The sequence below is a fragment of the Streptomyces sp. NPDC031445 genome, from assembly GCF_055581365.1.
Window position 1 is genome coordinate 395,276 of record NZ_JBVIJO010000004.1, and the last position, 56,335, is coordinate 451,610.

49 protein-coding genes (1 of these 49 only partly in view) are annotated in these 56,335 nt (G+C 72.8%); 23 read left to right on the top strand and 26 right to left on the bottom strand.

What is annotated here, in order from left to right; all coding sequences use genetic code 11:
* Positions 1–539: hypothetical protein (locus ACZ5DC_RS14515; protein ID WP_468652599.1), on the bottom strand; the 539-nt coding region annotated here is incomplete at its 3' end.
* A 152-nt stretch (positions 540–691) separates the two neighbouring features.
* On the opposite strand from ACZ5DC_RS14515, the gene ACZ5DC_RS14520 reads away from it, so the two are divergent.
* The 3 genes from ACZ5DC_RS14520 to hutH all read left to right on the top strand — a co-directional run bounded on the left by ACZ5DC_RS14520 (position 692) and on the right by hutH (position 4,422).
* On the top strand, positions 692–1,486 hold the full coding sequence (locus ACZ5DC_RS14520; RefSeq protein WP_468652601.1) for an enoyl-CoA hydratase/isomerase family protein: 795 nt from the start codon (positions 692–694) through the stop codon (positions 1,484–1,486).
* Positions 1,487–1,652: 166 nt separating this feature from the next.
* The gene (locus tag ACZ5DC_RS14525; RefSeq protein WP_468652603.1) at positions 1,653–2,795 is read left to right on the top strand and encodes a GGDEF domain-containing protein; all 1,143 of its coding nucleotides are present in this window, start codon (positions 1,653–1,655) and stop codon (positions 2,793–2,795) included.
* Between the two features lie 88 nt (positions 2,796–2,883).
* Positions 2,884–4,422, top strand: coding sequence for a histidine ammonia-lyase (gene hutH / locus ACZ5DC_RS14530; RefSeq protein ID WP_468652810.1), 1,539 nt, complete (start codon positions 2,884–2,886; stop codon positions 4,420–4,422).
* A 55-nt stretch (positions 4,423–4,477) separates the two neighbouring features.
* Here the strand turns inward: hutH and ACZ5DC_RS14535 are convergent, their stop codons facing one another.
* Both ACZ5DC_RS14535 and ACZ5DC_RS14540 read right to left on the bottom strand, forming a co-directional pair.
* The gene (locus tag ACZ5DC_RS14535) at positions 4,478–5,275 is read right to left on the bottom strand and encodes a hypothetical protein (protein WP_468652605.1); all 798 of its coding nucleotides are present in this window, start codon (positions 5,273–5,275) and stop codon (positions 4,478–4,480) included.
* Positions 5,276–5,317: 42 nt separating this feature from the next.
* Complete coding sequence (locus ACZ5DC_RS14540) at positions 5,318–5,644, bottom strand: LAETG motif-containing sortase-dependent surface protein (protein ID WP_468652607.1); 327 nt, start codon at positions 5,642–5,644, stop codon at positions 5,318–5,320.
* A 109-nt stretch (positions 5,645–5,753) separates the two neighbouring features.
* On the opposite strand from ACZ5DC_RS14540, the gene ACZ5DC_RS14545 reads away from it, so the two are divergent.
* From ACZ5DC_RS14545 to ACZ5DC_RS14565, 5 genes are all read left to right on the top strand, one after another.
* Entirely contained in the window at positions 5,754–6,098 is a 345-nt protein-coding gene (locus ACZ5DC_RS14545) for a hypothetical protein (protein WP_468652609.1), read from the top strand.
* A 236-nt stretch (positions 6,099–6,334) separates the two neighbouring features.
* Positions 6,335–7,582: a L,D-transpeptidase gene (locus ACZ5DC_RS14550; protein WP_468652611.1), complete on the top strand. Its 1,248-nt coding sequence runs from the start codon at positions 6,335–6,337 to the stop codon at positions 7,580–7,582.
* A 166-nt stretch (positions 7,583–7,748) separates the two neighbouring features.
* Positions 7,749–9,182 carry an ABC transporter permease gene (locus ACZ5DC_RS14555; RefSeq protein ID WP_468652613.1) on the top strand — a complete coding sequence of 478 codons (1,434 nt, stop codon included), beginning with the start codon at positions 7,749–7,751 and terminating at the stop codon, positions 9,180–9,182.
* A 122-nt stretch (positions 9,183–9,304) separates the two neighbouring features.
* Complete coding sequence (locus ACZ5DC_RS14560) at positions 9,305–9,988, top strand: ABC transporter ATP-binding protein (RefSeq protein ID WP_468652615.1); 684 nt, start codon at positions 9,305–9,307, stop codon at positions 9,986–9,988.
* Between the two features lie 302 nt (positions 9,989–10,290).
* Positions 10,291–13,536, top strand: coding sequence for a S8 family peptidase (locus ACZ5DC_RS14565; protein ID WP_468652617.1), 3,246 nt, complete (start codon positions 10,291–10,293; stop codon positions 13,534–13,536).
* Between the two features lie 69 nt (positions 13,537–13,605).
* Here ACZ5DC_RS14565 and ACZ5DC_RS14570 read toward each other — a convergent pair whose 3' ends face one another.
* The gene (locus tag ACZ5DC_RS14570) at positions 13,606–14,514 is read right to left on the bottom strand and encodes a helix-turn-helix domain-containing protein (RefSeq protein WP_468652619.1); all 909 of its coding nucleotides are present in this window, start codon (positions 14,512–14,514) and stop codon (positions 13,606–13,608) included.
* Between the two features lie 171 nt (positions 14,515–14,685).
* Between ACZ5DC_RS14570 and ACZ5DC_RS14575 the strand changes: the two genes are divergently transcribed.
* Positions 14,686–15,726: an NAD(P)-dependent alcohol dehydrogenase gene (locus ACZ5DC_RS14575; RefSeq protein WP_468652621.1), complete on the top strand. Its 1,041-nt coding sequence runs from the start codon at positions 14,686–14,688 to the stop codon at positions 15,724–15,726.
* A gap of 193 nt (positions 15,727–15,919) precedes the next feature.
* Here ACZ5DC_RS14575 and ACZ5DC_RS14580 read toward each other — a convergent pair whose 3' ends face one another.
* The 5 genes from ACZ5DC_RS14580 to ACZ5DC_RS14600 all read right to left on the bottom strand — a co-directional run bounded on the left by ACZ5DC_RS14580 (position 15,920) and on the right by ACZ5DC_RS14600 (position 21,655).
* Complete coding sequence (locus ACZ5DC_RS14580; protein ID WP_468652623.1) at positions 15,920–16,645, bottom strand: type 1 glutamine amidotransferase family protein; 726 nt, start codon at positions 16,643–16,645, stop codon at positions 15,920–15,922.
* Between the two features lie 84 nt (positions 16,646–16,729).
* Positions 16,730–17,395, bottom strand: a complete 666-nt coding sequence (gene msrA, locus ACZ5DC_RS14585; protein WP_468652625.1) for a peptide-methionine (S)-S-oxide reductase MsrA — start codon at positions 17,393–17,395, stop codon at positions 16,730–16,732.
* Between the two features lie 90 nt (positions 17,396–17,485).
* On the bottom strand, positions 17,486–18,604 hold the full coding sequence (locus ACZ5DC_RS14590) for a hypothetical protein (RefSeq protein ID WP_468652627.1): 1,119 nt from the start codon (positions 18,602–18,604) through the stop codon (positions 17,486–17,488).
* Between the two features lie 82 nt (positions 18,605–18,686).
* Positions 18,687–20,318 (bottom strand): M48 family metalloprotease, encoded by a 1,632-nt coding sequence (locus ACZ5DC_RS14595; RefSeq protein ID WP_468652629.1) that lies wholly within the window; start codon positions 20,316–20,318, stop codon positions 18,687–18,689.
* A 218-nt stretch (positions 20,319–20,536) separates the two neighbouring features.
* Positions 20,537–21,655, bottom strand: coding sequence for a hypothetical protein (locus ACZ5DC_RS14600; RefSeq protein WP_468652631.1), 1,119 nt, complete (start codon positions 21,653–21,655; stop codon positions 20,537–20,539).
* 216 nt (positions 21,656–21,871) lie between these two features.
* Between ACZ5DC_RS14600 and ACZ5DC_RS14605 the strand changes: the two genes are divergently transcribed.
* Positions 21,872–23,029, top strand: coding sequence for a cystathionine gamma-synthase (locus tag ACZ5DC_RS14605; protein ID WP_468652633.1), 1,158 nt, complete (start codon positions 21,872–21,874; stop codon positions 23,027–23,029).
* Positions 23,030–23,035: 6 nt separating this feature from the next.
* On the opposite strand, the gene ACZ5DC_RS14610 is transcribed toward ACZ5DC_RS14605, so the two are convergent.
* The 3 genes from ACZ5DC_RS14610 to ACZ5DC_RS14620 all read right to left on the bottom strand — a co-directional run bounded on the left by ACZ5DC_RS14610 (position 23,036) and on the right by ACZ5DC_RS14620 (position 24,526).
* Positions 23,036–23,284 carry a hypothetical protein gene (locus tag ACZ5DC_RS14610; RefSeq protein ID WP_468652635.1) on the bottom strand — a complete coding sequence of 83 codons (249 nt, stop codon included), beginning with the start codon at positions 23,282–23,284 and terminating at the stop codon, positions 23,036–23,038.
* Between the two features lie 94 nt (positions 23,285–23,378).
* Complete coding sequence (locus ACZ5DC_RS14615; protein ID WP_468652637.1) at positions 23,379–23,882, bottom strand: sigma factor-like helix-turn-helix DNA-binding protein; 504 nt, start codon at positions 23,880–23,882, stop codon at positions 23,379–23,381.
* Positions 23,883–24,019: 137 nt separating this feature from the next.
* Positions 24,020–24,526 carry a MarR family winged helix-turn-helix transcriptional regulator gene (locus tag ACZ5DC_RS14620; RefSeq protein ID WP_468652812.1) on the bottom strand — a complete coding sequence of 169 codons (507 nt, stop codon included), beginning with the start codon at positions 24,524–24,526 and terminating at the stop codon, positions 24,020–24,022.
* 161 nt (positions 24,527–24,687) lie between these two features.
* Here ACZ5DC_RS14620 and ilvA point away from each other — a divergent pair, with 161 nt between their 5' ends.
* The 3 genes from ilvA (at position 24,688) to ACZ5DC_RS14635 (ending at position 28,001) form a co-directional block, all read left to right on the top strand.
* Positions 24,688–25,917 (top strand): threonine ammonia-lyase, encoded by a 1,230-nt coding sequence (ilvA, locus tag ACZ5DC_RS14625; protein WP_468652639.1) that lies wholly within the window; start codon positions 24,688–24,690, stop codon positions 25,915–25,917.
* 252 nt (positions 25,918–26,169) lie between these two features.
* A complete protein-coding gene (locus ACZ5DC_RS14630; RefSeq protein WP_468652641.1) occupies positions 26,170–27,153 on the top strand; it encodes an ATP-binding cassette domain-containing protein in 984 nt (327 codons plus the stop codon).
* Positions 27,150–28,001 carry an ABC transporter permease gene (locus ACZ5DC_RS14635; protein ID WP_366748741.1) on the top strand — a complete coding sequence of 284 codons (852 nt, stop codon included), beginning with the start codon at positions 27,150–27,152 and terminating at the stop codon, positions 27,999–28,001. The genes ACZ5DC_RS14630 and ACZ5DC_RS14635 overlap by 4 nt, the downstream gene beginning before the upstream one ends.
* A 97-nt stretch (positions 28,002–28,098) precedes the next feature.
* Here ACZ5DC_RS14635 and greA read toward each other — a convergent pair whose 3' ends face one another.
* Together greA and ACZ5DC_RS14645 are read right to left on the bottom strand one after the other, a co-directional pair.
* Positions 28,099–28,596 carry a transcription elongation factor GreA gene (gene greA, locus ACZ5DC_RS14640; RefSeq protein WP_468652643.1) on the bottom strand — a complete coding sequence of 166 codons (498 nt, stop codon included), beginning with the start codon at positions 28,594–28,596 and terminating at the stop codon, positions 28,099–28,101.
* 200 nt (positions 28,597–28,796) lie between these two features.
* Positions 28,797–29,195, bottom strand: a complete 399-nt coding sequence (locus ACZ5DC_RS14645) for a DUF4307 domain-containing protein (RefSeq protein WP_468652645.1) — start codon at positions 29,193–29,195, stop codon at positions 28,797–28,799.
* A gap of 179 nt (positions 29,196–29,374) precedes the next feature.
* On the opposite strand from ACZ5DC_RS14645, the gene mca reads away from it, so the two are divergent.
* Both mca and ACZ5DC_RS14655 read left to right on the top strand, forming a co-directional pair.
* Positions 29,375–30,235 (top strand): mycothiol conjugate amidase Mca, encoded by an 861-nt coding sequence (gene mca / locus ACZ5DC_RS14650; protein WP_366748807.1) that lies wholly within the window; start codon positions 29,375–29,377, stop codon positions 30,233–30,235.
* The gene (locus ACZ5DC_RS14655) at positions 30,228–30,476 is read left to right on the top strand and encodes a hypothetical protein (RefSeq protein ID WP_468652647.1); all 249 of its coding nucleotides are present in this window, start codon (positions 30,228–30,230) and stop codon (positions 30,474–30,476) included. Before mca ends, ACZ5DC_RS14655 begins: the two co-directional genes overlap by 8 nt.
* Positions 30,477–30,486: 10 nt before the next feature.
* On the opposite strand, the gene ACZ5DC_RS14660 is transcribed toward ACZ5DC_RS14655, so the two are convergent.
* Positions 30,487–33,693, bottom strand: a complete 3,207-nt coding sequence (locus ACZ5DC_RS14660; protein ID WP_468652649.1) for a tetratricopeptide repeat protein — start codon at positions 33,691–33,693, stop codon at positions 30,487–30,489.
* A 175-nt stretch (positions 33,694–33,868) separates the two neighbouring features.
* Here ACZ5DC_RS14660 and ACZ5DC_RS14665 point away from each other — a divergent pair, with 175 nt between their 5' ends.
* The gene (locus ACZ5DC_RS14665; RefSeq protein ID WP_468652651.1) at positions 33,869–35,902 is read left to right on the top strand and encodes a thioredoxin domain-containing protein; all 2,034 of its coding nucleotides are present in this window, start codon (positions 33,869–33,871) and stop codon (positions 35,900–35,902) included.
* 149 nt (positions 35,903–36,051) lie between these two features.
* On the opposite strand, the gene ACZ5DC_RS14670 is transcribed toward ACZ5DC_RS14665, so the two are convergent.
* Genes ACZ5DC_RS14670 through trhA form a run of 3 tightly spaced genes read right to left on the bottom strand, consistent with a single transcriptional unit; the run spans position 36,052 to position 38,203 of the window.
* Positions 36,052–36,774: a Mut7-C RNAse domain-containing protein gene (locus tag ACZ5DC_RS14670; RefSeq protein WP_468652653.1), complete on the bottom strand. Its 723-nt coding sequence runs from the start codon at positions 36,772–36,774 to the stop codon at positions 36,052–36,054.
* Between the two features lie 12 nt (positions 36,775–36,786).
* Entirely contained in the window at positions 36,787–37,440 is a 654-nt protein-coding gene (locus ACZ5DC_RS14675; protein ID WP_468652655.1) for a TetR/AcrR family transcriptional regulator, read from the bottom strand.
* Between the two features lie 49 nt (positions 37,441–37,489).
* The gene (gene trhA, locus ACZ5DC_RS14680; RefSeq protein WP_468652657.1) at positions 37,490–38,203 is read right to left on the bottom strand and encodes a PAQR family membrane homeostasis protein TrhA; all 714 of its coding nucleotides are present in this window, start codon (positions 38,201–38,203) and stop codon (positions 37,490–37,492) included.
* Positions 38,204–38,483: 280 nt separating this feature from the next.
* Between trhA and ACZ5DC_RS14685 the strand changes: the two genes are divergently transcribed.
* Entirely contained in the window at positions 38,484–40,307 is a 1,824-nt protein-coding gene (locus ACZ5DC_RS14685) for a phosphoenolpyruvate carboxykinase (GTP) (RefSeq protein WP_468652659.1), read from the top strand.
* Between the two features lie 98 nt (positions 40,308–40,405).
* On the opposite strand, the gene ACZ5DC_RS14690 is transcribed toward ACZ5DC_RS14685, so the two are convergent.
* From ACZ5DC_RS14690 to ACZ5DC_RS14715, 6 genes are all read right to left on the bottom strand, one after another.
* Positions 40,406–41,032: a hypothetical protein gene (locus tag ACZ5DC_RS14690; RefSeq protein ID WP_468652661.1), complete on the bottom strand. Its 627-nt coding sequence runs from the start codon at positions 41,030–41,032 to the stop codon at positions 40,406–40,408.
* Positions 41,019–42,557, bottom strand: a complete 1,539-nt coding sequence (locus ACZ5DC_RS14695) for a vWA domain-containing protein (protein ID WP_468652663.1) — start codon at positions 42,555–42,557, stop codon at positions 41,019–41,021. The genes ACZ5DC_RS14690 and ACZ5DC_RS14695 overlap by 14 nt, the downstream gene beginning before the upstream one ends.
* Positions 42,554–43,717, bottom strand: coding sequence for a toxic anion resistance protein (locus tag ACZ5DC_RS14700; protein WP_468652665.1), 1,164 nt, complete (start codon positions 43,715–43,717; stop codon positions 42,554–42,556). The genes ACZ5DC_RS14695 and ACZ5DC_RS14700 overlap by 4 nt, the downstream gene beginning before the upstream one ends.
* A 17-nt stretch (positions 43,718–43,734) precedes the next feature.
* Positions 43,735–44,811, bottom strand: a complete 1,077-nt coding sequence (locus tag ACZ5DC_RS14705) for a hypothetical protein (RefSeq protein ID WP_468652667.1) — start codon at positions 44,809–44,811, stop codon at positions 43,735–43,737.
* A gap of 302 nt (positions 44,812–45,113) precedes the next feature.
* A complete protein-coding gene (locus tag ACZ5DC_RS14710; RefSeq protein ID WP_366748755.1) occupies positions 45,114–45,533 on the bottom strand; it encodes an SCO4983 family protein in 420 nt (139 codons plus the stop codon).
* A gap of 89 nt (positions 45,534–45,622) precedes the next feature.
* Entirely contained in the window at positions 45,623–46,834 is a 1,212-nt protein-coding gene (locus ACZ5DC_RS14715; protein WP_468652669.1) for a pyridoxal phosphate-dependent aminotransferase, read from the bottom strand.
* A gap of 126 nt (positions 46,835–46,960) precedes the next feature.
* Between ACZ5DC_RS14715 and ACZ5DC_RS14720 the strand changes: the two genes are divergently transcribed.
* Positions 46,961–47,797 carry a hypothetical protein gene (locus ACZ5DC_RS14720; protein ID WP_468652671.1) on the top strand — a complete coding sequence of 279 codons (837 nt, stop codon included), beginning with the start codon at positions 46,961–46,963 and terminating at the stop codon, positions 47,795–47,797.
* 1,235 nt (positions 47,798–49,032) lie between these two features.
* A complete protein-coding gene (locus ACZ5DC_RS14725; RefSeq protein ID WP_468652673.1) occupies positions 49,033–49,881 on the top strand; it encodes a S1 family peptidase in 849 nt (282 codons plus the stop codon).
* Positions 49,882–49,888: 7 nt separating this feature from the next.
* Here the strand turns inward: ACZ5DC_RS14725 and ACZ5DC_RS14730 are convergent, their stop codons facing one another.
* Complete coding sequence (locus ACZ5DC_RS14730; RefSeq protein WP_468652675.1) at positions 49,889–51,499, bottom strand: N-acyl-D-amino-acid deacylase family protein; 1,611 nt, start codon at positions 51,497–51,499, stop codon at positions 49,889–49,891.
* 9 nt (positions 51,500–51,508) lie between these two features.
* A complete protein-coding gene (locus ACZ5DC_RS14735) occupies positions 51,509–52,780 on the bottom strand; it encodes an amino acid deaminase (RefSeq protein ID WP_468652677.1) in 1,272 nt (423 codons plus the stop codon).
* 204 nt (positions 52,781–52,984) lie between these two features.
* Here ACZ5DC_RS14735 and ACZ5DC_RS14740 point away from each other — a divergent pair, with 204 nt between their 5' ends.
* The 4 genes from ACZ5DC_RS14740 to ACZ5DC_RS14755 form a co-directional block, all read left to right on the top strand.
* On the top strand, positions 52,985–54,067 hold the full coding sequence (locus ACZ5DC_RS14740) for a sugar kinase (protein WP_468652814.1): 1,083 nt from the start codon (positions 52,985–52,987) through the stop codon (positions 54,065–54,067).
* On the top strand, positions 54,064–54,828 hold the full coding sequence (locus ACZ5DC_RS14745; RefSeq protein ID WP_171153278.1) for an IclR family transcriptional regulator: 765 nt from the start codon (positions 54,064–54,066) through the stop codon (positions 54,826–54,828). The genes ACZ5DC_RS14740 and ACZ5DC_RS14745 overlap by 4 nt, the downstream gene beginning before the upstream one ends.
* Entirely contained in the window at positions 54,825–55,235 is a 411-nt protein-coding gene (locus ACZ5DC_RS14750; RefSeq protein WP_030652279.1) for a RidA family protein, read from the top strand. The genes ACZ5DC_RS14745 and ACZ5DC_RS14750 overlap by 4 nt, the downstream gene beginning before the upstream one ends.
* Positions 55,236–55,359: 124 nt before the next feature.
* Positions 55,360–56,335 carry the 5' portion of a GntP family permease gene (locus ACZ5DC_RS14755; RefSeq protein ID WP_468652679.1) on the top strand. Its footprint extends 503 nt past the window's final position, so only the first 976 of its 1,479 coding nucleotides appear in the window; it begins with the start codon at positions 55,360–55,362; its stop codon lies beyond the right edge, outside the window.

The window sequence follows — 56,335 nt, forward strand, 5'->3', positions numbered from 1 at the left end:
TGGCCGTGGCCGGGGGTGGGGGTGGCGGTCGGCGTGGGGGTCGCCGGGGCCGGGCGCGGGGCGGACGCCGTCGGCGCGGGCGGCCGGGACGTGCCGCTCGGCGGGCCCGGGGTCCGGCTCGGCAGGGCGGTCGGTACGGCGGTGCCGCCGGGCGTGGCCGTGCCGGGGGCCGGGGCCGGTGCCGTACCGGCCGGGGTGCCGGCGGGCACCGGCACGAGGCTCCTGCCGCCCATGGCGGAGGTCGCCGACGGCAGGGCGGTCGGGGCGGCGGCGATGGTGGCCGCGATGCCGGCGGAGCGGTCCGCGGGACGTTCGCCCGGCCCGGTCCTGGGCTCGGCCTCCGCGGTGCCCGGCGCGCCGACTCCCGCGTCCGGGGCGGCCCGTACCAGGCTGAGCACGCCCGCGGCCAGGGCGAGGCCGCCGGCGGCCAGCAGCACCTTGCGCGGGCGGGGCTTGCGGTGCCGGCCGCGCCGTACGCCCGGCGTGCGCTCCGGCGCGCGTTCCCGCTCGGCGCCGGAGTGTGCAGGTATCGGTGTCATGGGTCCCGGACGCTATGCGCTCGTGTGGGCGGTGTGCGGGGAGAAGGCCGGGATGTCACTCGAACGGGTGTAGCCCCCTGGACTTCACGGGAAGGAACCCGGCTGCGATGATCGGGGCGACGGATGTTAACCCGCGTTAACCGGAGGGTGTCATGGGTGAGGAGCGGTTCGGGGAGTTCGTGCTGGTGCGGCGGCACGGGCACGTCGCGGAGCTGGTGCTGGACCGGCCCAAGGCGATGAACGCGGTCTCCACGGAGATGGCACGCTCCCTCACGAGCGCCTGCGCCGCGCTCTCCGCCGACCGGGACGCCCGGGTGGTCGTCCTCACCTCGTCGCACGAACGGGCGTTCTGCGTGGGGGCGGACCTGAAGGAGCGGAACTCCTTCACGGACGCCGACCTGATGCGCCAGCGACCGGTGACGCGCGGGTCGTACACCGGGGTGCTGGAGCTGCCGATGCCGACGATCGCGGCGGTGCACGGCTTCGCGCTCGGCGGCGGGTTCGAGCTGGCGCTGTCCTGCGACCTGATCGTGGCGGACGGCACCGCCGTGGTGGGGCTGCCGGAGGTGTCCGTGGGCGTGATCCCGGGCGGCGGCGGGACCCAGCTGCTGCCCCGGCGGGTCGGCGCGGCCCGCGCGGCCGAGCTGATCTTCTCGGCGCGGCGGGTGGAGGCGGCGGAGGCGGCCGAGCTGGGGCTGGTGGACCACCTGGTCGAGCCCGGCCGGGACCGCGAGGAGGCGCTGGCGCTGGCCGAGCGGATCGCCGGGAACTCGCCGGTGGGGCTGCGGGCGGCGAAGCGGGCGCTGCGCCTGGGGCACGGGCTGGACCTGCGGGCCGGGCTGGAGGTGGAGGACGCGGCCTGGCGCTCGGTGGCCTTCTCGGGCGACCGGGCGGAGGGAGTGGCGGCCTTCAACGAGAAGCGCAAGCCGCAGTGGCCGGGAGAGTAGGGCACCGACCGGCCCCCCTCGGGCTCCGAAGGAGCGCGGGGAACCGTGCGACCAGCGTCGACGCACCCGCACAGTGACCCGCACCCCGCGCAGCGCCGTGCTCCGTCCGCCACCTGATCGCCGCACCCACACCCCCAAACCACCCATTCCTCCCTAACCTGGAGTAATGGGTGAGGACAAGCGGCTGGCCGCAGTCGTGGCGCTGGCGCAGGGCATGGCGGCGGCGCACACCCCGCGGGAGTGCTGGCAGGCCGCCGCCCGCGGCGCCTGCCACGCGCTCGACGGCAGCTTCGCCGCGCTGTCGGTGTGGGAACGCGAACTCGGCCGGCTCCGGGTCCTCGTCAACGTGGGCGACCGCGCCCCGGACGAGGAGGAGTTCCCGGAGGCCGAGACCTACCCGGTGCACCAGTTCCCGGAGATCACCGAGTTCCTGCACGAGCGGTGGGCCGGCGGCGGGGGCCCCAACGCCTGGGTGGAGACGGCCGAGGGCACGGCGAAAGGCACCCCCGGCTACTTCCACCAGCGCGTCGCCGCCCTGCGCCGCCGGGGCCGCGGCTGCTGCGTGGTCGCCCCGGTCGTCCTGCACGGGCGGGCCTGGGGCGAGCTGTACGTGGCGCGGCCGGTCGGCGAGGCGTCCTTCGCGCGGGGCGACGCCGACTTCGCGACCGTCCTCGCCGCCGTCGTGGCCGCGGGCATCGCGCAGACCGAGCGGCTGGAGGAGGCCCGCCGGCTCGCGTTCACCGACGCCCTCACCGGCCTGGCCAACCGCCGTGCCGTGGACGTACGCCTGGAGGAGGCCGTGGAGCGGCACCGCGCGCAGGGCGTGGTCGTCAGCCTGGTGGTCTGCGACCTCAACGGGCTCAAGCGGGTCAACGACACCCTCGGGCACGCCGTCGGCGACCGCCTCCTCGAACGCTTCGGCTCGGTGCTGTCGCTGTGCGGCGCGATGGTGCCGGGCGCGCTGGCCGCGCGGCTCGGCGGGGACGAGTTCTGTCTGCTCGCGGTCGGGCCGTCCGCCGACGACGTGGTGAAGGCGGCCGACGAGCTGTGCCGGCGGGCCGGCGAGCTGGAACCGGGGGAGGGCGTCGCCTGCGGGGTCGCCTCGACCGAGGACGCGATCGGCGAGGTGCGGGACGCGCGCCGGCTGTTCCGGCTCGCGGACGCCGCCCAGTACCGGGCGAAGGCGCTGCGCCTGGACCGGCCGGTGGTGGCCGGCCGGGAGGGGCCGGACGATCCGGTGGTGCGGCTGGCCGACGCGCCACCGCCCGCACGGGCCGAACGGCGCCGGTTCCGCGGACGCCGGCCGTGAGGCGAAGCCCACACCGCGCGGTAAGGGGTGCTCCCGGCCCCCACTAGTGACACCGGCGCATTCAATGCGTACGCTCCTGAATATGGATATGCACACTGTGGTGGTGGGGACGTCCGGCGTCACCGCGTCCGACGTTCTCGCCGTGGCGCGCGGCGGTGCCCGCGTCGAGCTGTCGGCGGAGGCGGTGGCGGCTCTCGCGGCGGCCCGGGAGATCGTGGACGCGCTCGCGGCCAAGCCCGACCCGGTCTACGGCGTCTCCACCGGCTTCGGCGCCCTGGCGACCCGGCACATCAGCCAGGAACTGCGTGCCCAGCTACAGCGCAACATCGTCCGCTCGCACGCCGCCGGCATGGGCCCCCGGGTGGAGCGCGAGGTCGTACGGGCCCTGATGTTCCTGCGCCTGAAGACCGTCTGCTCCGGGCACACCGGTGTGCGGCCCGAGGTCGCGCAGACCATGGCCGACGTGCTGAACGCCGGGATCACCCCGGTCGTGCACGAGTACGGCTCCCTCGGCTGCTCCGGTGACCTGGCCCCGCTGTCCCACTGCGCCCTCACCCTCATGGGAGAAGGGGAGGCGGAGGGCCCCGACGGCACCCTCCGGCCCGCCGGCGAGCTGCTCGCCGAGCACGGGATCGCCCCCGTCGAGCTGCGCGAGAAGGAGGGCCTCGCCCTCCTCAACGGCACCGACGGCATGCTCGGCATGCTGGTCATGGCCCTCGCCGACCTCGACACCCTCTACAAGTCCGCCGACATAACCGCCGCCCTCAGCCTGGAGGCGCTGCTCGGGACCGACAAGGTGCTCGCGCCCGAACTGCACGCCATCCGGCCCCATCCGGGCCAGGGCGCCTCCGCCGCCAACATGCTCGCGGTGCTCAAGGGTTCCCAGCTCACCGGGCATCACCAGGACGACGCGCCCCGCGTCCAGGACGCCTACTCGGTGCGCTGCGCCCCGCAGGTCGCCGGCGCCGGCCGCGACACCCTCGCGCACGCCCGCCTGGTCGCCGAGCGGGAGCTGGCCTCCGCCGTCGACAACCCGGTGGTACTGCCCGACGGCCGTGTGGAGTCCAACGGCAACTTCCACGGCGCTCCGGTCGCCTACGTCCTGGACTTCCTCGCCATCGCCGCCGCCGACCTCGGCTCCATCGCCGAGCGCCGCACCGACCGGCTGCTGGACAAGAACCGCAGCCACGGCCTGCCGCCGTTCCTCGCCGACGACGCCGGCGTGGACTCCGGTCTGATGATCGCCCAGTACACGCAGGCCGCGCTGGTCAGCGAGCTGAAGCGGCTCGCCGTCCCGGCCTCCGCGGACTCCATCCCGTCCTCCGCCATGCAGGAGGACCACGTCTCCATGGGCTGGTCGGCCGCGCGCAAGCTGCGCACCGCCGTGGACAACCTCACCCGGGTCATCGCCATCGAGCTGTACGCGGCCACCCGCGCCATCGAGCTGCGCGAGGGCCTCACCCCGGCGCCCGCCTCCCAGGAGGTCATCGAGGCCGTCCGGGCCGCGGGTGTGCGGGGTCCGGGCCCGGACCGGTTCCTGGCGCCCGACCTGGCCGCCGCCGACGCGTTCGTGCGCGGCGGCGATCTCGTGGCGGCCGTGGAGAAGGTCACCGGCCCGCTCCAGTGAGCGCGCAGGGGCCCCGGCACAGCGGCCGGGGCCCCTCCACGCTACGGACGCGTCGTCACTTCAGCTTGGCGGCCTGCGCCTTCACCACGGGAGCGGAGACCGTGTAGGCCTTCTTGCTCATCATCGCCCCGATGTTGATCGTCGTGTAGGTGGCGAGGGTGTTCCCGTGCCGCACGACCTCGGCGTGCAGCGGCATGGCGCCGTCCTCGCCCGCGTCGTTGGTCGCGGTGAAGGCCACCGACGCGTCACCCGTGCCCGAGGACTTCTCCTCGGCGACGTTGGTGAACTTGCCCTTCTGGCCGTCCTGCACGCCGGAGAAGCCGCCCGCGCAGGACTTGACCGCGTCGGAGACCGACTTCAGGGCCCGCTCGGCGCCGTCGCCGTCGTACGAGGCCAGGGTGACCACGGTGACGTCCAGGTCCATGGACTTGTTGATCGCGTCCTCGAACTTGCCGTCGGACAGGTCGTCCAGGGACGTGGGGTCGTCCGTGGGGTTCTTCTTCTTGTCCTGCGTGACCATGCGGCTGGTGTCCGCGGCCGGCTCACCGGGCGCGATGCCGGTGGACGCCTGGAGCACCGGCCGGCACTTGGCGTCGTCGGACGTGACCTTGGCGCGGTCGGGGATGCCGCCCTCGACGGGACCCACCTCGTACCCGGGCACCTCGCCCTTGGCGATGATCAGCTTCTTCAGTTCGGCGGCGCTCAGCGCCTTCGCGGCCGGCTTCGCCGCGTCCGGGCCCTTGGCGTCCCCGGAGTCCTTCGACCCCCCGTCGCCACAGCCCGTGACGAGGGCGAGCGACAGCACGCTCACAGCCGCGGTGGCGCACAGCCGCACGCCCGATGATCTCTTCATGAGCGAACTATGAGCGGGCTGTCAAAGTTCCGTCAAGGATGATTAAAAGCCCAGGCGTTCGCGGCGCACCGCATACACGACGAATCCGGCACCCACGGCGAGGAAGAGGCTGCCGCCGACGACGTACGGGGTGGTGTCGAAGCTACCCGTGTCGGCCAGCCCGGCCTCCTCCGCCGCTTCCCGGCCGGTGTCCTCGGTGGTGGCCACCGTGACCGCTCTCGCCTGCGTGACCTGCGTCGGCGCGGACGTCCGCGCCGTCTGTCGCGCCGGGGCGTCCTGCGAGGCGTTCGCGGACGGGACGAACCACAGGGCACACAGCAGGGTGCCCGCGGCGGTGGCGGTCAGCAGCGGACGGCGAGCGGATGACACGGAATATCGATCCCCTTGTGACGCTGGCGAATTGGCCGTGTGGGGCGATGTTAGTGAAAATCGCGGGTCACAGGAAAGTCACGGGAGGTTTCGGCCGTACGCTCCCGCCATGAGCACAGAAGAGACATCACGTTTTGTGCGGCTTCGCGTGGAGCTGGTGCTGGAAGTCCAGGACGACGACCAGGTGGCCAAGGCCGCGCTGCGCCGGATCGCCGCGGACCCGGAGCTGCCGGAGGGGGAGCGGGCCCAGGCCGAGACGGCTGTGACGGAAGACACCGCGGAGGCCCTGGCGTATCTCGTGGACCCGTTCGACCTGGTGGCCGAGGTGCCCGGAGTGGAACTCCAGCAGGCGTCCTGGTCCAGCGAGCGGGTCGACTACGACCCCGATTCGCCCGACTGGGACCTGGACGAGGATGATGGGGCGGACGACGAGGAAGAGGACGGCATCGGCTGAGCGTCGCGGGGCACCCTGGACCCCGGACGGCAACCGCCGTCCGGGGTTTCGTCGTCCCAGGGGGCGCACGGACCGAATCCCGCACCACCCGCCGCCGTGGACGACCGCGTTCCGCGGACGTGGGATGCCCCACAGCCCGACGGGCTGGGGAACGGCAGGTACCGGCCGTAGCGTTGAACGTTCTCGGCGGGGACTCTCGGGGTTATCGCGACTCGGCAACGATGGAGAAGCTTGTGATGACGAACAGTATGCGGCGTAGGCGCCTGACGGCCGCGTCCGCTCTGCTCGGTGGTGTGCTGGTGCTGACGGCGTGTTCCGGCGGCGATGCCGGCTCCGCTTCCGGCGGCAACGACACCTCGCAGGCCAGGGCCGACGAGGCGGCGGCCAAGAAGTCGTCGGAGGCGCAGATCACCATCACGCCCAAGGACGGCTCCGACAACGCGTCGATCAACAACTCCGCGGCCGTCTCGGTGCGCAAGGGCACGCTCACTTCGGTCACGATGACCAGCCAGGACGGAAAGACGGTCGCCGGGCAGCTGTCCGCCGACAAGAAGAGCTGGAAGCCCAGCGTCCAGCTCGAGCGCTCCACCACCTACAGGCTCGCCGCGGCGGCCAAGGACTCCGGGGGCCGCATAGCCCACGAGAACGCGTCCTTCACCACGGTCTCCCCGGCCAACAGCTTCATCGGCACCTTCACCCCGGACAACGGCGCCACGGTCGGCGTCGGCATGCCGGTGTCGATCAACTTCGACAAGGCGATCACCAACAAGGCGGCCGTGCAGAAGGGCATCACGGTCAGCTCCAGCAGCGGCCAGGAGGTCGCCTGCCACTGGTTCAACGCCAACCGCATGGACTGCCGCCCGGAGGAGTACTGGAAGGAAGGCTCCACCGTCACCCTGAAGCTCGCGCTCGACGGCGTCCAGGGCGCCAGCGGCGTCTACGGCGTCCAGCAGAAGACGGTCACCTTCCACATCGGCCGCAACCAGGTCTCGTACGTCGACGCGAAGACCAAGCAGATGAAGATCACGCAGGACGGAAAGGTCGTCAAGACCATACCGATCTCCGCCGGCTCGCCCGAGAACAAGACGTACGAGGGCCAGATGGTGATCTCCGAGAAGTTCAAGGAGACCCGGATGAACGGCGCGACGGTCGGCTTCACCGACGACGACGGCAAGGGCGAGTACGACATCAAGGACGTGCCGCACGCCATGCGCCTGACCAACTCCGGCACCTTCATCCACGGGAACTACTGGGGCGACCCCTCGGTGTTCGGCAACGTCAACACCAGCCACGGCTGTGTGGGCCTTCAGGACAAGAAGGGCGCCAACGACCCCAGCACGCCGGCGGCCTGGTTCTACGAGCACTCGGTGATCGGTGACGTCGTGGTCGTCCAGAACACCGGCGACAAGACCGTCTCGCCGGACAACGGCCTCAACGGCTGGAACATGGACTGGGCGCAGTGGAAGGCCGGCTCGGCCGTCTGACGCTCCCTCACCCGCCGCGCCGGTGCCGCCCCTCACGGGCGGCACCGGCTTTTTCACGGCTGCCCGCCCGGGAGTCCGGGGGCCGGTGGAAGCCGGTGGAAGCCTTCTCATGCTTCTCTTATGTCGGCCTTATGGTGCCATCACGGTCCGTCCCTAGCTTGCGGCCATGTTCTTCACCTACCTGAGGCGCGAACTGCGCCGCCGCAGAAAGGCGGCCCTCGTCGTCGCCTCCGGCCTCGCGCTGGGCATCGCGCTGGTCATCGTGGTCGACTCCGTGTCCAACGGCATGGGGCAGGCCCAGGACAAGGTGCTCCAGTCGCTGTACGGGCTGGGGACCGACATGACGGTGACCAAGGCGGCGTCGGCGTCCACCGGTGACGCCCAGCGGCCCCGCTTCCGGTTCGACGCGCAGAACGACGGCGACGACTCCCAGCAGAGCAGCGACCGCGTGATGGTGCGGGGCTTCCAGACCCTGCCGGCGTCCACGGTGACCAAGGTGGGCTCGCAGTCCGGCGTCTCGGACGCGGTCGGCGGGCTGAGCCTTCAGGTCCTCAAGGTCAGCGGGCAGTTCACGCGGGGTCAGTTCCAGCAGGGCGGGAGCGGCGGCTTCCAGCGGGGCGGCGGGAACGGTCGGCCCCAGGGCGAGGTGAAGGGCGGCGGCGCCGACTTCGACGTCAACACCTACTCGGTGTACGGCACCGACGTCACCAAGCCCGGCCTGGGCCCGCTGACCTCCTCGAAGATCACCAGCGGCCGAACCTTCAAGACGACGGAGACCGGCGCGGCGGTCGTCGTGGCGGACTCCGCCTACGCCAAGGAGAAGAAGTACGAGGTCGGCTCCACCGTCACCGTCAAGGGCGTCGAGTTCACGGTGATCGGCATCGCCACCGCCGACTCGGCCGCCGACCTGTACATCCCGCTGAAGCGGGCCCAGACCCTCGGCGACGCGAAGGACAAGGTCACCACGGTCTACGTCAAGGCCGCCGACTCGAAGAAGATCGACAGCGTCAAGTCGGCGATCCGGAAGAACGTCCCGGGTACGACGGTCACCACCTCCGCCGACCTCGCGGACACCGTCTCCGGCTCCCTGTCCACGGCCTCCTCCCTCGCCGCGAACGTCGGCACGTGGCTGTCCCTGGCGGTGCTGGTGGCCGCGTTCCTGGTGGCCGGCCTGCTCACCTCCTCGGCGGTCTCCCGCCGGGTCCGCGAGTTCGGCACGCTGAAGGCGCTGGGCTGGCGGTCGGGCCGGGTGACCCGGCAGGTGGTCGGCGAGGCCATGGTCAACGGCCTGGTCGGCGGCGTCCTCGGCATCGCCCTCGGCCTGGCGGGCGCGTACGTCGTGACCGCCGTCAGCCCCGGCCTCCAGGCCCAGGTCGGCGGCGGCACGGGCAGCGGCCCCGGCGGTGGCGGCGGCTTCCCGGGGGGCCCCGGCCGGCGGACGGCGAAGACCCTGGAGGTGGCCCTCACGGCCCCGGTGAGCGTGACGACGATCGTCCTGGCGGTGGGCCTGGCGGTGGCGGGCGGCCTGATCGCGGGCGCGTTCGGCGGCTGGCGCGCGTCCAGGCTGCGCCCGGCGGACGCGCTGAGGCGGGTGGAGTAGGGCCGGCTTCCCGGCGGGGCCCGCCGGTCCGGTCGAGGGGCGCGGGGAAACGCGCGCCCGCCCCCGCGGACCGACGGCCAGAACCAGCGCGCACCCACCCCGAGACAGATCCCGGAGCCCCCATGTACGAACTGAACAACGTCACCAAGCGCTACACCCGGGGCAAGGACACCGTCCACGCCCTCGACGGAATCGACCTCACCGTCCCCGACGGGGACAGGCTCGTCATCCAGGGCCCCACCGGCGGCGGGAAGTCCACGCTCCTGCAGATGCTCGGCGGCCTCGACCGCCCCACCTCCGGTGAAGTCGTCCTGGACGGCACCGATCTGGCCAGGCTGAGCGAGGCCCGGCTGACCGGGGTCCGCAGCGAGAGCATCGGCTTCGTCTTCCAGTCCTTCAACCTCATCCCGACCCTCACCGCCCAGGAGAACGTGGAGACCGCGCTCGTCCCCCTCGGCATCAAGGTGAAGGAGCGCCGCGAACTCGCCGCCGAGGCCCTTCGGTCCGTCGGCCTGGGCGAGCGCCTCGGACACCTTCCCGGCGAGATGTCCGGAGGGCAGCAGCAGCGCGTCGCCATCGCCCGGGCCGTCGTGAAGAAACCCAAGGTGCTGCTGGCCGACGAGCCGACCGGCAACCTCGACGAGGGAACGCGGGACGAGATCATGGACGTGCTCGAACGCCTGTGGCTGGAGCACGGGTTGACGTTCATCATGGTCACCCACGACTCCACGCTGGCGAAGAAGGCCCCGCGCCTGGCCACCCTGCGCAAGGGCAGGATCACCGTGAAGGAGAACGCGGCCACCTGACGGCGCATAACACGAGCGGATCGCGGCGCACTTCGCGGTTGTGTAACGGTGTCCCGGCCGCCGCGTAACAGTTTCCTGGCAAGCCTTCTTACCGTCCTTTCATCTATTGAGCCCACTGATCACCCCCCGGCATACTGCGTGGTCCGGGGGGTTGACGTGCATACGTACGAGTCCGCCCCCGAACGGGTGAACGGGGAATTCGCCCGGTACTCCATCTCCAGGGGGAGAACTTGCGCAGACAAGTGAAAAGAGCGGCTGCGGCCACCGTGGCGACGGCCGCAGCAGTCGCCCTCGCAGCGGGTATGACCAGCCCGGCGTCGGCGAAGTCCGACCGCGCCTCGGTGGCCGCCACGGCCGCCTCGAAGGCCGCCGTCAAGCACCACGTCACCCTGATCACCGGTGACCGCGTCGCCCTCGACGCCAAGGGCCGCGTCGTCGGCCTGGAGCGGGCCAAGGGACGCGAGCACATACCCTTCCAGGTCCGCAAGACCTCCGGGCACACGCTGGTCGTCCCCGCCGACGCGGCCCGCCTGGTCGCCTCCGGCACGCTGGACCAGCGCCTGTTCGACGTCACCGAGCTGAACAAGGCCGCCACCCGCAAGGCCCAGAAGAACGGCCTGAAGGTCATCGTCGGCTACCGCGGCACCGCGGCCGCCGCCAAGGCCGACGTCCGCGACGCGGGCACCCTGCGCCGCAGCCTGAAGGCGCTCAACGCGGACGCCGTACAGACCCCGGTCAAGGACACCGCCGACCTGTGGGCCGCCGTCACCAACGGCGACAAGTCCGCCTCCGGCATCGCCCACGTCTGGCTCGACGGCGTCCGCAAGGCCGCCCTCGACAAGTCCGTGCCGCAGATCGGCGCCCCCACCGCGTGGGCCGCCGGCTACACCGGCAAGGGCGTGAAGGTCGCCGTCCTGGACACCGGCGTGGACACCAGCCACCCGGACCTCAAGGACCAGGTGATCGAGTCCAAGAACTTCACCGCCGCCGCCGACGCCAAGGACCACTTCGGCCACGGCACGCACGTCGCGTCCATCGTGGCCGGCACCGGCGCCAAGTCGGGCGGCAAGTACAAGGGTGTGGCCCCGGACGCCAAGCTCCTCAACGGCAAGGTCCTGGACGACAGCGGCTTCGGTGACGACTCCGGCATCCTCGCCGGCATGGAGTGGGCGGCCTCCCAGGGCGCCGACGTCATCAACCTGAGCCTCGGCGGCTACGACACCCCCGAGATCGACCCGCTCGAGGCCGAGGTCAACAAGCTCTCCGCCGAGAAGGGCGTCCTGTTCGCGATCGCCGCGGGCAACGAGGGCCCCCAGTCGATCGGTTCGCCGGGCAGCGCGGACGCCGCGCTCACCGTCGGCGCCGTCGACGACAAGGACAAGCTCGCCGACTTCTCCTCCACCGGCCCGCGCACCGGCGACGGCGCCATCAAGCCGGACGTCACCGCGCCGGGCGTGGACATCACCGCCGCCGCGGCCAAGGGCAGCGTCATCGACCAGGAGGTCGGCGAGAAGCCCGACGGCTACCTGACCATCTCCGGCACCTCGATGGCCACCCCGCACGTCGCGGGCGCCGCCGCCATCCTGAAGCAGGAGCACCCGGACTGGGGCTACACCGAGCTGAAGGGCGCCCTCACCGGCTCCACCAAGGGCGGCAAGTACACCCCGTTCCAGCAGGGTACGGGCCGCATCCAGGTCGACAAGGCCATCAAGCAGTCGATCGTCGCCGACCCGGTGTCGGTGAGCTTCGGCGTGCAGCAGTGGCCGCACACCGACGACAAGCCGGTCACCAAGAAGCTGACGTACCGCAACCTCGGTGACAAGGACGTCACGCTCACTCTGAGCAGCACCGCCACCAACCCCAAGGGCGCGGCGGCCCCGTCCGGCTTCTTCCAGCTCGGCGCGACGACCGTGACCGTCCCCGCGCACGGCACCGCCTCGGTCGACTTCACCGTCGACACCAAGCTGGGCGGCACCGTCGACGGCGACTACTCGGCGTACGTCACGGCGACGGGCGACGGCCAGACCGTCCGCACGGCCGCCGCGGTGCAGCGCGAGGTCGAGTCGTACGACCTGACCCTGAAGTTCATCGGCCGCGACGGCAAGCCGGCCCCGTACTACAACGCCGACGTCAGCGGCGTGGCGGGCCTGGCCAACGGCGTCTGGCTGACCCCGTACGACAAGTCCGGCACGGTGAAGGTGCGCGCGCCCAAGGGCACGTACATCCTCAACACCTCCGTCTACGCCGACCCTCAGGACGCCTCCAAGGGCGCCGACTGGATCGCGCAGCCGAAGCTGACCGTCGACAAGAAGCAGACGATCACCATCGACGCGCGCAAGACCAAGCCGGTGGACATCACCGTCCCGGCCTCGGGCCTGAAGTCCCAGTTCGCCTCGCCGGAGTACGACGTCACCGTCGGCAACGGCCAGTACGGCTTCGGCTGGTTCCTCGACTCGTACAAGAACTTCCGCACCGCCCACCTGGGCCCGCAGCTGCCCGCCGGGACGCTGTGGCAGCAGTGGGACGGCCACTGGACCAAGGGCGCGACCGAGCAGTACGACGTCACCTCCGGCGGTGCCGTCAAGCAGCTCGCCACCGGCTACACCAAGCACTACAAGGCGGGCGACCTCGCCACGGTGAAGGCACGGCTGGGCGCGGCGGCGAGCGGCAAGACCGGCTCGATCGACGCGGTGGGCTGGCTGCCCGGCAGCTCCGGCGCCTCCTCCATCAGCATCCCGCAGAAGCTGCCCGGCACCCGCACCCTGCACCTGTCCGCCACCGGCGGCGTGCAGTGGGAGCTGGACTTCCAGCAGAACGGCGGGGTCGACCAGGACGGCTTCCCGGTCACCGAGGCCGGCTACGGGCTCGGCCAGTTCACCTTCAAGGGCGGCAAGACCTACACCAAGACGGTCAACACCGCCGTCTTCGGCCCGCACCTGAGCAAGGACTACGGCCTGTTCCGCGACGGCAACGAGATCTTCGGCGTGCTGCCGCTGTTCGCCGACTCCGCCAAGCACGCCGGGTCCTCGCAGTTCACCTCGGTGAACACCACGCTGTACCGCAACGGCGCCAAGGTCGGCTCGAACAAGGACCCGCTGTTCGGCGACGCCACCTTCAAGGTGCCGTCCGGTGACGCGGCGTACAAGCTGACCACCTCGGTCAAGCGGTCCGCGAAGGTGTCGCAGGCCTCGACGCGCATCGACGCGACCTGGACCTTCCGCTCCAAGAAGCCGGCGGACTTCGTCCAGCTGCCCGCCTCCGCGCTGCACTTCGGCGCCACGACCGGCCTGGACAGCCGTGTCACGGCCGGCAAGACGGTCACCTTCCCGGTCACCGTGGAGGGCTCCGCCGCCGGCAGGAACCTGAAGTCCCTCGCCGTCTACGTCTCCTACGACGGCAAGAACTTCAAGAAGGTCACCGTCAAGAACGGCAAGATCACCGTCAAGAACCCGGCGAAGAACAAGGCGATCTCGTTCCGCGCCAACATCACCGACAAGAAGGGCAACACGTCGGCGATCACGATCTACAACGCGTACTTCGGCAAGTAGGCCACAGCGCGGTAGACCGTCACGCTCCTTGACGAGGGGTGCACCGGAGGACAGCCTCCGGTGCACCCCTCAGCGCGTTGCCGCGCGCGTCGCGTCGGCGCCCCAGCTGCCCAGCAGACGCAGGGAGTCCGCGGAGGCGGAGTCCGGATCGGCGTGGTAGGTGACCAGGGACTGCTCCGAGCCGTCCGTCAGGCGGAAGCTCTCGAAGTTCAAAGCCAGGTCGCCCACCAGGGGGTGGTGCAGGTGCTTGACGCCGTGGCTCTTCTCCTTGACGTCATGCGTGGCCCACAGCCGGCGGAACTCCTCGCTCTTGACGGACAGCTCACCCACCAGGGCCGACAGACGCGCGTCGTCCGGATCGCACCCCGCGTCCATCCGCAGGGCGCACACGATGTCGATCGCCTTCTGCTCCCAGTCGACGAACAGCTCGCGGTAGGCGGGGCGCAGGAAGACCAGCCGCGCCCAGTTGCGCTCACCGGGCGGCAGCTCCCCCCAGTCACCGAAGAGGGCCGCCGTCATCCGGTTCCAGGCGAGGATCTCCGAGCGCCGGCCCACGACGTACGCCGGTACGCCCTCCATGCTGTCCAGCAGGTGCCGCAGCACCGCCCGCACCTGCTGCTGCCGCACCGTCGGCTTCTTCTTGTGCGCCTTCGGCTTGGCCAGGCGGGTCAGGTGCGCGTGCTCGGCGTCCGTCAGCCGCAGCGCCCGGGCGATCGAGTCCAGCACCTCGGCCGAGACGTTACGGCCGTTGCCCTGCTCAAGACGGGTGTAGTACGCCACCGACACCCCGGCCAGCTGCGCCAGCTCCTCACGGCGCAGCCCCGGCACCCGGCGCTGCCGTCCGAACCCGGCCAGTCCCACGTCCTCGGGCTTCAGCCGGGCCCGCCGGCTGCGCAGGAACTCGCTCAGCTCCGCCCGCCGGTCCAGGGTCCGTCCGGTGGCCACGCTCGCGTCCGGCTGCTCGTCCCCGCTGTCCATGCGTCCAGTATTCCCGGTCGTACGCGCGGCAGCCTGACCCCGCCAGTGGTAGGCACGACGGTCGTACGCAAAAGCGTGGTCTGGGTGGGCGGCGCCCCGCCCGGCAGGCTGGAGACCGTGCCCGGCGGGAAGGCAGCCGGGCGCGAGACCCCCCGCTAGGAGATCCTCCGCATGACCACTGTTGCCGCATACGCCGCGCCCGCCGCGAAGGCCCCGCTGGAGCGGACGACCATCGAGCGACGCGAGGTCGGCGAGCACGACGTCCTGATCGACATCAAGTTCGCCGGTATCTGCCACTCCGACATCCACCAGGCCCGCGAGGGCTGGGGCGAGGCGATCTTCCCGATGGTCCCCGGCCACGAGATCGCGGGCGTGGTCGCCGAGGCCGGCCCCGGCGTGACGAAGTTCCGGGTCGGCGACCGGGTCGGGGTCGGCTGCATGGTCGACTCCTGCCGCGAGTGCGAGAACTGCCTGCGAGGCGAGGAGCAGTACTGCCTCAACGGCATGGTCGGCACCTACAACGCCGTCGGCAAGGACGGCGAGCCCACCTACGGCGGCTACTCCGAGAAGATCGTCGTCGACGAGAACTACGTCCTGCGCATCCCCGACGGGCTGTCCCTGGACGTCGCCGCGCCGCTGCTCTGCGCGGGCATCACCACCTACTCCCCGCTGAGCCACTGGAACGCCGGCCCCGGCAAGAAGGTCGCGATCGTCGGCCTCGGCGGTCTCGGCCACATGGCCGTCAAGATCGCGCACGCCATGGGCGCCGAGGTGACGGTCCTGTCCCAGTCCCTGCGCAAGAAGGACGACGGGCTCAGGCTGGGCGCCGACCACTACCACGCCACCAGCGACCCGAAGACCTTCGAAAAGCTGGCCGGCACCTTCGACCTGATCGTGTCGACCGTGTCCGCGCCGATGGACTTCGGCGCGCTGCTGTCGCTGCTGAAGACGGACGGCGCGCTGGTGAACGTGGGCGCCCCCGAGGACCCCGTCGCGCTCAACCTCTTCTCGGTGATCGGCGGCCGCAAGACGCTCGCCGGCTCCATGATCGGCGGCATCCGCGAGACCCAGGAGATGCTGGACTTCTGCGCCGAGCACGGCATCGGCGCCGAGATCGAGCTGATCAGCGCGGCCGAGGTCAACGAGGCGTACGAGCGGGTGCTGGCGAGCGACGTCCGCTACCGCTTCGTGATCGACACGGCCACGATCTGACCTGCGGTCCGGCCCGGGCGTGGTCGTGCCCGGGCGCGGCCCTGCCGGGCCGTAGTCCTGCGAGGCCGCAGCCCTGCCGGGCTACGGCCTGCCGGGCTACGGCCCGCGGCGGACGGTCTGCCGGGTGCGGATCGTCTGCCGGGTGCCGGCCGTCGTGGCCGTTCGCGCAGTTCCCCCGGCCCCTTCGGGGGCGCTATCCGAGACGGAAACCCTCCCCGGCGCCGTACGCCCGCACCAGGACGGCTCCGTCGGCCGCCGGCCGTACGACATGGACCCGGCCCGACCCGGCCGCCCGGGCCTCGCCGTCCCCCACCGTGAGCAGTGTGTTCTCGTCCACGGCGACCCCGTAGGGCGCGTCCCCCCGCGCGACCGCCGTCACCAGCCGGGCCAGCGTGCCCCACTGGGCCGCGTGCACGTCCACCGCGAACGGCACCAGGCCGAGCCCCGGCCGGACCTCGATCTCCGCCAGATCCTCCCCGGTCTCCTCCGCACACACCGGGACCCCGTCCAGCAGCCACCCGCCGACCAGGGCCCGCCGCGCGGCCACGGCGGCACCGGCGGAGAAACCGGCGTACGGCATCCCGCGCGCCGCCAGCAGCGCCGGCAGCCGCTCCAGGCAGTCCGCCAGCGCGTCCAGGTAGGCGGGTGTCAGCCCCCCGCACACCAGCAGCCCGTCGATCCCGTCCAGCGCGGCCTCCGGCTCGAAGAGGCCGCCGAGCGGCACGAGCAGCGGCACCGGCGTGCACGGCGGCCCGGCCTTCCGCAGCGCCGCCGCGTACCGCTCGAACTGCGCGGCCCCGTCCCCCTCGTCGAGGACCAGACACCCGACCCGCCGCCCACCACCCAGCTCCCGCAGGAACGGCTCGTACACCTCGGCGCGGTCCCAGCCCCCACCGATGAGAAAAACCCGACTGCCCATGCCCTCCCCTTCGCTCCGTGTCGAACCGTCTCGACACGGGGGTGAATCTACGGGGAGGGACCGGGAACCGCCGCCGGATTCAGCTCAGCCCTGCGCCTCGGCGACCCCGACCGGACAGGACAGACCGGTGCCGCCCAGGCCGCAGTAACCCGCGGGGTTCTTGTCGAGGTACTGCTGGTGATATGCCTCGGCCGGGTAGAAGGTGCGGCCCTGTGCCGGGAGGATCTCCGTGGTGATCGTGCCGTAGCCGGAGGAGGTCAGGACCTTCTGGTAGGTTTCGCGGGAGGCCAGCGCCGTGGCCGCCTGCTCCGGGGTGTGGGTGTAGATCGCCGAGCGGTACTGGGTGCCCACGTCATTGCCCTGACGGAAGCCCTGCGTGGGGTTGTGGGACTCCCAGAAGGTCTTGAGCAGGCGGTCGTACGAGATCTGCCGCGGGTCGTAGACCACGCGGACGGCCTCCGTGTGGCCGGTCAGGCCCGAACAGACCTCCTCGTACGTCGGGTTCTCGGTGTAGCCGCCCTGGTAGCCGACCAGGGTGGTGTGCACGCCCGCCGGGAGCCGCCAGAACGTGCGCTCCGCGCCCCAGAAGCAGCCCAGGGCGAAGTCGGCGACCTCCAGGCCCTCCGGGTACGGGCCGAGGAGCGGGGTGCCGAGGACGGTGTGCCGGTGGGGGACCTCGTAGGGGAGTGCGGGGCGGCCCGTGAGTGCCTGCTCGGGGGTGGGCAGCCGGGGCGTGCGGCCGAAGAGCATGGGGTCTCCCTGTCGGTCGGGGGATGGGGTGCCGGGCGGCCTCGCCGGCCGGCACCGCCCACAACGTCCGGGCGACCCGCCGCATTCCGGTCAGGCGGGCGCCGCGGCGGTCTCCCGCACCGCCCGCACCACGGTGTCGCGGACCTGGCAGTAGTGCCCGGCCATGTCGCCCCGGTAGCGCCACGGCAGCGCGTTCACATGGCCGTCCACCAGCTTGAACTGCTCCAGCGCCGCCTCGTTGCGGTCCTGGAGGTGCAGGTAGAACGCCAGCAGGTGCCGCAGCTCCGGCAACCGCGGGTGGGACGGGTCCGCCGCCGCGGCGTCCTGGAGCGCCGCCTCGACCCGGGCCAGCATCTCCGGCGTGTTGTCGGCCGCGGTGTCCTCCGACTCGTCGTGCTCGAAGTGCGCGATGAGCGGCAGCGCCGTCAGCAGGCTGCCCAACGGCGCGTCGGCGGCGGCCCGTTCGGCGAACTCGAAGGCCAGCCGTTCGGAGCCGCGCCACTTCGCGCACCAGTACTGGAGCGCCGAGAAGTGGGCCTCGTAGTGGTGCGGGGCGCGGGCGGAGATCTGCGCCCACAGCTTGTCCATGTCGGCGTTCGGATAGCCGAGGCCGAGCGCCACCCATGTCTCCGCGATGTACGGAGTGGGGTCCTGCGGGTTCAGCGCCGCCGCCCGGGTGATCTCCGCACGGGCCGAGACCAGCGTGCGGTGGAAGCCCTCGGCCTGCTCCCGGGTCGTGTACCGGGCCGTCTTCGCACCGCGCAGCTTCCAGGCGAGGATCACCGTGCTGCGCGCCCGCACCACGGCGGCGCCGGGGTCTTCGCGCCGCTCGGCCTCCCAGTCCAGCAGCCACGCGTCCTCCTCGGCCGCGCGGTCCGCCAGCAGGTACACGAGCGCCGACCGGCGCTCCCAGTCGCGGCCGACCGCCGCGAGCAGGTCGGCGGCCGGCCGCCAGTCACCGCCGCGGACCGCGGTGAGCGCGGCGGTCCACTCCGCCGGCAGGGGCGCGGCCAGGTCGGTGTTCTGCCGCTCGGCGGGCAGCAGCCCGAGCTTCTGTGCGGCCTGCGCGGCCTCCGCCGCCTCGGCGACCTCCGCGTCGTCGTCGGGGCTCGGGTGGAACAGCTCCTTCAGGAACACCCAGGCCAGCCACAGCACGAAGAGCAGCGTGGGCACGGCCAGGATGCCCAGGATCCAGAAGAGGACGGTCATCGGGGTCGGGTCCGTTCGTTTCGGGAGGTACGGCAGTGGGGGCGGGCGCGGGCCTGCCGGGCAGTCGGCGGGCCGTGGTCCGTCAGGCGTTCTGGGTGGCCGGCGGCAGGAGCGCCCGCAGCCGTGTGGTCTCGGGGTGGTCGGCGACCGCCGCCTCCACGGCAGCCTCCAGCGCCGCCTCCGGGCCGTCGTCCTCCGTCTGCGAGCCCCAGCCGGGCAGCCGCACCGCCGCCGGGCGGGTCCAGGAGAACTCCCAGTGCAGCAGCGAACGGGAGCTGAACTCGGCCAGCACCATGGTGCGCAGCGAGCGGCGCAGCACGGGCCGGACGAACTCGCGGAACGCCCGCCCCTTCGCGGCGGCGGCCTCCTCCGACAGCGGCAGCTGCTCGGCCACCCGCCACAGCCGGCCGTCGTCGATGACGTCCAGCAGCGCGGACAGCGTCGGCGGCTGACCGGTGTACTGCGCCAGCGCCCGGTGCAGCGGGGTCCGCGCCGCCGACAGGCCCGTGGCCATCGAGGCGTCCAGCAGGTCCTCCCAGCCGCCCGCGCGCGGGTAACCGAGCAGCTCGTCGGCGAGGACGGCGTCCTCCAGGGCGGCCAGGGTGCGCGCCGGGTCGGCCAGCAGGGCCAGCGCCGCCCCCTTGGCCTCGTCGGTGCGGCCGTCCGCGGGCAGCGCCTCGACCCGGCGCACCCGCTCGGCGATCGGCGGGTGCGAGTCGTACGGCCCGGCCGGCTCCTCCGGAAGCTGTGAGCGGAGCCCCGCGAGCTCCAGTTCACGGGCCGTCAGCAGCCGGCCGAAGCCGCCGAAGAACTCGCCGCGCGGCGGCAGCAGCCGGGCCTGCAGGCCGAGGGTGGCGTAGGACTCCAGGTAGAAATCGTGGGAGGCGGACAGGACCGGGACCTCGCGCAGCGCCGACGCGGTCGCGTCCCGTCCGGCGATCCGGGCGGCGGTCAGGTCGGCGGCGAACTCCTGGCCGCGCGCGGTGGAGAGGGAGGCGCGCAGGTAGAGCTTGCCGTAGGCGGTGTAGATCCTCGCCATCGTCCGGTACGTCGCTCCGACGCCGGTCGTGTCGATCCGCTTGGCCTTCTTGCCCTTGGCGATCCGCTTGGCGGACGCCCGTTCCTGCCGGGCCCGGTCGGCGGCCACCTTGTCGTCCGCCTTCTCGTGGAACTGGCCGATGACCCGGCCGATCTGCACGCGCCCGCGCACGACGAGCGCGGAGAGCCGGGTGTCCCCGCCGGTGAAGTGCCCGAACTCGTGGGCGAGTACGGACCGCAGCTGGGCCTCGGTCAGGCCGGTCAGCAGCGGGACGCCGAGGTAGAGCCGGCGCGGGCCGGGGAGCAGGCCGAGCAGCCGCGGGTTCTCGCTGACGGCCGCGTTGACCTCGCCGGTGAGCAGGATGCGGTCGGGCGCGCGGGTGCCGGCCGCCGCGGCCAGCTCCCGGACCAGCGCCCACAGCCGGGGCTCGTCGGCCTCGGTGACCGGGATGCCGGGCCCGTCCTCGCCCTTCGGGGTGCGCAGCATCAGCATGCCGCGGACGACGGGGACGGCCAGCAGTACCGTGATGAAGCCGACCTTCACGGTGAGCGGGCCGTGTCCCCAGCCGAACACGAGGACGTCGACGCCGATCAGCGCGGCGAGCAGGACGAGGCTCAGCAGGTAGAAGCCGAACAGCAGGACGAGGGCGCGCAGCGCGCGCAGAGTTGCGCCCATCGGGCAGATCCCCCCACAGGACCAAAGGAAAAGGGACATGACGGAGCGCCGGGCCGGCGGCGGGCCGGTCGGCCGCGGGCGGTGCCTGGCGGTGCCGGCGGTGCTGAGTGGTGCGGTGTGGGGGGATGCGGAGTATGCCCTACCGCAGGTCAGAAGGGCAATGCGGATTTCGGGGGCGGGAAGGGTGGCGGTCCCGGGACGGGGCCCGGAGGGGTGCGTCAGCCGGGAAGACCGGCCGGGCTGCCGCCGTTGGCCTCGTAACCGGCCACGGCCAGCGCGCGGTGCAGGGCGAACTCGGCGGCCGGATCGGCGGACAGGATCCACGGCAGCGCGCCGACGTGACCGTCGATGTGGATCAGCTGCTGCATGGCCTCCGCCCAGCGTTCGGCGCGGACCAGGAAGAACAGCAGCAGGTGCCGGACGTGCGGCAGCGTGGGGTCCTCGGGGCCGGCCGCGTGCACCGCGTGCAGCGCGCCGTGGATCGCCTTGGTGACGACCTCGCTCCGGTAGAAGCTCGCGACGAGGTTCACCTCCGGCAGGTGCTCGAACACCGCGAACAGCGGCAGCGCGGCGAGCAGCGAACCCTCCGGGGCACGGGCAGCGGCGGCCTCCGCGAAGGAGTACGCCTGCTCGCGCGAGCCGTGCCACTTCTCGCACCAGTACTGCAACGCGGCCAGGTGCGCGCCCATGTGGTGCGGGGCGCGGTCGAGGATCTTCAGCCACAGCTGGTCGAACTCGGCGTGCTGATAGGCCAGTCCGCGTGCGATGGACAGCTCCGTCACGTACGGCACCGGGTCACCGGGCGCCAGCAGGGCCGCCTGCGCACAGGCGTCCCGCGCCTCCTCCATGATGATGCGGAAGTCGTCCGTGCCCGGCGTCGACGTCCGCCAGGCCTGCTGCACCAGGAACTCCGCGTGGACGGCGGCGGCGCCCGCGTCCTTGGGCTGCTCGGCCCGCCACACCGGCAGCCACTGGCCACCCGGGGTCTCGTGCACCCCGCCGGGCCGCTGCTGCAACTCCAGCGCGGCGGCGCCGGCGAAGGCCTGCACCCGCTGCCAGCGCCGCTCGCCCCCGGACTCGGTGCCGGCCAGCAGCTGGGCGGCGGCCCGGTAGTCCTGCGTGCGCTGCACCAGCTCCAGGACCTGGAGCAGGTCCTCGTCCGGGCCGGGCAGGCGTACGTCCAGCTCCTCCTGGCGCAGGAAGCCGTAGGCCGCGGGGTCGGCGGCGTCCGGGTGTCCGGGGGGAACCTGCTCGATCACCCCGCGCCTGCGCCGTACGACCGGGAGCAGCACGAAGCCCAGCAGGAGCAGCGCCATCAGCAGCCAGAGAATCGACATGCCTCAAGCGAACCAGACGCCGCCGGCAATTGGCGAACCCCGCCGCCGGACTGTGGAAAACTCCGGGCGAGGACATGACAGCGGGATGCCTCGGAGGCGCACAGGGCGCCCGCCGGCGGCCGCCCGGCCGTTCGAGCATGACGGCCGGATCGCGCGGCGCGGCGAGAGTTCATGGCGGGCGTCACCATCCCGCCGGGCGCATTACGCTCGGTGCACATGAGCGACAGGCACATCAGTCAGCACTTCGAGACCCTCGCGATCCACGCGGGCAACACCGCGGATCCCCTCACCGGCGCGGTCGTCCCGCCGATCTACCAGGTCTCGACCTACAAGCAGGACGGCGTCGGCGGGCTCCGCGGCGGCTACGAGTACAGCCGTAGCGCCAACCCGACCCGGACGGCCCTGGAGGAGAACCTCGCCGCGCTGGAGGGCGGCCGCCGCGGCCTCGCCTTCGCGTCCGGCCTGGCGGCCGAGGACACCCTGCTGCGTACGCTGCTCACCCCCGGCGACCACGTGGTGATCCCGAACGACGCCTACGGCGGCACCTTCCGGCTCTTCGCGAAGGTCGCCACCCGCTGGGGGGTGGAGTGGTCGGTCGCCGACACCAGCGACCCGGCCGCCGTGCGGGCCGCGATCACCCCGAAGACCAAGGCCGTCTGGGTGGAGACCCCCTCCAACCCGCTGCTCGGCATCACCGACATCGCGGCCGTCGCCCAGGTCGCCCACGGCGCGGGCGCCAAGCTCGTCGTCGACAACACCTTCGCCACGCCCTACCTCCAGCAGCCGCTGGCGCTCGGCGCCGACGTCGTCGTGCACTCCCTGACCAAGTACATGGGCGGCCACTCCGACGTGGTCGGCGGCGCGCTGATCGTCTCCGACCCGGGGCTCGGCGAGGAACTGGCCTACCACCAGAACGCGATGGGCGCCGTCGCCGGCCCCTTCGACTCCTGGCTGGTGCTGCGCGGCACCAAGACCCTCGCGGTGCGCATGGACCGGCACAGCGAGAACGCCACGAAGATCGCCGACATGCTGTCCCGGCACGCGCGCGTGACGAGCGTGCTCTACCCGGGGCTGCCCGAGCACCCCGGGCACGAGGTCGCCGCCAAGCAGATGAAGGCGTTCGGCGGCATGGTGTCGTTCCGGGTCAGGGGCGGCGAGCAGGCCGCGGTCGACGTGTGCGACCGCGCCCAGGTGTTCACCCTCGGCGAGTCCCTCGGCGGTGTCGAGTCCCTCATCGAGCACCCCGGCCGGATGACGCACGCCTCCGTCGCCGGTTCCGCGCTGGAGGTCCCGGCCGACCTGGTGCGCCTGTCGGTCGGCATCGAGAACGTCGACGACCTGCTGGAGGACCTGCGGCAGGCCCTCGGCAAGTAGCGGGGGTCACCAGCCGGTCAGCGGTGGGGTCGTTTGCGAGGGCGGCTCCGCCCAGGGATGGGCGTCGGCCGCCCACACCGCGAAGACGACGGCCGCGACGCAGGCCAGCAGCCACAGGACCCGGCGGACGAGCCGCCGCTGCCGCAGCAGACGTTCCCCGCGGCGCACCGCGTCCGCGTGCAGCTCCGGCGGCACCGGAGCCCCGCCCCGCTCCATGATCCGCCGCACGGCGGCTTCCCGCTCGCCCCGCCTCACCACGGCCTCCCGCCGCCGGACCGGCGCTCCCGCGAGGAGGCGCCCCGGCGGCGGCCGTGCGGGGGGACGGGCCGTACGGGATCGCCGGCGCGGCTCACGACGGTGCCGCCCCGGTGTCCGCCGCGCGGGGGGCGACCGGGCGGGCGGGGTGCAGCACGTCGGCCGTCGCGCGGTCGCAGAGGCTGTGGACGCGTTCCACGGGCAGGCCGAGCAGGGCCGCCGTCTGCTCCTCGGCCACTCCCTCGTAGAACCGCAGGACCAGGACCAGCCGCTCGCGCGGTGCGAGCGCGGCCAGCGGGCTGCGCGGATCCGGCCGGGCGCGGCCGAAGGCGCCGTACCGGTGCCAGGTGGTGCGCGCGAAGCGGGTGGCGAGGTACTGGCGGGCGCAGTCGTACGGGTCCTCGCCGCGCAGCCGGTCCCAGCGGGCGTAGGTGTGGGCGAGCGCGAGCGTCAGCAGGCGCCGCGCGCGCGGGTTGGCCTCCGGCGCCTCGGCGGTGAGCAGCATGGCGGCGTGCAGCAGGCGCCCGGCCGCACCCGCGACGAACGCCTCGAACTCCCGGGTTCGGCGGGCATCACGGGCCACTTGCCGATCCCCCACCGCGCCTCCCCCCGACGGGGTCCCGCCCCGGCCGGGCCGGGACCGGTCCGGACGAACCCCTCTGCGGACCCGGTCTCATATCAGGCCAGTGACGGGCCGGGGTCAAGACCTAGGAACCCGCGCCGTGCGGCGCGCGGTCAGGAGGCCGGGGGCTGCTCCGCAGCCGGGACGCCCTGCACGGTCATCCGCGCGGAGAGCGCGTGGTTGAAGCGGGTGAGCAGCGTGCAGAACTGCTCGCGCTCCTCCGGCGCCCAGTCGTGGGTCAGCTCGGCCATGAGCTGACGCCGGGACGAGCGCACCTCCGCCAGCCGCGCGGCACCGCGCGGCGACAGCTGGAGCACCACCGCGCGCCCGTCCTCCGGGTGCGAGGTGCGCTTGACGAGCCCGGTGTCGACCAGGGGCGCCACCTGCCGGGTGACCGTGGAGGAGTCGATGCCCATGCTCGCGGCGAGCGCCTTGACGCCCATCGGGCCCTCGTTGTCGAGCCGGTTGAGCAGCAGGTACGCGGCACGGTCCATGGAGTTGCGCACCTGGCCGACGCCGCCGAGCCGCGTCTGTTCGGCACGGCGGGCGAACACCGCCACCTCGTGCTGGAGGGTGTCGAGGAGACCGGTGTCACCGACGGTCGTCATGTCCATCGACATTTCAGGTGTTGTGGGCATGGCCGGAGGCTCGCTTCATGAAGGGCTGCTGGTTGGGGGACAGAGTACGCGGCCCGGCGCCGGGCCGTACCGGCGCTGCACGAACCGGTCTCGCTGCTTGGTCAGGCCCGCCGTGCGCGAACGTGAACTGCGATGCTGGAGCCATGAGCTACCGCACGGCCGACTCCTTGCGCTCCGTGACCCTCGACGACGTGCGCGGCGCCCAGAAGATGCTCTCGGGAGTGGCCCGTGCGACCGCGATGGAGGGCAGCCGGCACCTGTCCCAGCTGGTCGGCGCGCCCGTGCATCTGAAGTGCGAGAACCTCCAGCGGACCGGCTCGTTCAAGCTGCGCGGCGCCTACGTGCGGATCGCCGGGCTGCTGCCGGAGGAGCGGGCGGCCGGTGTGGTGGCCGCGAGCGCCGGCAACCACGCGCAGGGCGTCGCGCTCGCCTCCTCCCTGCTCGGTGTGCACGCCACGGTGTTCATGCCGGAGGGCGCGCCGCTGCCGAAGATCAGCGCGACCCGGGACTACGGCGCCGAGGTGCGCCTGCACGGCCAGGTGGTCGACGAGACGCTGGCCGCCGCCCAGGAGTACGCCGACCGGACCGGCGCGGTGTTCATCCACCCCTTCGACCACCCGGACGTGATCGCCGGCCAGGGCACGGTCGGCCTGGAGATCCTGGAGCAGTGCCCGGAGGTCCGCACGATCGTCGTCGGCATGGGCGGCGGCGGGCTCGCGGCGGGGATCGCGGTGGGGGTGAAGGCGCTGCGGCCGGACGTGCGGATCGTCGGCGTGCAGGCGGAGGGGGCCGCCTGCTACCCGCCTTCGCTGGCCGCCGGGCGCCCGGTGTCGTTGCTGAGCCCGGCGACGATGGCCGACGGCATCAAGGTGGGGCGGCCCGGTGTGGTGCCGTTCGGGATCGTCGGCGAACTGGTCGACGAGGTGCGCACGGTCAGCGAGGACCAGTTGTCGGCGGCGCTGCTGCTCTGCCTGGAGCGGGCCAAGCTGGTCGTGGAGCCGGCCGGGGCGAGCCCGGTGGCGGCGCTGCTGGCCGCGCCGGACGCCTTCGGGGGCCCGGTCGTCGCGGTGCTCTCCGGCGGCAACGTCGATCCGGTGCTGATGCAGCGGGTGCTGCGGCACGGCATGGCCGCGCAGGGCCGTTACCTGGCCGTCCGGCTGCGGCTGACGGACCGGCCGGGCGCGCTCGCCACGCTGCTCGGGGTGCTGTCGGCGGCCGACGCCAACGTCCTCGACGTGAGCCACGTCCGCACCGGCCACGGTCTCGGTCTGACGGAGGCCGAGGTCGAGCTGCACCTGGAGACGAAGGGCCCGGCGCACTGCGCCGAGGTCGGCCGGGCCCTGCGGGAGGCCGGTTACACCGTCATGGACTGACCCGGCTGCACCGTCAAGGACCGACCCGGAACGGCCGGCCACGGCCACCACCCGTTCGGGCGAAGTCTCTTGAGAGACGCGATACATCGCGTTATGGTGTGTCGTGTGGTCGCCGGCCGGCCTGCCCGCACGAGCACCGCACCCGTGCGCACCGGCGTCCGCATCAGCGAAAACCACGGGCACGGCCGGGCGAACAAACCTAGCCTTTGCGAAGAATCCGTCCCCGAAATCCCCGACGACGTGGAGACACATATGCCAGGTGCCATCTATGCCGAAGGTCTGGTGAAGACCTTCGGCGACGTAAGGGCACTGGACGGCGTCGACCTCGACGTGCCCGAGGGCACGGTCCTCGGCCTCCTCGGGCCGAACGGCGCCGGCAAGACGACGGCCGTCCGCTGCCTGACGACCCTGCTGCGCCCCGACAGCGGCAAGGCGGTGGTCGCCGGCGTGGACGTGCTGCGGCACCCCGACGCCGTACGCCGCTCCATCGGCCTCTCCGGCCAGTTCGCGGCGGTCGACGAGTACCTGACCGGCCGGGAGAACCTGCAGATGGTCGGGCAGCTCTACCAGATGAGGGCGAAGGCGGCCAAGGCGCGCGCGGCGGAGCTGCTGGAGCAGTTCCACCTCGCCGAAGCCGCCGACCGTCCCGCCAAGACCTACTCCGGAGGCATGCGCCGCCGGCTGGACCTCGCCGCGGCCCTCGTGGTCTCGCCGCCGGTGATGTTCATGGACGAACCGACGACGGGCCTCGACCCGCGCAACCGCCAGCAGCTGTGGGAGGTCATCAAACAGCTCGTCTCCGGCGGGACGACGCTGCTGCTCACCACGCAGTACCTGGAAGAGGCCGACCACCTGGCCCACGACATCGCGGTCGTCGACCACGGCCGCGTCATCGCCAAGGGCACCTCCGACCAGCTCAAGGCCCGCACCGGCGGCGAGCGCGTCGAGGTCGTGGTGCACGAGCGGGAGGAGCTGCCCGCCGCCGCGGAGGTGCTGCGCGGCTTCGGCAAGGGCGAGACCACGGTCGAGGAGCACACCCGCAAGCTCACGGTGCCCGTCACCGGCGGCGCCAAGCTGCTCGCCGAGGTCATCCGCGAGCTGGACTCGCGCGGGATCGAGATGGACGACGTCGGGCTGCGCCGCCCCACCCTCGACGACGTCTTCCTGTCCCTGACCGGACACGCGGCGGAGAGCGCCGCGCAGGACGAGCGCACCGGCAAGGAGGCCGTGAAATGAGTGCCGTCACCGAGACCGCGCCCGTCGCGGCGCCCGGCAACCCCGTGGTCAGATCCGTCCGCGACTCACTGGTCGTAGCCCGCCGGAACCTGATCCGCATGGGCCGGATCCCCGAGATGCTGATCTTCGGGCTGATCCAGCCCATCATGTTCGTGGTGCTGTTCACCTACGTGTTCGGCGGCTCGATCCAGGTCGGCTCCTCCAACTCCACGCAGGCCTACCGCGAGTTCCTGATGGCCGGCATCTTCGCCCAGACCGTCACGTTCGCCACGGCGGGCGCCGGCGCGGGCATCGCCGACGACATGCACAAGGGCCTCATCGACCGGTTCCGCTCCCTGCCCATGGCGCGCGGCGCGGTCCTGACCGGGCGCACCCTCGCCGACCTGGTCCAGACGGCGCTGACCCTGCTCGTCCTCGCGGTCGTGGCCGTGCTGGTCGGCTGGCGCACGCACGAGAACTTCGGCAAGGTGCTCGCCGGATTCGCCCTGTTCCTGCTGCTCGGCTACGCGTTCTCCTGGATCGGCGCGCTCATCGGCCTGTCCGTGCGCACCCCGGAGGCGGCGACCTCGGGCGGTCTGATCTGGCTGTTTCCGCTGACGTTCATCTCGAACGCGTTCGTGGACGCGAACCAGATGCCGGTTTTCCTGCGGCACATAGCGGAGTGGAACCCGTTCAGCGCCACCGTCCAGGCCTGCCGCGAGCTGTTCGGCAACCTGCCGCCGGGCTTCCGGACACCCGACGCCTGGCCCATGCAGCACCCGGTCCTGGCCTCGCTGATCTGGTCGGTGGTGATCATCCTGGTGTTCCGCACCCTCGCTGTGCGCAAGTACCGCTCCGCGACCGCCTGAGAGCCTCGCGGGCTCGGGCCGCCCGCGGCGGCCCGAGCATGACAAGGCCCCCGGCGCCCCTGAGGGCGCCGGGGGCCGTAAGCCGACCGGGCCGGGATCAGCCCGTGTACGGCTCGGCCTTCAGGATGCGGACCGAGGCCTTCTTGCCGTTCGGCAGCTCGTACTCCGCGTCCTCGCCGACCTTGTGGCCGATGACGCCCGAGCCCAGCGGGGACTGCGGCGAGTAGGTCTCGATGTCGGAGCTCGCGTACTCGCGGGAGGCGAGCAGGAACGTCAGCGTGTCGTCCTCGTCACCGTCGAAGGCGATCGTGACGACCATGCCGGGCGCGACGGCACCGTCCGCGGCCGGCGGCTCGCCGACCTTGGCGTTCTCGAGGAGCTGGGTCAGCTGGCGCACGCGCAGTTCCTGCTTGCCCTGCTCCTCCTTGGCAGCGTGGTACCCGCCGTTCTCGCGCAGGTCGCCCTCCTCGCGCGCGGCCGCGATCTTGGCGGCGATCTCCGTGCGCGCAGGACCAGTAAGGTACTCAAGCTCGTCCTTGAGCTTGTTGTACGCCTCCTGGGTCAGCCAGGTGACGTTCTCGCTGGTCTGGGTCACAGGGTGCTCCTCGTCGGTACTGGGAATACAAAGCATCGCCCTACCCAGAAGCATGTTCCCTCATGGATGGGCGAAACCACGAGCCTAACAATTCAACGCCGGAAGGGGGAGGACATAAGCCATCAGAATCACATCAACGCAGGTCAGTGCCTACGCATTCCGGGTGAACCCGGAGCGTGGCCGCGCGTGTTCGGCCGGTGTCAGCCGGCGTGACAGCCCAGCAGCTCGGCCGTCGTCCCCTGCGCCGTCGTACGGAGCGTGACGACCTTGTCGATCCGGGTGGCCGACCCGGAGAAGCGGAAGTCCGCGCGGCCCACCTCGGCGCCGTCGGCCGACTGCGAGCGCAGGGTGCAGTAGCCGGAGGCGCCGGCGTCCTTGCGGACCTCCAGGTGCACCTTGACCGCGTCGCCGGAGGCCTGGAAGGTGATGACCTCGGCGCTGATCTCGTTCTGCGCGACGTAGTGGTAGGCGAAATAGCCGACCAGTGCGAGCAGCACCGCGCCCAGCACCGCACCGGCGATCCTGAGCTTGCGGTCGGCGCGCTGGTCCGAGTTACGGCCGTAGCGGCCCTCGGGCAGCCGCGTGCTCGCGGTACTCATGATCGTCCTCTCCGCGGAATTATTCGCCCCCCGATTCGGTCACTATAGAAGCCGCCCGCCCGCCGCCCGACCACCGCCCCTCCGGGACGCCTCTTCGGGGCGGCACCCGTTTGACCGCACCCCACGACGCGGGGCGCCGACTTACCGAGGATTGAGTCTTGACTGACCAGTTGCGACTGATGGCCGTTCACGCGCACCCCGACGACGAGTCGAGCAAGGGCGCGGCCACCATGGCGAAGTACGTGTCCGAGGGGGTGGACGTGCTGGTGGTGACCTGCACCGGCGGAGAGCGCGGGTCCATCCTCAATCCCAAGCTCCAGGGCGACGCCTACATCGAGGAGCACATCCACGAGGTGCGCCGCAAGGAGATGGACGAGGCCCGGGAGATCCTCGGCGTCAAGCAGGAGTGGCTCGGCTTCGTCGACTCCGGCCTGCCGGAGGGCGACCCGCTACCGCCGCTGCCCGAGGGCTGCTTCGCCCTGGAGGACGTCGACAAGGCGGCCGGTGAGCTGGTGAAGCAGATCCGCTCCTTCCGCCCGCAGGTGATCACCACCTACGACGAGAACGGCGGCTACCCGCACCCCGACCACATCATGACCCACAAGATCTCCATGGTGGCGTTCGAGGGCGCGGCGGACACCGGGAAGTACCCCGAGGACGAGTTCGGCCCCGCCTACCAGCCGCTGAAGCTCTACTACAACCAGGGCTTCAACCGTCCCCGCACCGAGGCCCTGCACCAGGCCATGCTCGACCGCGGCCTGGAGTCGCCGTACGGAGAGTGGCTCAAGCGGTGGAACGAGGCGGAGCGCACTGAGCGCACCCTGACCACCCACATCCCGTGCGCGGACTTCTTCGAGATCCGCGACAAGGCGCTGATCGCCCACGCCACGCAGATCGACCCGGACGGCGGCTGGTTCAAGGTGCCGCTGGAGCTCCAGAAGGAGGTCTGGCCGACGGAGGAGTACGAGCTGGCGAAGTCCCTCGTCGATACCTCCCTCCCCGAGGACGACCTCTTCGCGGGCATCCGGGACAATGCCTGACATGAGCGCAAGCGTGAGCCTGGCAGTGACGCACCTCGTCCCCCTCGCCAAGGAGGTGGACGAGAACAAGGTCACCCCCGGCGTCCTCGGTTTCATCGTCTTCGCGGTGATGGCCGTGGCCGTGTGGGGCCTGATGAAGTCGATGAACAAGCACATGCAGAAGGTCGACTTCAAGCAGTCGCCGGACGCCGACGCGGAGAAGGCCCGGGAACAGGCCGACTCCGCGGCACAGCAGCGCTGACCCGCCGGGGTCAGCCTTCCGCCGGCACCGCCACCCCCATCACCTCCCGGGCGTGGCGGTCCGGAGTCATGCGCAGCCGCCAGGCCTGCCAGCCGGCCTCCAGCTCGACGCCCCGCTCCAGCAGCAGGGCGTACGCCGAGACGTAGTCCGCCAGCTTCTCGTCCCGCAGCGGGTGCGGGGCGCGGGCCAGCTCGGCCAGCTCCTCCTGGGCGACGGCCGTGCCCACCTCCACCCCGCCCGGGGCCGCGTACGGCAGCAGGGTGCAGCGCAGGAAGCGGGCCCAGTCCTCGCCGCGCCGGTCGCCGTAGGACGTGAACAGGGTGAGCGCCTCGTCGCACAGCGCCAGCGCCTGCGGCGTCCGCGCGTTGCCCGCGTCCACCACCGCCAGCTCCAGGCAGGTCCAGGCCTCGCCGTGGGCGACGCCGATCCGCTGGAAGTCGGCGCGCGCGTCCACCAGGAGCTGACGGGCGAAACCGGAGTTGCGCAGCGAGCCGGTCCGCGCGGCCCGCTGGTCCCGGGTCGCCCGCGCCGAGTGGTGCCGGGCACAGGCCAGGCCGTACACGTCCCGTATCCGGGAGAACATCGTCCGGGACCGCTCCAGGTCCCGCACCGCCTGGTCCAGCTCACCGGTCTCCTCCAGCGCCTGCCCCAGGTAGTACAGCGTCCACGCCTCGCCGCGCGCGTCCTCGTTCTCCCGGTGCCGGGGCACCGCCCGGCGCAGGCCCTCCAGGGCCGTGGGGGCGTCGCCGGCCACCAGCCGGGCCCGGGCCAGCTGGGTCAGCGCCCACGCCTCCCCGCGGGCGTCCTGCGTCCTGCCGTACCGCTCCAGCGCCGTCCGCAGCTCCGTCTCCGCGCGCGGCACGTCCCCCAGCCGCAGGGCCAGCTGGCCCAGCTGGAAGTGCGCCCAGGCCTCGCCGTGCACCGAGCCGCCCTCGCGGTGCAGGACCAGCGAGCGGGTGAGCAGGTCCAGGGCCTCCGCCAGCCGGGCCCGGTCGCGCTGGACGGCCGCCAGCGCGTGCATCGTCCACGCCCGGTCCGTCGCCAGCGCCGGTGCCGCCTGCAGGTCCAGCGCCTCCCGGAGCCTGGCCGCCGCCTCGGTGAGGTTGCCCTGGTGGTGCAACGTGATCCCCAGTGAGGTCAGCGCGCGGGCCGCCCCCGCCTCGTGCTGGGCCTCCCGGTACAGGTCCACGACCGAGGTCAGCGTGGTGCGCGCCTTGTCCAGCTCGCCGAGCTGCCGGGCCGCGATGCCGGTGCGCCACTGCACCGAGCGCACCAGCAGCCCCTGATCCACCGACTGCGCCAGTTCGCTGATCTCACCGAGCCGGTACAGGTCGCCGCGCAGCAGGCAGTAGTCGCACAGCGCGCCCAGCAGGTTCAGCACGGCCGCCTGGTCCACGCCCTCCGCGTGGCGCAGGGCCGCCGTGATGAAGCTGGACTCGTCGTCCAGCCAGCGCAGCGCCTCGTCGAGGGAGGGGAAGCCGTGCGAGCCGAACTGGTTCGACCGCGTCGACATGTTCCCGTCGACCAGGCGCAGCACCGAGTCGGCCAGCTCCGCGTAGTTCACGATCAGCCGCTGCTGCGCGGCCGCCCGCTCGGCCGGGTCCTCCTCGTCCAGCAGCCGGGCGTGCGCGAAGGCCCGCACCAGGTCGTGCAGCCGGTAGCGGCTGCCGCGCACGTGGTCGATCAGGCCCGCCCGGGCGAGCGCCACCAGATGCCGGGTGGCCTCGGCCTCGTCGGTGGCGAGCAGGGAGGCTGCCGCCGCCGCGCCCAGCGAGGCCCGGCCCGCCAGGGCGAGCCTGCGCAGCAGCCGGCGGGTGGGCTCCGGCTGGTCGGTGTAGCGCAGCCACAGCGCCCGCTCCACCGGCTCCACCGGGCCGTACGCCCCCAGGTCCGCGGCGAGCTGCCGGGGTGAGCGCGGGCCCAGGGCCGAGCCCGCGACCCGCAGCGCCAGCGGCAGCCCGCCGCACAGCTCGCGGACCCGGTCGGCGGCGTCGGCGTCGTACGGCCCCGACGCGTCCTCGGCCGCCGCGCTCAGCAGTTCCTCGGCGCCCGCCGCGTCCAGCGCCGGGACGGGCAGCTCGTGCACCCAGGCCGGCAGGTCGGCGGGCAGGTCGAGGGGGGAGCGGGCGGTGACCAGCACCAGGCTGTCGGAGCGCTCCGGCACCAGGGCGCGCACCTGCTCCGGGTCCGAGGCGTCGTCCAGCACGATCGTCACCGGCAGTCCGGTCAGATGCCGGTGGTACAGCTCGGCCAGCCGCTTGACCTGCTGGTCGGGGGAGGACCGCTCCCGGAACAGCAGCTGCTCGCGGGGCGCGCCCAGCCGGTTGAGCAGGTGCAGCAGGGCGTCCCGGGTGGACAGCGGCGCCTCCTCCCGGCTGCCGCCGCGCAGGTCCACCACCACCGCGCCCCGGAAGTGGTCCCGCAGCTCGTGCGCCGCGCGCACCGCGAGCGTGGTCCGGCCGGAGCCGGGCTCGCCGTGCAGCACCACCAGCGTCGGCCGGGTCTCGGTGGCCGCACGCGCCGCCTGCGCCCACTGCCTGATCCGCCCCAGCTCCGCCCGGCGCCCCGCGAACGGGCCGTCGGCGTCCGGGAGCTGCCCGAAGGACTGCTCCAGCACCGAACGCCTGCGGGCCGCCGCGCTCTTGTCCGCGCCGCGCAGCGCCGGGCCGGTGCCCTTCTTCCGGGCGCCGGTGGAGGCGCTGAGCACCCGCTGCTGGTCGAGGAAGGGGCGGACGCCCCGCACCTCCAGTGCGGTCAGCCACTGCAACCGCAGCTGCTCCGGGCCGCCGGGCTGGCCGGCCGCGCCAGCGCGGTGGTGGGCGGCGGGCAGATGCGCGCCGGCCGCCTTCACCACCGTCGCCGCTGCGCCCACCGCGCCCGCGGTGACGCCCGCGCCGAGGGCCGTGCCGGTACCGGTGCCGAGGGCCAGGTCGGCCACGGCGGCGGCGACGGCGGCGACCGCCGCGACGAGCAGGGCCGTCCCGGCGCCTTCGCGGGCGTACCGCTGGCCGAAGGTGAGCCGGCCGGCCTCCGCCTCGTCCAGTGCGCGCGTGTAGGCCTCGTACTCCTCGCCGGCCGCACCCGCCATCGCGTCCAGCGCGCCGCGGGCCCGCGCCAGCAGCAGCCGGCCGTCGACCCGCCCGTCCGAACGCCGTACCTCCTCCTCCACGGCCCGCACCAGCAGCCGCTCGGCCTCCGCCCGATGACCGTCCCGCATGTCCCGTCCCCCTCCGGCGGCAACTCCGTCGGGTACGAGTGTCCTTCGGGGACGACGGGATGGCGAGGGGGTGACGATCAGCGGGGCCGCCGCGGCGCCCGACCGTTCGGCGGAACCGCCGGCTGCCGTCCGGGGCTGACGTCCCGTGCGGGGACGGCTGGGGCAGGATGGGGTCATGCCGAATCGACTGGCCCATGAGACGTCCCCGTACCTGCTCCAGCACGCGGACAACCCCGTCGACTGGTGGCCGTGGTCCGGCGAGGCCTTCGAGGAGGCCCGCAGGACCGGCAGGCCCGTGCTGCTGAGCGTCGGGTACAGCAGCTGCCACTGGTGCCACGTGATGGCCCACGAGTCCTTCGAGGACCGGGCCACCGCCGACTACCTCAACGAGCACTTCGTCAGCGTCAAGGTCGACCGCGAGGAGCGGCCGGACGTGGACGCCGTCTACATGGAGGCGGTCCAGGCGGCCACCGGGCACGGCGGCTGGCCCATGACCGTGTTCCTCACCCCCGACGCCGAGCCGTTCTACTTCGGCACCTACTTCCCGCCCGCCCCCCGGCACGGCATGCCCTCCTTCCGGCAGGTGCTGGAGGGCGTCCAGCAGGCCTGGACCACCCGCCGGGAGGAGGTCGCCGACGTCGCCGGGAAGATCGTCCGCGATCTCGCCCAGCGGGAGATCGTCCGGCAGGCCGACGAGGCGCCCGGCGAGCAGGAGCTCGCCCAGGCCCTGCTCGGCCTCACCCGCGAGTACGACCCCCAGCGCGGCGGATTCGGCGGCGCGCCGAAGTTCCCGCCGTCCATGGTGCTGGAGTTCCTGCTCCGCCACCACGCCCGAACCGGTGCCGAGGGCGCGCTCCAGATGGCCCGGGACACCTGTGAGCGGATGGCCAGGGGCGGCATCTACGACCAGCTCGGCGGCGGGTTCGCCCGCTACTCGGTGGACCGCGACTGGGTCGTGCCGCACTTCGAGAAGATGCTGTACGACAACGCCCTGCTCTGCCGGGTGTACACCCACCTGTGGCGGGCCACCGGCTCGGACCTCGCCCAGCGGGTCGCGCTGGACACCGCCCAGTTCCTGCTGCGCGAACTGCGCACCGCCGAGGGCGGATTCGCCTCGGCCCTCGACGCCGACAGCGACGACGGCAGCGGGCGGCACGTCGAGGGGGCGTACTACGTCTGGCGGCCCGACCAGCTGCGTGAGGTCCTCGGGGACGACGCCGGCCTCGCCGCCCAGTACTTCGGCGTGACCGATGAGGGCACCTTCGAGCACGGCCAGTCCGTCCTGCAACTCCCGCAGACGGAGGGCGTGTTCGAGGCCGAGAAGATCGCCTCCGTCAAGGACCGGCTCCTCGCCGCCCGGGACCGGCGGCCCGCGCCCGGCCGGGACGACAAGGTCGTCGCCGCCTGGAACGGGCTCGCCATCGCCGCGCTCGCCGAGACCGGCGCCTGCTTCGACCGGCCGGACCTCACCGAGGCCGCCGTCGCCGCCGCCGACCTGCTGGTCCGGGTCCACCTGGACGAGCACGGCCGGCTCGCCCGCACCAGCAAGGACGGCCGGGTCGGCCCGAACGCGGGCGTGCTGGAGGACTACGCCGACGTCGCCGAGGGCTTCCTCGCGCTCGCCTCCGTGACCGGGGAGGGCGTCTGGCTCGACTTCGCCGGACTGCTGCTCGACCACGTCCTCGCCCGCTTCACCGACGCCGCGACCGGCGCCCTGTTCGACACCGCCTCCGACGCCGAGCAGCTCATCCGCCGGCCCCAGGACCCCACCGACAACGCCGCCCCCTCCGGCTGGACCGCCGCGGCAGGCGCGCTGCTGAGCTACGCCGCCCACACCGGCTCCGCGCCGCACCGGGCCGCCGCCGAACGGGCGCTCGGGGTCGTCAAGACGCTCGGGCCGCGCGTGCCCCGGTTCATCGGATGGGGGCTGGCCGTCGCCGAGGCGCTGCTCGACGGGCCGCGCGAGGTGGCGGTCGTCGGACCGGCCCCGGACGACGAAGGGACGGCGGCCCTGCACCGTACGGCGCTGCTGAGCACCGCCCCGGGGGCCGTCGTCGCCTGTGGCACCCCGGACAGCGAGGAGTTCCCGCTGCTCGCCGACCGCACGCTCGTCGACGGCGCGCCCACCGCGTACGTCTGCCGCGGCTTCGTCTGCGACCTGCCGGTGACGGACCCGGACGCCTTGCGGACGAAGCTGATCACTCCCTGAGAGCGGCGGCCCGCCTGGGGTGCCCGGGCCGCGGCCGCCCCTCAGGCGTGGCTGAGGTGGGCCATACCGGCACGGCCGGAGCGGCCACGAGCGAGGCCCGGAAACTGCCGTACAGCAGCCGGCCGGGCACCGCGGAGCGGGCGGCGTACTCAACCGCTCCGGGTACGCGTGCTCAGCGCCCGTTCCACGACCGCCTCCAGCCGATCGTGGTGCGCGCCCTTCCAGTAGGCCCGGCCGCAGGCCGTGCACTGGGCGAAGACGTCGTAGGAGCGCTGGGTGCCGTGCTTCAGCTGGGCGGCGACCTCGTCCTTGGTGGCCTGTCTCAGCAGGCCGTTGCAGGCGGTGCAGCGGGTCCAGGGCCGGAGGTCGGGGGCGAAACGGTCGAGGACGTCGTGGAGCTGGTCGTCGGGGCGGGTGCTGTAGACGAACGCGCCGGCCCACAGTTCCCGGCGGCGCAGCAGGCCCCGGTCGCGGCTGAGCATGACCCGCTTCTCGGCCGCCGAGCGGGCGGCGAGGGCCGGGTCGCCGATGTCCGTCGACTCGTACGCCGTGTCCACGCCGAGCAGCCGCAGCCGGCGGGCCAGCGTGCCGAGGTGGACGTCCAGGAGGAAGCGCAGGGGCGCGCCGGGCACCCGCTGGGGGCGTTCCACCGGCCGGACGACCAGCCGCTCGGCCGGCCGCGGGATGTGCGAGGGCGGGACCTCGCGGCCGTCCACGACCAGCGCGCCGACCTCGGTGAGCGGTACCCCGAGGGACTCGACGACATGGCCCAGGGAGGAGACGCCGTCGGTGACGACCGTCCGCCGCGGTCGGCGCTGCACGAACAGGCCCAGCTCGGGGGCGAACTCGACGTGGATCTCGGGACCGTTCACCCGGTCAGGATGTCATGGGAGCGGTCCGTGCCCTCGGGGTTTTCCGGTCGGCAGGCCGTGCTCCAGGACGTCCAGGGCCCGGTCCACCATGCCGCGCAGGTCGTCCTGGAAGCCGTTCTCCGCCCACGACATGGTGGCCTCCATCAGACCGCCGACGAGGGCCGTCGCGTAGACGCGCGCTTCGAGGCTGTCCGCGGCCGGCCCGGAGCGTTCGGCGAGGGCCGCGCGCAGCAGGCGCCCGGTCTGCGACATGCTCTCGACCATGCGGGACCGGACGGCGGGGACCCGGACCGCGAGGTGCGCCCGCACCCGCACCATGTCGGGGTCCTCCGCCGTCATCGCGTCGACGGCCTTGTGCATCACGTGCCGCACCGAGTCCGTCCACGGCTCTCCCGCGGGCCGGGCGCGCAGCTCCTCCGCCATCAGCGAGCCGAACTCGTCCGTGAGGACGATGTCCTCCTTGGCCGGGAAGTACCGGAAGACGGTCGACGGTGACACCTCGGCCCGGTCGGCGATCTGGTCGATCGTCGTGGCGTCGTAGCCCTGCTCCTCGATCAGCGCGTAGGTCGCGGCACGGATCGCCTCGCGGGTCTTGATCTTCTTGCGTTCACGCAGGCCCAGCCGGGGCCGGTCGGCGGGGGAGAGCGGGGAGCGTGCGGGCCTCATACCGGTCATTGTCCGGCATCGGCCGTGGCGGGGGCCACGGCCGGAGGGGTCACGTGTGCTGGTACGCCACCAGCGAGATCCCGACGTAGTGGACGACGAACGCGGCGAGGGTGAAGGAGTGGAAGACCTCGTGGAAGCCGAACCAGCGCGGTGACGGGTTCGGGCGCTTGATCCCGTAGATCACGCCGCCGGCGCTGTAGAGCAGGCCGCCGACGACCACCAGGACCAGGACCGCGACGCCGCCCGTGTGCAGGAAGTCGGGCAGGAAGAAGACCGCCGCCCACCCCATCGCGATGTAGCAGGGCGTGTACAGCCAGCGTGGGGCGCCGACCCAGAAGACGCGGAAGACGATGCCGGCCGCGGCGGCGGCCCAGATGCCCCACAGCAGCCACTGGCCCTTGGCGCCGGGCAGGAGCAGCAGGGTCAGCGGGGTGTAGGTGCCCGCGATGATCAGGAAGATGTTGGCGTGATCGAGGCGGCGCAGCACGCCGTCCATGCGCGGGCTCCAGTCGCCCCGGTGGTAGAGCGCGCTGACGCCGAACAGGAGGCAGGCCGTCAGGGCGTAGATGCCGCAGGCGACGCGGCCTCTGGTCGAGTCGGCGAGGGCGGTGAGCACGAGGCCCGCGATGAGTACGGCCGGGAACATCCCGAGGTGCAGCCAGCCACGGAGCCTGGGCTTGACCGGGTGCGGCAGGGAGAGCGCCACGGGGCCACGGCCGGCGGCCGGCGTGTCCGTGGGCGCGTCGGAGGCGGACGCAGTCATGGTCCGCATGGTACCGACGCCTCCGTAAGCCGTTCGTCAATGCACGGTCAATCAAGTCATCCGGCAAAAAGTCCTTCAGCTGAACCCCACATGGACGCAAAGAGCCGTGGTGACCGTGGGATTCCTCACCCCGCTCACTTGTGATGCCCTCTGGACAGATGGGCACTAGACTCGGATGATCAAATGAGTGCGGTCGGCACCGGATGAGCAGGCTACGAAGCATCCGGGTCGCGGCCCCCACGGGGCGAGAACACAAAAAATCCCTCACTTAGGAGCAATCGTGGCGCGCGACATCGCGGCTCCCACCGTCGTCCCCACCCACCACCGGGAACTGGTCTCGTGGGTCAACGAGATCGCCGAACTGACGCAGCCGGACAGCGTGGTCTGGTGCGACGGGTCCGAGGCCGAGTACGAGCGGCTGTGCGAGGAACTGGTCGCCAAGGGAACCTTCCGGAAACTCGACCCGATCAAGCGCCCCCACTCCTACTACGCCGCCTCCGACCCCTCCGACGTCGCGCGCGTCGAGGACCGGACCTTCATCTGCTCGGAGAAGGAGGAGGACGCGGGCCCGACCAACCACTGGAAGGCCCCCGCCGAGATGCGGGACGTCTTCACCGGCGAGCAGGGCCTGTTCCGGGGCTCCATGCGGGGCCGCACGATGTACGTCGTGCCCTTCTGCATGGGCCCGCTCGGCTCCCCGCTGTCCGCGCTGGGCGTGGAGATCACCGACTCCGCCTACGTCGCCGTCTCGATGCGCACGATGACGCGCATGGGCCAGGCCGTCCTGGACGAGCTGGGCGACGACGGCTTCTTCGTCAAGGCCGTCCACACGCTCGGCGCCCCGCTGGAGCCCGGCCAGGAGGACGTCCCCTGGCCCTGCAACCGGACCAAGTACATCTCGCACTTCCCCGAGTCGCGCGAGATCTGGTCCTACGGCTCCGGCTACGGCGGCAACGCCCTGCTCGGCAAGAAGTGCTACGCCCTGCGCATCGCCTCCGTCATGGCCCGCGACGAGGGCTGGCTGGCCGAGCACATGCTGATCCTCAAACTCACCCCGCCGCAGGGCGAGTCCAAGTACGTCGCCGCCGCCTTCCCCTCCGCCTGCGGCAAGACCAACCTCGCCATGCTGGAGCCCACGATCTCCGGCTGGACCGTGGAGACCATCGGCGACGACATCGCCTGGATGCGGTTCGGCGAGGACGGCCGGCTGTACGCGATCAACCCCGAGGCCGGCTTCTTCGGCGTCGCGCCCGGCACCGGTGAGCACACCAACGCCAACGCGATGAAGACCCTCTGGGGCAACGCCGTCTTCACCAACGTCGCGCTCACCGACGACGGCGACGTGTGGTGGGAGGGCATGACCGAGGAGCCCCCGGCCCACCTGACCGACTGGAAGGGCAACGACTGGACGCCGGAGTCGGGGACCCCGGCCGCCCACCCCAACGCCCGCTTCACCGTGCCGGCCGCGCAGTGCCCGATCATCGCGCCGGAGTGGGAGGACCCGAAGGGCGTGCCGATCTCGGCGATCCTCTTCGGCGGGCGCCGCGCGACGGCGGTGCCGCTCGTGACGGAGTCCTTCGACTGGAACCACGGCGTCTTCCTCGGCGCCAACGTGGCCTCCGAGAAGACCGCCGCCGCCGAGGGCAAGGTCGGCGAGCTGCGCCGCGACCCGTTCGCGATGCTGCCGTTCTGCGGCTACAACATGGGTGACTACATGGCCCACTGGGTCGACGTCGCCAAGGACAAGGACCAGTCCAAGCTGCCGAAGATCTACTACGTCAACTGGTTCCGGAAGAACGACGAGGGCCGGTTCGTCTGGCCGGGCTTCGGCGAGAACTCCCGGGTCCTGAAGTGGATCGTGGAGCGGCTGGAGGGCAGGGCCGGGGGCGTCGAGACCCCGATCGGCATCCTGCCGGCGAAGGACGCCCTGGACACCGACGGCCTCGCTCTCTCCGACTCCGACATGGAGTTCCTGCTCACGGTCGACAAGGAGGTCTGGCGCGAGGAGGCCGCGCTGATCCCCGGGCACCTCGACACCTTCGGCGACCACACCCCGAAGGAACTGTGGGACCAGTACCGGGCGCTGGTGGAGCGCCTGGGCTGAACCGCCCGCCCATGACTCCGCGGCCGGTCGCCGTGCCCTGACCAGCGATCGTCACGACCGGCCGCGGTGAACGCCCCCCGGGCCCCGGCACGCGCACGTCAGGCGCCGGGCTCACCGCCCCCCGTCCCGCCCCGGTCCTCCAGGTACCGGGTGTGGGACTCCTGGCGGCGGGCCTCGGTCTCGCCGAGCTCCGCCGCGAGCCGCCCGGCCTCCCGCCGCAGCAGATCGAGCTGCCGCTCCAGATGGCGTTCGGGCGGCTCGGTGCCCGGCGCCAGACGCGTCCACCAGCGCGTGCGGACGAAGGCGTCCACGGCCTCCGGGAGGTCCTGCCGCACCGCCCGGGAGACGGTGTGCACGGCCTCCGGGTCCCGGGCGAGCGCCTCGGCGGCCCAGCCCGGTTCCAGCAGCGCACCCAGCAGCCCGGTCAGTTCGCCGAGCCGGGCGGCGGCCCCGGGCGGCAGATCGACGTCCGCGAGGTAGTCGCCGAGCCGGCCGAAGTCGGCGCGCAGCTCCTCCAGTCGGGCCGACGGGCTCGGGAAGCCCGGCAGGGCGGGCCGCTCCGGCGGGGCGATGAGCGCGCCCGCGCCGTACAGCCCGGCCACCACGACCGGCCAGTACGGTCCCGCGACCCCGGCGAAGGTCAGCACCAGACCGAACAGCCCGCAGGCGCCGCCGGTGATGTTCTTGCGGGACTCCAGGTAGCCGAGGACCTCACTGGTAGCCACGGATCTCCTCGAAGGCGCCGTCCAGCGAGCCCTGCCGGGCGTCGAAGAGGCGGCCGCCGGTCAGGTCGGCGATGTGCCGCAGCTCGGAGCGGGAGGAGTCGCCGAACAGGATCGGGAAGACCGGGATGTCCCGCCGGTCGCGGCCCAGGGCGCGGTAGAAGCCGTCGAAGTCGCCGGCCTCCGCGCCCGCGGTGTTCTCGCCGTCGGTCATCAGCACGATCGAGGTGAACGTGTCCCGGCCGGCGCCGAGATGGTCGTACGCCTGCTCCAGCGAGGTGTAGACGGCGGTGCCGCCGTCGGCGGTGAGCGCGTCGGTGTCCCGGCGGATCGCGGCGAGCCCGGCCCCCGGGTCCTTCGGGTCGACGACGTGGGTGCGCACGCTCTTCACGTCCGAGCCGAACGGCATCAGCGTCACCTCCTCCCGGTCCCGGAAGTCGCCGGTGAGCCCGGTCAGCGCCTTCTTCAGCGCCGCGAGCCGGTCGCCCTCCATGGAGCCGGAGGTGTCCAGGACGTACACCGTGCGCGAGGGGCGGCGCAGTTCGTTCTCGTACGCGTCCAGCAGCCCGTCGGCCACCGAGCGGCTGCCGGGGAAGGGCAGTTCACGGCGCCGGCCGGTGTCGAGGCCGGCGGCGGGCCGCACCGAGGGCACGACCGGCCGGCGGTGGGTGGTGTCGGTGATCAGCTTCTGCACGGCGTCGGTGCGCAGGTCGGCGGTCACCTTGCGGACGTCCTCGCGGGTGCGGGCGTCGGTGGACGCGAGCGAGGAGAGCGGGTAGTCGGCGGTGACGACGCCGTCGCGGGGGCGGATCACGGTGAGGCCCGGGATGCCCTTGAGGACGGACTCGTAGTTGAGCAGGGCGTCGACGGTGCCGCGCCGCCGGTAGGCGGAGGCGAGCCAGCCCGACGAGCCCGAGGTCAGCTTCTGGCCCTGGAAGAACTCCTTCAGCCGGGGTGTCGCCTTGGCCACGTCGGCGTCCGTGAGCGCGGACTGGGCGCCGGAGAGGGCGGAGGCGACCGAGACCAGCGTGGCGAAGCCCGAGTTGGAGCGGGCCGGGTCGGTCATGCCGTAGGTCAGCTTCCCGTCCTGGACGGCCTGTTCCACCTGGGACCAGGTGACGTCCTCGGGCTTCCAGCCGAGCCCGCGCACGGTGGCCGGCCGGACGCCGACGGCGACCGGGCTGGACATGACCGGCGTCTCGGACACCACCTTCCTCGCCGCCTCGGGCCGCAGCCGCAGGTAGTCGTCCGACGACAGCCACAGCGCGTCGTACGCCCCGTCCGCCTTCCCCCGGGCCAGCAGGTCGACGGCGTCCAGGGTGCCCAGGTAGGTGGGCCGGAGGGTGATGCCGGTGTCCTCGCGGACGCGGTCGAAGACGGCCGTCATGTCGCTGAGTTCGCTGGAGGCGAGGATCCGCAGCGTGCCGGGTTTCGGCGCGTTCGGGTCGTCGCCGGTGTCCTGTGAGGTGCACGCGCTCAGCAGGCCGGCGGTGACGGCGGCCACGGCGATCAGGGAGCGTCGTCTCATCCGAGGCCCCCCTCCAGCGCGCCCTGGGCGCGGCTGCGCTCCAGGTGGGCGGAGGCGCCACGCAGTTCGTCCGTGAGGGACTGGACGGTGTTCGCCATGACCTCGGTCGCCTGGACCTTGTAGCTGTCGATGGCGTCGAGGGTGCGGTAGATCTGCTGGAACGCCGCGCGCAGGGTCTCCGCGCCGACCGCCGGGTCGGCGGCGATGCGCTGGATCTCGCCGCTCTGCGTGGCGAGCATCTCGGCGTTGCCCCGGATGAGGTCCTCGGTGGTGCCGCGCAACGCGTTGACCTGCTCGACGACCTTCTTCTGGCTGTCCAGGGCGGAGGCCAGCATCACGGAGATGCGCAGCGCCGAGACGGTGGTCGTGGCGGCTCGGTCGACGCCCTTGATCAGCTCGTCGTTGTTGCGGCGCACGACGTCCATGGCGAGGTAGCCCTGCGCGCACACCGCCAGCTGGGTGAGCAGGTCCTGGTGCTTCTGCCGGACCGGGAAGAGCACGTCGGCACGGAGGGCGTCGGCCTCCTGCGGGTCGCCGGTCCCGGCGATGTGCTCCTCCACGGCGGCGTCCAGGGCCTGGGTGAGGACGACGTACTCCTGGAGCTTGCCCATCGTCTCCCACAGCCGGACCCGCTCGGTCTGCAACGCGGCGTTGTCCCGGCGCAGTTCGTCCTGCCCGCCGCGCAGCGCGCCCACGATCCGGTTCAGGCTGCCCTGCGCGGAGGCGTACGCGGCGAGGTGGTCGCGCAGCTTGTTGCCGCCGGGCAGCCGGGACAGGAACCTGCGGCCCTTGCCCGCGGGCAGGTCCCGCGGGTCCAGGTCCTCCACCACCCGGCGCAGTTCCACGAGCGAGCCGGCCACCTTGCCCTGGGCGTCCCCGCCCTTGCCGGGCAGGCTGCGCACGGCCCGCTCCAGCATGCGGTTGGACTGGACGGCGGCGGTGCGCATCTCACCGGCGCCGAGCGCGGTGATCTCGCCGACCTTGCCCGCGAACTCGGGCGAGCGGGCGTCGAGCACGGCGAGCTGCTCGACGAAGGCGGTGGCCCTGCGGGCCATGTCGGTGCGCACCGCGTCCTCGACCGGCACCAGACCGCCGGCCTTCTCCCTGGGCACGGGTGGTACGGGGTCGGGCGGGGTGAGCTGGAAGTCGCTGTCGGTCATGCGGTGGGTCCCCCGTGTCATCCGCGGGCCCGGCGGGCCATCTCGTGCAGCACCGCGGAGGTGGGCACGGGCGCCTGCCGGACGCCGGTGAGCTTCTGGTTGAGGTAGGCGGCGCGGCCGGCGGTGGCCGCGACGAACTCGGCGGCGTCGCCCTGCGGCCGGAATCCGTGCCGGACGGCGAGCCTGCGCAGGGCCGGGTCGGTGCTGAGCAGCTCCCCGAGCGCGCGGCCGTCCGCGTCCAGGGGTACGACGGTGTGGTCGCTGTTGACGGTGGTGTCCGGGTACAGCACGACCAGGTCGTCCACGTCGTGCCGCTCGGCGAGGAGCGCGGCGACCTGTGACTCGTACACCAGCACCAGCGGGTTGCCCGCGCCGCTGACGAAGTCCCGGAACACCGCGTCCGTGCTGGACTGCTGGGCGCCCTGGACGCTGACGAGCTTGTGCAGCAGGGGAGCGGTGCGGTCGAGGCCGGCCTTGTCGGCGACCACCTTGCCGCCGTTGGCCACGTAGGAGGCGGCGGCGAGGTAGAGGGCCCCGGAGTTGGACGACTCGGGGTCGGTGCTGGCGATGTACAGGGTGCCCGTCAGCTCGCCGTGGGCCTTGGCGCCCTTGAGCTGCTGCCAGGTGCGGTCGTGCCGGGCGGCGTCCACGTAGGCGCTCGTCCGCAGCGTGCCGCGGTTCTTCCCGTCCAGCACCGCCAGGCCGCCTGCGGCGAGCACGTCGGCGGCGGCGCGGTGCGCCACGACGACGAGCGGCGAGTAGAACGGCCGGGGCAGCGGCTGCTGGACGTGGTACTTGAGCGCCAGCTGGTCGGCGGGTGCCTGGCTGGACGGAAAGGCGAAGTCGTACCCCTTGAGGTCCAGCCCCTCCATGGCCCAGGACCCGGAGGCCTCGGTCTTGACGGTGTAGCCCTTGGCGGCGAGGGCCTTCACCACGTCGGGATCGGCGAAGAAGTCGGCCTTCTCCGATCCGATCACACCACGCACGGTCTTCGTTGCCGTGCCCTTGTCCTCCCCTTGCCGGCCCGCGACGACGGCGGCCACCACGCCACCGATCAGCAGGACCGCGAGGACGATTCCCGCGATACGTCTCACGCCGGGAGCGTGCTCCCGAAATCCCACGTTCCGCCCGCGGCGAGATGAACGGGGGGTGACGTCCCGTTCCCGGTCTGCAACGGGAGGTCGTCATTCCGGAACGGGCCGCGGGAACGGCACGGGAGAGTGCCGGTCACTCCTTCCCCGCCGTGGCGGCGCTCTCGCCCCGGACGGACCGGCGCCCCGGAAGGAGACGAACCGCACCCCACGCCCGGCCCGGGACGAGCGCGGCGTATGGCGCCCGGTCCGCGCGTCGCTGCGGGTGCGCGCGGACCGGGGCCGATCGGGGGACCCCGCAGGGGTCAGGCGGTGCTGAGTTCCTTCGGGTCGGCGGACAGCGCGGCGGCGTGCGCGTCCATCCGCTCGGCCGAGAGGATCGCCGCCGCCGTGTCGGCGCGGGACGCGGCGACCACGAGCGCGCGCCCGGCGAGGGCGTGCGCGCGCCGGTGCAGGGCGCCGGGGTCACCGGCCGCGGCCGGCGCCGCCCGCAGCGGCGTGCGCCCTCCCCGCAGCCGGGCCACCTGCGCCGCGAGGCGCTCCGCCGCCGTGTCCAGGCCGGCGGACGGGGACAGTGCGCGCAACTCGTCGGTCACCGCGAGCAGCGCCGCCAGGTGCCCGGCGAGCTGGATGTCCAGCTCCTCCTCGCGCGACCGGTGGGGGAAGTCCGAGGGGGTGCCGGCCATCGTGCTGTGGACCGACTTGGTGCGGATCGGCTCGTACATGGGGGATGGCCTCCTGTGCTCTGACAGGAAACCATCCTAGCTTGGATTTCGTCTAAAGTTGAGTCGGGTCACGGAACGGAGCCCGTCGATTACGGCTGGCTGTATCCGTCCAGGAAGGTGCCGATGCGGGTCACCGCGTCCCGCAGGTCCCCCACCGTCGGCAGCGTCACCACCCGGAAGTGATCCGGCTCCGGCCAGTTGAAGCCCGTGCCCTGGACGACCATGATCTTCTCCTTGCGGAGCAGGTCCAGGACCATCCGCCGGTCGTCCTTGATCTTGAAGACGTCGGGGTCCAGCCGCGGGAACAGGTACAGCGCGCCCTTCGGCCGTACGCAGCTCACCCCCGGAATCCGCGTCAGCAGCTCGTACGCGGTGTCCATCTGCTCCTTCAGCCGGCCGCCCGGCAGCACCAGGTCGTTGATCGTCTGGCGTCCGCTGAGCGCGGCGACCACCCCGTGCTGCCCCGGCATGTTCGCGCACAGCCGCATGTTCGCCAGGATCGTCAGACCCTCGATGTAGGAGTCGGCGTGGGCGCGCGGGCCGGAGATCGACATCCAGCCGACGCGGTAGCCGGCCACCCGGTACGCCTTCGACATGCCGTTGAAGGTGAGGGTGAGCAGGTCGGGGGCGACCTTGGCGGTCGGGGTGTGCGTGGCGCCGTCGTAGAGGATCTTGTCGTAGATCTCGTCGGAGCAGACCAGCAGGTTGTGCCGGCGGGCGATGTCCGTCAGGCCCCGGAGCACCGTCTCGTCGTAGACCGCGCCGGTGGGGTTGTTGGGGTTGATGATGACGATCGCCTTGGTGCGCTCGGTGACCTTGCGCTCGACGTCGGCGAGGTCCGGCATCCAGTCGGACTGCTCGTCGCAGCGGTAGTGCACCGCCGTACCGCCGGAGAGGGACACGGCCGCCGTCCACAGCGGGTAGTCCGGCGCCGGTACGAGCACCTCGTCGCCGTCGTCCAGCAGGCCCTGCATCGCCATCACGATCAGCTCGGAGACGCCGTTGCCGATGAAGACGTGCTCGACGTCGGTCTCGATGCCGAGGGTCTGGTTGTGCATCACGACCGCGCGGCGGGCGGCGAGCAGGCCCTTGGCGTCGCCGTAGCCGTGCGCGGTGGAGACGTTGCGGAGGATGTCCTCCAGGATCTCCGGGGGGCACTCGAAGCCGAAGGCGGCGGGATTGCCGGTGTTGAGCTTGAGGATGCGGTGGCCCGCCGCCTCAAGCCGCATGGCCTCCTCGAGAACCGGGCCCCGGATCTCGTAACAGACGTTGGCGAGCTTGGTCGACTGGATCACCTGCATGTGCGTGAGCTTACGACCCGGTAACGCCTCATGGCTCGTGTTTTCCGCCACGTGAGACACGGAGATTTGCCCGAATATCACCGTCGGGTGTCTCAGGAGTCGCTTGCGTCCCTACAATTCGCTGACATGTCCACGGAACGGGAGTACGAGGCGGGGGCGGACGGCATGGACGGAGCGGGCGGCGCGTCCGGGGCCCGGCCGAACGTGTACCTCCCGCAGCCGGCTCCGGCCCCCGCGTACGAGCAGTACGCCGACCCCGCCGCCGCGCACGGCTGGCAGAACGCCTACGACGCGACCCGCGAACTGCCCGCGCTGTCCGAGGCCGACGAGGTTGCGGGGGCTCAGGGTCCTGAGGCGGTGGAGGAGACCGCGCAGGCCCTTGCGGCGCCCGAAGCCGGGGACCACGCGGAAGCGACGCGTCCGTTCGGCTCCGTCACGGCCGCCGGTGTGCCCGGCGAGGGCCGGGCCGGCCGACGGCGGGCCGCGCGCCGCGCGGGCGGCCGGCGCCGGGTGGCGATCGTCGCCGGGGTCCTCGGCGCGGCCGGTGCCGTGGCCGCGTTCGCGGCGCTCGGCGGCTCGGGCTCCCCGGCCGGCGCGCGTTCCGAGGACGGCAAGAGCGCGGGCGTCGACTCCGCTCCCGCGAGCCCGCGCGGGGACACCGGCTCGCCGAGCGCGAGTGCCCCGGCGTCCGGCGACCCCGCGCCGTCCCGCCCGGCCACCGCCTCGGAAACCGCCGCCGGGGGAGCCGCGCACAGCGGGACGGCCGACGGTCCGGCGGCCACCACCACGCCCTCGGCGCCGGGCGGTTCCCCGTCCGCCACGCCGACGCCGACGCCGCCGCCGACAACGACGACACCGGCCCCCACGGTGACGGCGTCGTCCGGCACCCCGCGGACGTCACCGTCCGGCACCCCCGGCCGGGGCCACGGCCACGGCCACGGCACGCCGAGACACCCACACTGAGGGCCAGGCCGCAGCGTGCGGCACCACGCCTCCAACACGGCGTGCCCCCGGCAACACGAACCTCCGGCGCTGAAGCCCGACGTACCGAGCTACCGGGCGTGTCGCCGTTCGGCGCCTCCGGAGGGGTAACGGCACGGCGAACCACGCGCGCTGGGGGCCGGGTTGCCGAGCGTGGCGCCCCGGCGGCCCCGCCGCTGGCGCCAGCCCCGCGTCGGCCACCACGCGCCTTCGGTGCCGGGCGCCTCCGGAGGGGGCACGGCACGGCGAACCACGCGCGTTGGGGGCCGGGTTGCCGAGCGTGGCGCCCCGGCGGCCCCGCCGCTGGCGCCAGCCCGCGTCGGCCACCACGCGCCTACGGCACCACGCGCCTACGGCACCGGGCGCCTCCGGAGGGGTAACGGCATGGCGAACCACCGGCGTTGAGAGCCGGGTTGGCGAGCGTGGCGCCACGGCGCTCCCGTCGCCACCGCTCGCCCCGCAGCGGTCACCGCGCGCCTTCGGTACGGGCGTGTCGCCGTTCGGTGCCTCCGGAGGGGCCACGGCACGGCGAACCACGCGCGCTGGGGGCCGGGCTGGCGAGCGTCGCGCCACAGCGGCCCCGCCGCTGGCGCCAGCCCCGCGTCGGCCACCGCCGCGTCCTCGGCGCCAGGCGTGTCGCCGTTCGGTATCCCCGGCAGGGTCACGGCATCCCGACCACCGGCGCTGAGGGCCGGGCTGGCGAGCATCGCACCCGGGCGGCCCCGCCGCTGCCGCCCGCCCGCGTCGGCCACCGCCGCGTCCTCGGCGCCAGGCGTGTCATCGTTCGGCGCCTCCGGAGGGGGCACGGCACGGCTAACCACCGCCGCTGCCGCCCGCCCGCGTCGGCCGCCACGCGCCTTCGGTACCGGGCGTGCCGTTCCGCGCGTCCGGAGAGGTCGCGGCATCGCGAACCGCCCGTGCTCAGGGCGGGGTTGGCGAGCGTCGCGCCCCGGCGGCCCCGGCGGTGGCGCCCGCCCCGCGTCCGCCATCGCCGTGCCCTCGGCGCCAGGCGTGTCGGAGTCCGGTGCCCCCGGCAGAGGGCACGCTCAGCCGTCGCGTGCCGTGCCCCCGCGGCCCCCTGCCGTCCGCACAGGGAAACCCCTATGACCTGACACCGTGTCTTGTCCCCGCCCCTCCTCGACGTTGAGAATGCGCATGACAACCAAGTGGGCGGCCGGAGTACTCCGGTCGCCCAAGTCGTAAGAGGGGACCCCCACATGAAGAAGCCTCTCGTCGCCGCGCTCTCCTCGCTGGCCCTGGCAGGACTGGGCGCGACCCCGGCGATGGCCGCCCCGCACTCCGCCGCCCCGCACCCCGCCAAGGCCGCCGCGGTCACCGTCGACTTCGCCGGCACCGTCTCGCTCAGCAACTGCTCCGGCTCCGTCATCCGCTTCCCGGGCTCCGCCGACACCGACCCGGCCCTGGTGCTGACGAACGGTCACTGCCTGGAGACCGGCTTCCCGGCCCCCGGCGAGGTCATCACCGGCCAGTCCTCCAGCCGTACCTTCGGCCTGCTGAACTCCGCCGGCACCAAGGTCGCCACCCTCCGCGCCAACCAGGTCGTCTACTCGACCATGACGGACACGGACGTCACGATCTACCGCACCACCACCACGTACGCGGCGATCAAGAGCTCCTACGGCATCAGCCCGCTCACCGTGCAGGACACGCACCCGGTCGCCGGCACCGCCATCAAGGTGGTCTCCGGCTACTGGAAGCGCATCTACAGCTGCAACATCGACGGGTTCGTGTACCGGCTGAAGGAGGGCGACTGGACCTGGAAGGACTCGGTCCGCTACACCTCCGCCTGCAACACCATCGGCGGCACCTCCGGCTCCCCGGTCGTCGACACCGCCACCGGCAAGGTCGTCGCCGTCAACAACACGGGCAACGAGGACGGCCAGCGGTGCACGGAGAACAACCCGTGCGAGGTCGACGCGAACGGCGCCGTCACCGTCCGCCAGGGCATCAACTACGCCGAGGAGACCTACACCATCCCGGCCTGCTTCACCACCGGCAACAAGCTCAACCTGGCCGCCGCCGGCTGCACCCTGCCCAAGCCGTAGGCGCGGTTCACAGCGGCGTACGGCGGACGGACCGTCCCGCCAGGACGTCCGTCCGCCGGCCGTCCTCGATGACGAACCGGCCGTCGACCAGCACGTACGGGATGCCGGCAGGCAACCCGCGGGGCTCGGCGAAGGTGGCGCCGGACGCGACCGTCCCCGGGTCGAACAGCACCAGGTCGGCCCGGTAGCCCTCGCGCACCAGCCCGCGGTCCGGCAGCCGCAGCCGTGCCGCGGGCCGGGAGGTGAGGTGGGCGACGCACTCCTCCAGCGTCAGCACCCCCAGCTCCCGCACGTAGTGGCCGAGGTAGTGCGGGAAGGTGCCGTACGCCCGTGGGTGCGGCTTGCTGCCCCGCAGGATGCCGTCGGAGCCACCGGTGTGCGCGCGGTGCCGCATGATCGCGCGGACGTTCTCCTCGTGGCCGACGTGCTGGAGGATGGTCGTCCCGAGCCGGTCACCGACCAGCAGCCGGCGCGCCGTGGCCCACGGCGTCTCGCCGCGCAGCCGCGCCGCCTGCCGGACCGTACGGCCCACGACGTCGGCCAGGCCCGGATCGGTCACCCCGGAGATCTCGACCGTCTCCCACTCCACCGGCACGCCGTGGCAGCCGTCCGAGCCGGTGACCTCCAGGTCGTGCCGGATCCGCTCGGCCGTCGCCGGGTCGGTGAGCCGGGCCAGGATCTCCTCCGGGCCGCCCTCGCTCGCCCAGCTCGGCAGCAGCGCGGCCAGCGTGGTGCAGCCGGGGGTGTAGGGATAGGTGTCCAGGGTGATGTCCGCGCCCGCGTCCAGGGCCCGGTCGAGCAGGGCGAGCAGGTCCGGGGCCCGGCCCTTGTTCACGCCGAAGTTCATCGTCGCGTGCGCGAGGTGCAGCGGGCAGCCCGCCTCCCGGGCCAGGCCGACCATCTCGGCGTACGCCTCCAGGGCGCCGGCGCCGTAGGAGCGGTGGTGCGGGCAGTAGTAGCCGCCGTAGGACGCCACCACGCGGCACAGCTCGGTCAGTTCGGCGTTCCCGGCGTACATCCCGGGCGTGTACGTCAGCCCCGAGGACAGCCCGACCGCACCCTGTTCCAGCCCCTCGGCCACCAACCGCCGCATCCGGTCCAGCTCTTCGCCGGTCGCCTCGCGGTCCTCCCAGCCGACGACGAGCGCCCGGACCGTGCCCTGCGGGATCAGGTAGGCCGCGTTCACGGCGATGCCCCGGTCCAGCCGGTCCAGGTACTCGCCGACGCTCCGCCAGTCGAAGTCGAGATCCTCGCCGTACCCGTTCCAGCCGGTGATCGCCCGGCGCACCTCCTCCAGCGTGCGGTCGTCCACCGGGGCGTACGACAGCCCGTCCTGGCCCAGCACCTCCAGCGTGACGCCCTGCGCCGCCTTCGCGCTGTGATCGGGGTCGCGCAGCAGGGCCAGGTCGGAGTGGGCGTGCATGTCGATGAAGCCGGGGGAGAGGACCAGGCCCTCCGCGTCGATCTCCCGCATGGCGCCCGGGCGCTGGCAGCCCGCCGCCGCGGCCTCCTTCACGATCGAGACGATCCGGCCGGCGTCGATCACGACATCGGCGCGGTACGCGTCCGCCCCGCTGCCGTCGACGACGTCGGCGTCCCGGATGACCAGGTCCTCCACGCGGGCCTCCTAGAAGAACGTACGGATGTAGTCGACGACCGTGCCGTCCGCCTCGGCCACCGGGATCAGCTGCCACTTGTCGAAGGACGTGCACGGGTGGGACAGGCCGAAGCCGATCCAGTCACCGACCGCCAGGTCCGCCTCCGGGTCCGTGCGCAGCCAGGCGTGCTGGTCGGAGAGCCCGGTCACGGTGATGCCGGTGGCCGGGCGCTCCTCGCCGTTGCGGCGTACCACCTGGGCGGCGGGCAGGTCCAGGTCGTAGGCCGCGTCGCGCTTGCCCGCGTCGGCGAAGGCCTGCTCGGGCGTCGGCCGGGAGACGACCTGCGCCCACAGCCGGAAGGCGGGCTCCAGGGCGCCCTCCTCGGGCACCCGGCCGAACGGGGTGAGCCTGCGGTAGTGCCCGTCGTCGTGCGAGACGTACGCGCCCGAGCGCAGCAACTTCAGCACGGGCCGGGACAGATCGGGAATCCCGGCGAACACGTCGGCGACGGCGTCGAACCAGGCGCTGCCGCCCGCGCTCACCACGATCTCCCCGGCCTCGTCGAACCGCCCGTCCTTGTCGAGGCCGGCGGCCAGCGCCACCAGCCGCAGCAGATACGCCCGCACGCGCTCCGGATCGGCCCCCGGCACCTCGCCCTCGTACCCCGCCACACCGACCAGGCGCAGGGTCGGTACGGCGGCCACGGCCGCGGCGACGGCCGCGCACTCCGCCTCCGTGCGCACGCCCGTCCGGGCCCCCTCGCCCGCGCCCAGCTCGATCACGACGTCCACCGGACGGGCCGTGCCGGCGAGGGCCGTGTCCATCAGCTCCACCCCGCGCACCGAGTCGACGTAACAGACGAACCGGAACTCCGGGTCGGCGGCCAGCTCGCCGGCGATCCAGCGCAGGGCGGCCGCGCCCACCAGCTCGTTGGCGAGGAAGACCCGCTGGACGCCGAACGCGCGGGCCACCCGCACCTGGTGCGGCACCGCGAGCGTGATCCCCCAGGCGCCGTGCTCGATCTGCCGGTGGAAGAGCTGCGGGGCCATGGAGGTCTTGCCGTGCGGGGCGAAGGCGAGACCGTGCCGGGCGGTGTACGCCTCCATCAGCGCGAGGTTGTGCTCCAGGCGCTCGGCGGACAGCGCGAGGACGGGGGTGGTGAAGCCGTCGCCGTCCCGGAAGAGGTTGCGGCGCTGGGCGGCCAGCTCGGCGACGGTCAGGCCGTCGGCGTCCGGGGGCAGGCCCTTGAAGCGGTGGTCGACGCGTTCCTCGGCCAGGCGGGTGAGCGCTTCGATGCCCATGGAGCCCCTCTCGTGCGTTGCAAATACTGCAACGACCATTGCGTCTTGTGCTTACAGGTGTCTAGCATCTCGCCGAACACCGGGTCAACGGATCCGCCGGCCGGGCGATCGACAGGAGTCATCATCAACGACGCTGCTTACGCCTCGGCCGTTGCGCACCCGCGGACCGTCCTGGACGTGGACGTGGTGGCGCTCGGTGAGTCCATGGTCACCTTCCTGCCCAGCCGCCCCGGCCGCCTCGCCGACGTCCCCTCCTTCGACCGGGGCATCGGCGGCGCCGAGTCCAACGTCGCCTGCGCCCTGGCCGCGTTCGGGCACACGGCACGCTGGGTCAGCCGCGTCGGCGCGGACGGCTTCGGCGACCACCTGCTGGAGCGGATCGCCGGGTACGGCGTCGACGTCACCGCCGTGCACCGCGACCCCGGCCGGCCCACGGGCGTCTACTTCCGCACCGCCGGGGACCGGGGAACGGGCGCGCACGAGGTGGCGTACTACCGGGCCGGCTCGGCGGCGTCGGCGATGTCCGTGACCAACGTGGACCTCACGGCGGCCCGCGCGGCCCGCGTCCTGCACCTGACCGGCATCACGGCCGCGCTGTCGCGGGAGTGCCGGGAGCTGCTGCACGAGCTGACGGCCCCCGTCCCGGGGCGCCCGCTGGTGTCCTTCGACGTGAACCACCGGCCGGGGCTGTGGCGGGACCGCGAGGACACCCGGCTCCTGCTGGACCTGGCCCGGCGCGCGGACATCGTGTTCGTCGGCGCGGACGAGGCGGAACAGGCATGGGGCGTCACGGGCGGCCCCGAGGCGGTCCGCGGGCTGCTGCCCGAGCCGGCGGCGCTGGTCGTGAAGCAGGGGGCACGGGGTGCGACGGCGTTCGCGCGGCCGCTCCCCGCGGACGGCCGTGCCGCGCCGGCGGCGGGCGTCCCGGGCGACGGCGGCGCCCCGTCGGCGCACGGCCACGCGGCCGGCCCCCGGCCCGGTGTCACCCCGCCCGTCTTCGTACCCGCCCTCCGCACGGCCGTCGTGGCGACCACCGGCGCCGGAGACGCCTTCGCCGCCGGTTTCCTCTCGGCGACCCTGCGGGGGCTGACCGTCAGGGACCGGCTCCGGTACGGCCACCTCTTCGCCGCCGCCGCCCTCACCACCCCCGGTGACCTGGCCGCACCCCCCGCCCGCGGCCACGCCGACCGCCTCGCCGCCCTGGACGACGACGCATGGGGGAGACTTCGACTCGGCCCCGGCTGGACGCAGGCCGAGCAGGCCGAACAGGAGGCGAACACCCCATGAGTCAGACCGTCGACCGCGCCCTGAGCATCCTGCCGCTGCTCGCCGAGGGCCCCGCCGACCTCGGCCAGGTCGCCGACCGCCTCGGCGTGCACAAGTCCACGGCCCTGCGCCTCCTGCGCACCCTGCACGAACACGGCCTGGTCTACCGCCAGTCCGACCAGCGCTACCGCCTCGGGGCCCGCCTCTTCGCCCTCGCGCAGGAGGCGATGGAGAACCTCGACATCCGCGAGATCGCCCACCCCCACCTCGTACGGCTGAACGAACAGTGCGGCCACACCGTGCACCTCGCCGTCTACGAGGAGAACGAGGTGCTGTACATCGACAAGGTCGACAGCCGCTACCCGGTCCGCATGTACTCGCGGATCGGCAAGCCCGTCGCCATCACCGTCGCCGCCGTGGCCAAGCTGCTCCTCGCCGACCTGCCCGAAGCCGAGCGCCGCGCCCTCGCCGAGCGGCTCGACTACCCCCTGTACACGGCCCGTTCGACGCCCCACGCCGAGGCCTTCCTGAAGGAGCTGGCCACGGTGCGCGAACAGGGCTGGGCCACCGACCTCGGTGGCCACGAGGAGTCCATCAACTGCGTCGCCGCCCCCATCCGCGGCGCCGACGGCCGGGTGGTCGCCGCCATGTCGGTGTCCGCGCCGAACGTGGTCGTCACCGCCGAGGAACTCCTCACCCTGCTCCCGCTGGTGCGCCGTACGGCGGACGCGATCAGCGGCGAGTACTCCGGACGCACCCCAGTGAAGGACCGCACCGCATGACCGACAAGATCGCCCTCACCCCGAAGACCCACACCACCCCGCCCGCGAAGTTCTCGCACGGCGTGCGCAAGGGCAACATCCTCCAGGTCGCCGGCCAGGTCGGCTTCCTGCCCGCCGAGGAGGGCAAGCCCCCGACACCCGCCGGCCCCTCGCTGCGCGAGCAGACCCTCCAGACCCTCGCCAACGTCAAGGCGATCCTGGAGGAGGGCGGCGCCGGCTGGGACGACGTGATGATGATCCGCGTCTACCTCACCGACGTGGACCACTTCGCCGAGATGAACGAGATCTACAACGCCTACTTCGAGGAGCAGGGCCTCACCCAGCCGCCCGCCGCCCGCACGACGGTCTACGTCGGTCTGCCGGCCGGCCTCCTCATCGAGATCGACGCCCTCGCCGTCCTCGGCTGACGTCCCCTCACCCCCGCACCCCTCGCACTTCCCGCACGTCCGGTACGGCACGGCACCCCACGGGGCGCCGTGCCGCGCTCCTCCCTGCCCGAAAGCAGTATGCATTTACGTAGAGGACCCCCGTATGTCCCATCCGCTCGCCGCCCCCGCTCCCGCCGCACCACCCCACACCGGAGGTCTGCTCCTCCTCGTCGACGGCACGGCCGGACTGCTCACGGTCGCCGCCGTGGGCATCGCCCTGCTCCTCTTCCTGATCATCAAGGTCAGGCTCCAGCCGTTCGTCGCCCTGCTCGCCGTCTCCATAGCCGTCGGCCTGCTGGCCGGCCTGTCGGTCACCGAACTCTTCGGCACGGTCCAGCGCTCGGACGCGGTGTCCACCATCGAGTCCGGCATGGGCGGCATCCTCGGCCACGTCGCGATCATCATCGGCCTCGGCACCATGCTCGGCGCCGTCCTGGAGGTCAGCGGCGGCGCGGAGGTGCTGGCCTCGCGCCTGCTCGCCCTGTTCGGCGAGCGCCGGGCCCCCCTCGCGATGGGCCTGACCGGCCTCATCTTCGGCATCCCGGTCTTCTTCGACGTCGGCATCTTCGTCCTCGCGCCGATCGTCTACGCCGCCGCCAAGCGAAGCGGCAGGTCCATCCTCCTGTACTGCCTGCCCCTGCTGGCCGGCCTGTCGATGACCCACGCCTTCCTGCCCCCGCACCCCGGCCCGGTGGCCGCCGCCGGACTGCTCCACGTCGACCTCGGCTGGGTCATCCTCATGGGCGTCGTCTGCGGCATCCCCGCCGTGCTGGCCGCCTGGGCGTACGCCGCGTGGATCGGCCACCGCCTCTTCGTCGCCGTACCGCAGGACATGGTGGAGGCGGCGGCGGAGGCCAGGCAGGCCGTCCTCCAGGAGCAGCGCGCCTCGGGTGCCCAGCCGCGCGAGGAGCCGGTGCCGCTGGGCACGGTCCTCGCCATCATCGGTACGCCGCTGATCCTGATCCTCGCCGCCACCTTCTCCTCGATCGCCCTCGACCCCTCCACCGGCCGCTCGGTCGTCGAGTTCTTCGGTCACCCCTTCGTCGCCCTGACGATCGCCCTCCTCCTCGCCTACTACC

Bases quoted from the DNA above. Each gene is read 5' to 3' on its own strand.
- ACZ5DC_RS14520 (WP_468652601.1), top strand. From the start codon at position 692: ATGGGTGAGGAGCGGTTCGGGGAGTTCGTGCTGGTGCGGCGGCACGGG.
- ACZ5DC_RS14525 (WP_468652603.1), top strand. From the start codon at position 1,653: ATGGGTGAGGACAAGCGGCTGGCCGCAGTCGTGGCGCTGGCGCAGGGC.
- hutH (WP_468652810.1), top strand. From the start codon at position 2,884: ATGCACACTGTGGTGGTGGGGACGTCCGGCGTCACCGCGTCCGACGTT.
- ACZ5DC_RS14535 (WP_468652605.1), bottom strand. From the start codon at position 5,275: ATGAAGAGATCATCGGGCGTGCGGCTGTGCGCCACCGCGGCTGTGAGC.
- ACZ5DC_RS14545 (WP_468652609.1), top strand. From the start codon at position 5,754: ATGAGCACAGAAGAGACATCACGTTTTGTGCGGCTTCGCGTGGAGCTG.
- ACZ5DC_RS14550 (WP_468652611.1), top strand. From the start codon at position 6,335: ATGACGAACAGTATGCGGCGTAGGCGCCTGACGGCCGCGTCCGCTCTG.
- ACZ5DC_RS14555 (WP_468652613.1), top strand. From the start codon at position 7,749: ATGTTCTTCACCTACCTGAGGCGCGAACTGCGCCGCCGCAGAAAGGCG.
- ACZ5DC_RS14560 (WP_468652615.1), top strand. From the start codon at position 9,305: ATGTACGAACTGAACAACGTCACCAAGCGCTACACCCGGGGCAAGGAC.
- ACZ5DC_RS14565 (WP_468652617.1), top strand. From the start codon at position 10,291: ATGACCAGCCCGGCGTCGGCGAAGTCCGACCGCGCCTCGGTGGCCGCC.
- ACZ5DC_RS14570 (WP_468652619.1), bottom strand. From the start codon at position 14,514: ATGGACAGCGGGGACGAGCAGCCGGACGCGAGCGTGGCCACCGGACGG.
- ACZ5DC_RS14575 (WP_468652621.1), top strand. From the start codon at position 14,686: ATGACCACTGTTGCCGCATACGCCGCGCCCGCCGCGAAGGCCCCGCTG.
- ACZ5DC_RS14580 (WP_468652623.1), bottom strand. From the start codon at position 16,645: ATGGGCAGTCGGGTTTTTCTCATCGGTGGGGGCTGGGACCGCGCCGAG.
- msrA (WP_468652625.1), bottom strand. From the start codon at position 17,395: ATGCTCTTCGGCCGCACGCCCCGGCTGCCCACCCCCGAGCAGGCACTC.
- ACZ5DC_RS14590 (WP_468652627.1), bottom strand. From the start codon at position 18,604: ATGACCGTCCTCTTCTGGATCCTGGGCATCCTGGCCGTGCCCACGCTG.
- ACZ5DC_RS14595 (WP_468652629.1), bottom strand. From the start codon at position 20,318: ATGGGCGCAACTCTGCGCGCGCTGCGCGCCCTCGTCCTGCTGTTCGGC.
- ACZ5DC_RS14600 (WP_468652631.1), bottom strand. From the start codon at position 21,655: ATGTCGATTCTCTGGCTGCTGATGGCGCTGCTCCTGCTGGGCTTCGTG.
- ACZ5DC_RS14605 (WP_468652633.1), top strand. From the start codon at position 21,872: ATGAGCGACAGGCACATCAGTCAGCACTTCGAGACCCTCGCGATCCAC.
- ACZ5DC_RS14620 (WP_468652812.1), bottom strand. From the start codon at position 24,526: ATGTCGATGGACATGACGACCGTCGGTGACACCGGTCTCCTCGACACC.
- ilvA (WP_468652639.1), top strand. From the start codon at position 24,688: ATGAGCTACCGCACGGCCGACTCCTTGCGCTCCGTGACCCTCGACGAC.
- ACZ5DC_RS14630 (WP_468652641.1), top strand. From the start codon at position 26,170: ATGCCAGGTGCCATCTATGCCGAAGGTCTGGTGAAGACCTTCGGCGAC.
- ACZ5DC_RS14635 (WP_366748741.1), top strand. From the start codon at position 27,150: ATGAGTGCCGTCACCGAGACCGCGCCCGTCGCGGCGCCCGGCAACCCC.
- ACZ5DC_RS14645 (WP_468652645.1), bottom strand. From the start codon at position 29,195: ATGAGTACCGCGAGCACGCGGCTGCCCGAGGGCCGCTACGGCCGTAAC.
- mca (WP_366748807.1), top strand. From the start codon at position 29,375: ATGGCCGTTCACGCGCACCCCGACGACGAGTCGAGCAAGGGCGCGGCC.
- ACZ5DC_RS14655 (WP_468652647.1), top strand. From the start codon at position 30,228: ATGCCTGACATGAGCGCAAGCGTGAGCCTGGCAGTGACGCACCTCGTC.
- ACZ5DC_RS14660 (WP_468652649.1), bottom strand. From the start codon at position 33,693: ATGCGGGACGGTCATCGGGCGGAGGCCGAGCGGCTGCTGGTGCGGGCC.
- ACZ5DC_RS14665 (WP_468652651.1), top strand. From the start codon at position 33,869: ATGCCGAATCGACTGGCCCATGAGACGTCCCCGTACCTGCTCCAGCAC.
- ACZ5DC_RS14675 (WP_468652655.1), bottom strand. From the start codon at position 37,440: ATGAGGCCCGCACGCTCCCCGCTCTCCCCCGCCGACCGGCCCCGGCTG.
- trhA (WP_468652657.1), bottom strand. From the start codon at position 38,203: ATGACTGCGTCCGCCTCCGACGCGCCCACGGACACGCCGGCCGCCGGC.
- ACZ5DC_RS14695 (WP_468652663.1), bottom strand. From the start codon at position 42,557: ATGAGACGACGCTCCCTGATCGCCGTGGCCGCCGTCACCGCCGGCCTG.
- ACZ5DC_RS14700 (WP_468652665.1), bottom strand. From the start codon at position 43,717: ATGACCGACAGCGACTTCCAGCTCACCCCGCCCGACCCCGTACCACCC.
- ACZ5DC_RS14710 (WP_366748755.1), bottom strand. From the start codon at position 45,533: ATGTACGAGCCGATCCGCACCAAGTCGGTCCACAGCACGATGGCCGGC.
- ACZ5DC_RS14715 (WP_468652669.1), bottom strand. From the start codon at position 46,834: ATGCAGGTGATCCAGTCGACCAAGCTCGCCAACGTCTGTTACGAGATC.
- ACZ5DC_RS14720 (WP_468652671.1), top strand. From the start codon at position 46,961: ATGTCCACGGAACGGGAGTACGAGGCGGGGGCGGACGGCATGGACGGA.
- ACZ5DC_RS14725 (WP_468652673.1), top strand. From the start codon at position 49,033: ATGAAGAAGCCTCTCGTCGCCGCGCTCTCCTCGCTGGCCCTGGCAGGA.
- ACZ5DC_RS14735 (WP_468652677.1), bottom strand. From the start codon at position 52,780: ATGGGCATCGAAGCGCTCACCCGCCTGGCCGAGGAACGCGTCGACCAC.
- ACZ5DC_RS14740 (WP_468652814.1), top strand. From the start codon at position 52,985: ATGGTCACCTTCCTGCCCAGCCGCCCCGGCCGCCTCGCCGACGTCCCC.
- ACZ5DC_RS14745 (WP_171153278.1), top strand. From the start codon at position 54,064: ATGAGTCAGACCGTCGACCGCGCCCTGAGCATCCTGCCGCTGCTCGCC.
- ACZ5DC_RS14750 (WP_030652279.1), top strand. From the start codon at position 54,825: ATGACCGACAAGATCGCCCTCACCCCGAAGACCCACACCACCCCGCCC.